Consider the following 57,671-nt stretch of genomic DNA (forward strand, 5'->3'; position numbering starts at 1 on the left):
ACGTGAATTGTCGAGGCCTTTACGCTGTGCCAGTCGGAATCTTGTCCAATTTGAGCGAACGAAAGCACATCGACCAACGTGCCCAAACCGAGTTGACCCAAGCCGTTGTAACCGCTGCTCCAAAGTGTCCCGTCCGTTTTTAGCGCGACGGTAAACGATGAGCCCAAAGCGACGCTTTGCCAGTCCAAATCGGTTCCAACCTGCATAGGCGAAAGCGAGTTTATGAGTGATCCATTTGCCAATTGTCCGGAATTGTTCGAACCCCAAAGCCAAAGCGAGCCGTTGGTTCTTATCGCACCTGAATGACCCAAGCCCGCAACTATTTTCTGCCAATCAGAAGCGGTTCCAACCTGAACCGGAACGTTTGTGAAAGTCGTGTTCCCGTAACCGAGTTCGCCGCTCGAATTGAATCCCCAACTCCATAAAGTGCCGTTTGTTTTGAGTGCGAGCGTGTGGAGCGATTTTGTCGAAACCGCTGCCCAATTGGTCTCGGTGCCTATTTGTGTTGGCGCATTCGCGTCAGTTCCGCTGCCGGCCGTTCCCAACCCGAGTTGTCCGAATTGGTTGTTTCCCCAAGTCCAAAGTGTTCCGTCTGATTTGATTGCAAGGCTGTGGCTGTTTCCGGCAGAAATGAACGCCCAATTTGTGGCTGTTCCAACTTGTATCGGAATCGTCGAATTTGTAGTGTTTCCGCTTCCCAATTGTCCCGATGTATTCGTGCCCCAAGCCCACAAAGTGCCGTCGGTTTTGAGCGCCAGTGCGTGTCCGTTTCCGGCGCTGACGTCTTTCCAGTTTGTCGCGTTTCCAATTTGATGTACGATAGGATTGCTCAAGATCGTTCCGTCGCCCAATTGTCCGGAGGCGTTCTCGCCCCAAGCCCAAAGTGTTCCGGCGTTGGAGATTGCGAGCGTGTAACCTTGTCCCGGCGCGATTTCGTTCCAGCATTGAGAATTCGGAACGACGAGATTTTGCGATTGGGAATACAAATCTGAATTCATTACGAGTACCAAAAGTAGTAGCATGATTTTTCGCATCGGACTATTTCTTGATGAGTTTTTGGATAGATTTTGAACTGTCGGAAGTGATTTCAACCGAATAAATGCCCGCTGACAAGCCGGAAATCTCGACACTTTCGGAATCAGCGATGTCTTTTTTCGCCAACACTTTTCGTCCGAGATTGTCATAGATCGCAACCGACAACATCTGTGGTTCATCCGACTTGATCGAAAACAAATCACCGCAAGGATTCGGGCTCAAAGCCAATGTAGCCGTCTTTTTATCTTGAACCTGCAATTGGCTTTCGCCGACGATACTGAAAGTAAATAGGTTGACATCACTTCCGGTATCGGAAACATGCGTAACCATTGCAGCCAAAACGTTGCCGGAACTTGTGGTATTCATCAATCCGCCTTGGCTCCAAAGAATATCCGGAATTTCAATGATCGCTTTGCCGTTGTTTCCAAAGCTTGAAACAGGAGTTCCGTTTGTGTTGTAACAGTAGAGTTGCGGCGCTTGCGGAAAGTCAGCGGTGTCGGCCCAGATGTAAAGTAGGTTTCCTTTCGAAACGATTTGGGTCGGAAATGCGTTCGTGCCGAAACTTCCGTCGAGCAGAATTTCGAAATCCGGAATCAAAGTTCCTTCGGCATTGGCCTTGAGAATTGACGAAACGCCGTTGCCAAAGTCGTCAACGATCTCAAAAACCGAAAAGAAAAACGTGCCGTCGTCGCCAATCGTAAAACCAGAATCGATGCCTCCGACGTACGAAAATTGGCCGTTGTTGCCAAATGAAGCGTCAATTGTTCCGTTGGGATTCAGGCGTTGGACGACAAAAGTTTGCACTCCGTCAAGATTGATGACTCTGCTCAGGATCATTTTGTCGCCCGTAACCAGTCTGAAAGCGTTCAGTTCAGATTCCGAAAACGCGTTTCCGGAGACAGGAATCACGATTTTTCCCTGCGAACCGAAGTTTGTGTCAAGTGCGCCATTTGGAAAAAACCGCCATAGAAATAAGTCGGGACTACCCGAAACTTCGTGTTTTCCCAAAACCACGATTTTGTCGTCCGACTGTATTAAAACATCGTAAATGAATTCCTGGTTTTCGCGTGGCATATCGACTTTTCCGTTGTTTCCAAAAGAGAGATCGAGCGAGCCATCGGAGTTGTACCTGATGATCCGTTCGTCCGAGTAGAAAGCGTCGCCCGCAACAACGATTTTTCCCGTGCTTTGCAAAGCCATTCCGTATGCTCTTGTCCACAAGGTTTCTTCGGCTTCCAAATTGTCTTCGACAGACTTGATTTGGCCATCGCCGCCGCCAAACGTCACGTCGTGGGAACCGTCAGTAGTATATCGGAAAAGCATCGCTTGATGGCCTTCGTTCGAGAAATTGCCCTGAAAACACACCAATAATTTTCCGTCAGGTTGCACCAAAGTTTCGTGCAGGTAGAAACCGTTGTCGTGCCCAAAGCGTTCGTCCCAGCCATCCTGGCTGTAATTCGTGTCGAGAATTCCGGTGGTTTGCGCTAGCGAAATCTGGCAAATCAGGAGTAAAAGAATGTAGCAGTTTTTCATAAGTTATTGTTTTATGATTATAGTCTGATTGACTTTCGTTCCCCGAACCGTTTGTTTTGTGCTTTACCTTTATTAGCACTTTTATTAGCGTTGTAAAGGTCGTTTCGCTTCGCAACCAATACAATACGAAAATAGGAGTAGAGGCAAGCGCGAGAATATCCTATTCCGGAGAATCCATACGTCATTAGGCGTACAAAAACGTTTTCGGAACATTTGCGTTTGCTTATATTTGGGCACAACTACAAACCAGATGCGACACTTTTTCCTGCTTTTGCTTTTGCCTATTTTAGGCTTTCCACAACTTTCAAAACACGTAAATCCGTTAATTGGAACCGGCGGCCACGGACACACTTTTCCCGGAGCGACCGCGCCTTTCGGAATGGTTCAGCTTTCGCCAGACACGCGAATCGACGGAAGTTGGGACGGCTGCGGCGGTTATCATTATTCCGATTCGGTGATTTACGGGTTTTCGCACACGCACTTGAGCGGAACGGGCGTTTCGGATTACGGCGATTTTATGCTGATGCCGACGATGGGCGAACCTTCGACGAGTTTCGAGCACTATTCCTCAAAGTTTTCGCACAAGAACGAAAAGGTTTCCGCCGGATATTATGCCGTGAAGCTTGACAAATTCGGGATTGATGTGCAATTGACAGCATCGACTCGCGTCGGATTTCACGAATACAAGTTTCCGAAATCGGGTCAGGCGAATGTGATTCTCGACTTGAACCATCGCGACCAATTGCTTATGGGCGAAGTCAGAATTATCGATGCCAAGACGATCGAAGTTTACAGAAATAGCGCGGCTTGGGCGACCGATCAGAAAATTTGGGCGAGAATCGAATTCGATCACGAGATGAAGATCACCAAAATCGAGAACAATGCGTTCGCTCCGGCAAAACCGACCGACAAAATGATCGCTGGAAGCTTGTTGCGACTGGCTTTTTCATCAGATGTAAAAAAAGGCGAAACCATAAAAGTGAAAGTGGCTTTGTCTCCGACTGGATTCGAAGGCGCGAGAAAAAACATGAGTGAAATTCCGGGCTGGGATTTCAAAAAAGTCAGGAAAGACGTCGAAAAACTTTGGGACAAAGAGCTTTCCAAAATCACCGTTTCCGAAAAGGACAAAGATAAACTCGCGGTTTTTTACACGGCTTTGTACCACACGATGATCCAACCGAATATCGCCCAGGATATTGACGGAAAATACCGCGGTCGAGACGACGAAGTCCATCAAGCGGACGGTTTCGACTATTACACGGTTTTCTCGCTTTGGGACACGTTCCGTGGCGCGCATCCACTTTATACTTTGATCGACAACAAACGCACGTCCGATTTCATCAACACTTTTCTCAAACAATACGAGCAAGGCGGACGACTTCCGGTTTGGGAATTCGCATCCAATGAAACCGATTGCATGATCGGTTACCATTCGGTTTCGGTCATGGCCGATGCGATGGCAAAAGGCATAAAAGGCTTCGATTACGAGAAGGCGTTCGAGGCTGCGAAACACAGTGCGATGCTCGATCATTTGGGACTTTCGGCTTACAAGAAGCAAGGTTTCATTTCGATGGACGACGAACACGAAAGCGTGTCGAAAACGCTCGAATATGCTTACGACGACTGGTGTATTGCGCAAATGGCCAAGATTTTGGGTAAAGAGCAGGATTACGCTTACTTCATGAAGCGTTCCCAAAATTGGAAAAACGTGTTTGATCCGGAGACGAAACACATGCGTCCCAAGAAAAATGGCGGTTGGGACAAACCGTTTGATCCGCGCGAAGTCAACAACAATTTCACCGAAGGGAATTCGTGGCAATATTCGTTTTTCGTGCCACATGATATTGCTGGAATGATTGAAGCTTACGGCGGAAAAGCAGATTTCGAGAAAAAACTCGATGAGATGTTTTCCGCGCCAAGTGAAACCACCGGACGCGAACAGGCCGACATAACGGGTTTGATCGGGCAATATGCGCACGGTAATGAACCGAGCCATCACATGGTTTATCTGTACAATTCCATCGGAAAGCCCGAAAAAGCACAGGAAAAAGTGAAATTCATCCTTGAAAACTTCTATAAGAATTCTTCCGACGGATTGATCGGAAACGAAGATTGCGGCCAAATGAGTGCGTGGTACGTGTTGAGCTCGCTTGGACTTTACGATGTCACGCCGGCCGGAGACGCTTGGACTTTGACGACTTCGGCGTATGAAGTTGCGACGGTCAAGTTGGAAAATTGTTCGGAAGTGAAAATGGGCAAAAATGTCAAAAATGCAACTTTCAGTCGTTTGGGCTTTGGTGAAAAATCTAAAATTGCGGCTGAAATCCCGTACGACAAAATTGTTCCAGTTCCTACGATCCAAGCTGCGAGCAAGTCTTTTTCTGACAAAATGCTCGTTTCTCTTGAAAGTTCCGATGGAAAAAATCAGCAAATCGAATATGTGCTTGAACCTCGGACGAACAAAGGTAAAATCGATTTTCAGCCTTACGAGAGGCCATTTTACATCAACGAATCGTCGACAATTACGGCAGTCGTAAAAGATGGAAAACGCGAGAGTAATTGGGTTTCGGCGACGTTTTACAAAAAGCCGAACAATTATTCCATCGCCATCAAATCAAAGTACGACAAACAATATCACGCAGGCGGACCGGACGGTTTGCTGGACGGGATTCTGGGTTCGGAAAACTGGCGAAAAGGCGACTGGCAAGGTTATCAAGGCCAGGATTTCGAGGCCACGATCGATTTGAAGAATGCGACAAAAATCTCCAAGATCGACGCGCGTTTCCTGCAAGATTCGCGTGCCTGGATTTTGATGCCGACCAAAGTCGAATTCTATATTTCTAATGACAACAAGGATTTCAAGTTGGTCAAAACTGTCGAAAATACATACGATGCGCTAAATACCAATGTCAAGGTCGAGAGTTTCATTGCGCAATTCGCTCCAACTTCTGCGAACTATGTAAAGGTCAAGGCTTACAATTTCGGTAAATTGCCCGAGTGGCATCAAGGTGTTGGCGGCGAAGCTTACATTTTTACAGATGAAATCACGATCGACTAATGGAAAACGAACTCAAAATCGCACTGATTCAAACGCCGTTGGTTTGGCAAAACGCCGAAGCGAACCTGAATCTGATAAAGGACAAAATCGTGTCGATACAGGATGAAGTCGATTTGATCGTCTTGCCCGAAATGTTCGCGACGGGATTCACGATGACGCCCGAGGAATCCGCTGAAACCATGGACGGAGAATCAGTGAAATGGATGAAGAAAGTTGCGTTTGAACACCATTGCGCCGTAGTTGGAAGTTTGGCTATTGCGTCTGACGGAAAATTCTACAATCGGTTGGTTTTCGTGCATCCGACAGGAGAAATCGAGACTTACGACAAGCGTCATCTGTTCTCACTCGCGGGCGAAGACAAGGTTTATACAGCGGGTGAAAAACGTCTGATAGTCAATTTCAGAGGTTTCAAAATTTGTCCTTTGGTGTGTTATGACTTGCGTTTTCCAGCGTTTTCCAGAAATACCGAATATTACGACGTCTTGTTATACGTCGCGAATTGGCCACAACCGAGGATCGCCGCTTGGGATGCGCTTTTGAAAGCCCGGGCAATCGAGAATATGTGCTATGTGGTCGGTGTGAACCGCGTGGGCGAGGATTTCAACAAAAACGAATATCCGGGGCATTCGCAAGTGTTCGATTATTTGGGTGAAAGTGTGCTTTCGGCCTGGGAAAACGAAGGAGTTTTTATCATTTCGATCGAGAAAGAACCGATGCTCGAACTACGCGAGAAATTGCCGTTTTTGGAAGATCGCGACTCGATTACGGTATCGTAAATGGCTGATCGACATCCCAATTCGCCCGAATCTCGAGCTCTTTCGGGAAATAAATCACGGTTTCGGACTGCCGTTTTTCTAGGTAATTTCCCGCGTCCCATTGCCTGTTTTTGTTGTCGTCGTAAATGATTCTCAGCGTGTAAGTCGCCGGATCGATATTGTTGAAATCGACGACCGTCGCCGATTCTGTGTATTCCATATATTTCACAGTGCCTTTTGAATCAGTGAGTTCGACCATGATCGGGAAGCGTTTGGCGTTTTCCAATGTGACCCTGAGATTGCCGTATTCGGACGTGTTTTTTGTGGAAAGATTGTATTTCAAAGTGTCGTTCACGGAATCGTAAAAGTCAGTAAGCGCGCCGGGAAGAATCTCGATATTGTATTTCTCTATCGGATTTTTCTTGAAATCGAGTTCCAGCAAACGTTCGAATTCATCGTATTTGGCCGTGAATTTCACGACGGAATCCTTCGTCTTTACCGAAATTTTCGATTCGTCGAACTTCGAAAGCGGAATGCTCGATTCGAGTCCGAAATTGCCTCTTAACGGCAAAGTGCCCGACTGTCGCGGCGAAAAACTAAGCGTATCTTTTTTCTGGTCTTTGATCTTTACCCAATAATCGGCTTTGAAATTGTTTCTTTCTACCGAAACTTGGAGCGAATCGACCTTCAATCTCGGATACCAAATGTTCAGGGAATCCTTGTCCTCGACCTTCGTCACGGCCGACTTGAGCAATTCACCGGTTGGACTTTTCACAGTCGCTTTCGTGCCTTTCGGATCGCCTACGTAAGCAAGAAACAGCTTTTGTCCCGAATCGAGCGTCGGTTTGCTCGGTTTGAACGGAACGGCTTCCTTGAAAAGTTCGAGTTGGTAGATGGAATCGTTCGGAATGTTCACGAAAGTCTTGTGAAACCCGATCTTGTCAGACTTCGGATCGTATTTGTTGTTATTGTTGTCCTTAAGCGCGATAAGCAAATATTTTCCGGCTTTGATATTCTCGATTTTCCAGTTCGTCAAGCTGTCAAGCGTATTCGTAATATAGCGCGGCGGCTTTTTATAGATCACCGAATCGGTAAATGTGCTGTCGGCTTCGTACAACATGATCGAGACGTAGTTGTCCGGTTTTTTCGAATATGCGTCTTTGATTCGTCCTGCAATTTGTAACGAGTCGATGTAACTTCCGGTAGAAAAAACGTATCGGAATTGCGAATAAGGATTGCCTTCGTTGTTGTCGGCCAAACTCTGTCCGAAGTTGAAACTGTAAGTCGTGTTGTCCTGAAGCGTGTCCTGGATTTTGATCGTGAAAGTCTTTCCGGCCGTAGTCGGCAAAATTATCGGTTCATGTTTCAAAGGCGGGGAAACGATCAATTGCTTGTTGATGTCTTTCATTTTCACGTATTCGTCGAACACCAACTTGAATTCTTTCCCTTTGAAATTCTTTGAAAAATTCTCCGGAATGCTTTTTAGCAGCGTCGGTGGGATCGTGTCTTTCAAACCGCCGGTGATCGTGCCGCGTTTGGCGCATCCGACAAAAGCAAGTAAAAGGGCGAAAGCGAAGTATGTAAAGAGTTTTTTCAACTGAAAGTCAAATTTCGATGCACAAAATAACGATTATAATTTCTCGCGCGAAACTATTTTTTGACCGAATTATGAATGTGAAAAAGCGAGGCACGCAATCGAGATTTTTGCGCCCGGAATTTCTAGCAACGCCCGACTGCAGGCTTCCAAGGTCGATCCGGTCGTAAGCACGTCGTCTATCAACAGGAAATGTTTTCCGTGATCGGATTCCGAAAAGTTGGCTTCGAACATCGATTTGCTGAGTTCCGAACGCGCAAAAAGGTTCTTTTTCGTCTGTGTTTTCGAGTAAAAGTTCCGTTTCAGCAGCTTTTCGTCAAGCGGAATTTCGAGTGTGTCCGACAAGGCTTTTCCGAAAGACGTCACTTGATTGTAACCGCGTTTTTTGAGTTTACGCCGATGCAACGGAACCGGAATTATAGCATCCGCGGAAGCGCAAATTTCCTTCAGATCTTCGGCGAACCAATAACCAAGCGCCGTCCCGACATCTTGCTGGTTTTTGTACTTGAGTTTGTGGATCATTTGCTGCACGATGCCTTTTTTGTGGAAATAGGCGAAAGTCGTCACCGATTCGGTAGGAATTCGTCCAAAAAACTTCGTCGAAGCTTCGTTTTGCGGTTGAAGATGGTGGTTGGTGAGCGGAATTTCGTGTCGGCAATTTGTACAGATCACGAATTCGTTGTCGCGCAAAAGATTGTCGCATCCGGCGCAGACCGACGGAAAAATCAGGTTGAGTAAGGCTTGTAACATAATTGAATGGCGTTTAGATGCTGAAAGTTAGGAAATTCGGCTGAAACAACGGTTTTTATTTCGACGCTCGGCCAAGAATATTTATTTTCGCGTCTTAATTCTCAAAAATCAAGCAAACGCATCATGTCAAAGCAGGAAGATATTTTCAAGAATGTGATTTCCCACGCCAAAGAGTATGGTTTCATTTTCCCGTCGAGCGAAGTCTATGACGGACTTAGCGCGGTTTACGACTACGGTCAGAACGGCGCTGAACTCAAGAAAAACATACGCGAATATTGGTGGAAAGCCATGGTTCAGATGCACGAAAATATCGTTGGGATCGATGCTGCGATCTTGATGCATCCGACGACTTGGAAAGCTTCCGGTCACGTGGACGCTTTCAATGATCCGCTTATCGACAACAAAGACTCGAAAAAGCGTTACAGAGCTGATGTTTTGGTAGAAGATTTTGCTGAAAAACTCAACCAAAAAGCGCAAAAAGAAATAGAAAAAGCCAAGACTCGATTTGGTGAAGCGTTCAATGAACAGGAATTTGTGACCACGAATGCTCGTGTGAAAGAATATTTGTCGCGCGAGACCGAAATTCGGGAAAGACTCGGGCGTTCTTTGGGCAATGGCGATCTGGAAGACGTGAAAGCGTTGATCGAAGAGCTGGAGATTGCCGATCCCGATACTGGCTCGAGAAATTGGACCGAAGTGCGTCAATTCAATTTGATGTTCGGAACCAAACTTGGAGCGTCGGCCGATACCGCGATGGATTTGTACCTGCGTCCGGAAACGGCTCAGGGAATTTTTGTGAACTTCTTGAACGTGCAGAAATCAGGTCGCATGAAAGTCCCTTTCGGAATCGCCCAAACCGGAAAAGCTTTTAGGAATGAGATTGTTGCGAGACAGTTTATCTTCCGCATGCGCGAATTCGAACAGATGGAAATGCAGTTCTTCGTTCGTCCGGGTGAGGAAATGAAATATTACGATTATTGGAAAGACACGCGTTTGAAATGGCATTTGTCGCTTGGTCTCGGACGTGAAAATTATCGGTTCCACGATCACGAGAAATTGGCGCATTATGCGAACGCTGCCGCCGATATCGAGTTCAATTTCCCATTCGGTTTCAAGGAATTGGAAGGAATTCACTCGAGAACGGATTTCGATTTGAAGGCGCACGAGCAATTTTCAGGACGCAAGTTGCAATATTTCGATCCGGAATTGAATGAGAATTACGTGCCTTATGTCGTGGAAACTTCGGTTGGTCTTGACAGAATGTTCCTTGCGATTTTCTCGAAATCGTTGAAAGAGGAAACGCTCGAGGACGGATCTGTTCGCACGGTTTTGGCCTTGCCGTCTGTTTTGGCGCCTACGAAAGCTGCGGTTCTTCCACTTGTCAAAAAAGACGGATTGCCTGATATCGCGCATAAGATCATCGACGATCTCAAATGGGATTTCAATGTGACTTATGACGAAAAAGACGCAGTCGGACGCCGTTATCGCAGACAAGACGCGCTAGGAACGCCTTTTTGTATCACGGTCGATCACCAAACTCTGGAAGACAACACCGTTACGATTCGCCACCGCGATTCGATGCAACAGGACAGGGTCGCGATCACCGAACTTCGCTCGATCATAGAAAATGAAGTTTCGATGCGAAATTGGTTGTTGAAAACCAAGTAACATCAGAATTAGAAATACAAAAGCCTCTCGATTCGGGAGGCTTTATTTTTTTACGACAACCGCTTCGTGTAGTTGTTTCGCAAATGCTGGAAGTGTCGGTTTTTGTGGTTCTGACGGAAAATTCGCCGATCGTTTCTTTGGATGCGTCCGAGAAATCAATTGCTCCAGGATTTGCAGATTTTTGTCGGAAACGCCATACAATCCCAAAAGTATATGCTGATAGAAGGAAAGACCATCGTTGCCGATTACTTGCGGGCCTTTTTTGGTGCGATACGACCGCTTTGGCTTGGCGTTGCGCATTTCTTCCATCGTCGTTTCATCGATTCTGCTGAAAATCCATTCGTGGATGAATTTCGCTGCCGGAACTGGATTTTTGATGATTTGCTTCCAGTCCGTTTGTAGTTGTTCCGATAGCAGATTCCAGAATTCATCGGTTAATCCGTGTACCCAATTATGTGCATTCTCTTTCTGCTTTTCGGACAAGATTTCCAAAACTCTTTGCGCGCTTTTCCATTTGATGAGATTGAGTCCCGTAAGTTCAGCAACTTGGTGGGCGAGCGGGCTCGATTTGTGGGACGAAATAATACTTTCGGCAATGGACGCGAACTTGAGCTCGATCACGTTGAGAAAACCTTCTTTTTTGGCAAAAATCAAGAAGTCGCAAGCCTCGAGAATAGTCTGCAATGTGTAACCTTCTTCAATAATCGGGAAACCGTCTTTTTTATTGGATGCGAATAGAACAGGATTCGACAGTTTCTCTAATAATCCGGTCGCTCCGATCCCGTAGCGCGTGAACCCACTCATGAACTCGTTCAGCCAATCTGACTTTGCCGAATGTCCGAAGTGGCGATTTACACTTTTCTTGGTCACTACCATAGACATATCCGACAAAACAAAAGGCTGAAGTCCTAAAGTTTTGCCAGATAGTTTTTTGTCATACGATCCTGAAAATACCGTCTGCATTATTTCAATTGATTGAGCCAATCTGTCAACACAAGTTCATTCGGTTTTGCAATGACCGTTTGCGTTTTGATGTATTTGGAAATACGCTTTTGCATAAGCCAGGCCGTTTTGTGAGTGATTTCCAAGTCTTCGGATAATTTCCGGGGCGTAACATCTTCCGAATTCTTAACGAGCCAAATTGCTTGGAACCATTTCTGCAATGGCAATTTTGAATTGTGGAAAATCGTATATGTTTTCACATTGAAATACTTTCCGGAATTGCGGCAACGATAGCGTCCGTCTTTGCACCTATAAATTTTGGAAGTTTCGTCAAACGGACTAACAACATCGCCTTCCCAACGAATTTGCTCGAGCTGCATAATACAAGCGTTTTCATCCTGAAATTTCGAAGCGATGTCCTCAAAAGACTCCAACTGTTCTAGATTGCTGACTATCATTGGTTCTAAATGTGTTTTTATAATTTTACACAAAAATAACAAAATTTATGTAAAAATGTAAAATTAGTGGTAATAAATCTATATTGGCATGTAGTTCACCGTCTATTTTATGCACTTCATATAGTAATTGCATAAAAACAGTTTCGAGATTTGCCCAAAGGAAAATTGGGCTCTTATATAAAATAAATTAGCTTCCGATAAGACCCCAAATTATCAAACCTACTTGCGTGGCTTCCAAACCAAATGAAGCACGATTACATTATTATTAGCGACAATCGCCATGATATCGCGGAGACAAAGGCTGTGGCCGCTGTTTTCCCGCAACTGTCGTTTGTTGGAAGTGCTTCGAACTTTGATGAAGGCTTGGATTTGGTGCTGGAAAAGAATCCGAAAATCGTTTTCCTGGAGATTCAGCCAGAAGATGTTTCGTCTAAGTTGGGACTTTCCTTCATAAGTGAACTTTTTCGTTTTCTAAACGACGTTCCGAAAGTTATTGTCACAGCCAAAAATGCCGATCTGGCTTATGAAGCGCTTCGGTATGATGTACTTGACTACTTCGTAACGCCATTTCGTTCTCTTGAACTACGGAAGTGTCTTATGAGATTGGAGAAGTCTTCGGCTATGCAGCCGGTTATTGCATTCCAGACGACTATCGAAGCTCCGGCGACCGAGACTGATTTGCCGACTTCCGAAAAAGTTATCGAACAGATAGAAAGTGATTCGACTAAGCAAGCGGAGGTCGAGCTCATAACTTTAGATCCTGTTCAAATTGTTCCTGAGATCCATGCGACTCCCGTCGAGAAACCTTTGGTGATTTGCGTGAAGTCTTACGGCGACTACCGTTTTATAGAAGCTCGTGATATTTGTTATATCCAGGCAGATAACAACTCAGCTGACATCCACTTAAATAACGGTGAGATGATTACAGCTTTCAAAACCTTAAAGCAATTTGAGAATGCGCTTCCGGCGCCGTTCGTCAGAATCCATAATAGCCATATCGTGAATATGGACTATGTATCCAGAATTCACACGGGAAATTCAGTTTGCTACTTAAAAAATACCGCTGCGACTAAACTTCCTTTCTCGAAATCTTACAAGGAAAATGTCGATTTGATCATAAACAGTATCTCAAACGGCAATTATTTGGAGTTTTAAAAGCTGACGGCTACACTTCATACTCATATCATCCACTCATAGAATAGCTACATCTACCAAACGAGCCAGTAAACATAGGACTCGACAGAGACATCGTACCTAAGTTTGCCTCGTGGATTCGTGTGCACAAACACACATCTACAATGAGGAACAAAAACAAAAGATACCACAAACATAAATGTCTCAAATTATGAAAAAAGCTATTTTTACTTTCGGATTGTTTTCACTAGTAATGGTTTTGACTTCTTTTACTACGCCTGATCTTAATTATTCTGGTGAACCCGATGGCAGCACAACCTCTAAAGGTAATACCGGTGGCCAAGGAACATTGCCCGGAGATGGAGGAAAAAAATTAGATTTCGAAACGGGTGGTGTTGCAACTGGTGACAAAGGAAAAAAAGTAGATTTTGAGACTGGCGGGGTTCAGACTGGTGATAAAGGAGTCAAAAAACTTGATTGACTTTAATACGTTAATAATATATCAGTGGGCTATTCTTTGTAAAGAGTAGCCCTTTTTGTTTTTTATGAATTATTGGAAAATAGCACTAATTTCTTTGGTTCTTTATTCTTGTTCAAATAAAGAACCACAACTAAAGGTTGAGCAACTTTTTGACGTCGCTAATAATAGCGGTATTTCTATAAGTTCGAGATTGCATGCAATTTCTGAAATCGAGGAAATAAACTCTTGGGAGCGAAACGATTCAATTAAGACTTCGAACTCCTTGAGAATTGGGAATAGATACTGGAACGTCGGAAAAAAAGAAAAGTTTAAAGAGATTAGTCTGAAAATAGTAACAAGTGAATCAGATGCTAATTTCATTGGAAAGGCAAATCTCAATTTGTCCGAGTATTATTTCGATAAAAAAAAATGGGATTCTGCGTATTATTTTAGTAAAAACGCAGAACGAAATTTTAAAAAAGAAAAGAGATATCTAGAACTTGCACAGTCAATCATTGTATGCGGCCAAAGCCAATATAATATGGGCCAACTTTTTTTGGCCGAAAAGTCTGGTGTAAAATGTCTTAAACTGGTTGATCAAACGGAAAATTCCGACGACGAGAGATATAAAGCATACAATCTTCTGGGCAATGTATATATGGACTATGGTAATTATGACACAGCATTAGAATATCATTACAAAGCATTGAATTTAAATAACTTCGGCAAGTTTAAAAGTCCGTTTTTTCTGAAAGAATCGACAATTTTCAATTTGGGCCTTGTATTTCAATTGCAGCAAAAATATAAAGTATCGAGTACATATCTCAATATTATCATTGATGATCAGAATGTCAGAAAAAATAATCCGGGACTTTTTGCGGCTGCTGTAAACTCTGTTGAATATAACAAAATTGTAACTGGTGTAATAAAGTCTCCTGAAAGTCTAATGTTAGCACTTTCAATAAATGATAGTTTGAAAATAGCGTACAGGGCGGCAGCTAATTGCCATAATATAGCGAGATTTCATCTTACTCGAAAAGATACTATTAATGCTGATTTCTACTTTCAAGAGGCACTATCAAGATGTGAGAAAGATAATTACTCACCACAGACCCACGATATTTTGAGAGATTACTTAAATATAGTTCCTAATAGAAATAGAATTGATGTGCTGTATAGTTCACTTTTGAGTTCTGCAGTAAAGAAAGAAGTTTTGGTTCGAGACAGATTTGCAAAAATTGAATATGAAACACAACTGGTAATAAGTGAAAAAGATGATGCTTTAAAAGCACAGAAGAAAATTACTTACGTCGCAATTTTTATTTTTATTACTCTTTTGTTACTAGTTAAAATAATTGATCAACAAAGGAAAAATAATAAAATGCAATTGTCTAATCAGACGAGTATTGCAAATGCTAAGATGTTTCAATTGATAATAAGTCAAGAACAAGAGATTTCGGAAGTGAAAAAGCTAGAACGTAAATGGATTGGTAGGGAGTTGCATGATAATATCATGAATAGACTTTCTGCGATAAGACTCAATTTATTCTTTTTATTGAGAGACGGGATGGACGAAGAGGATTCAAGGTATTATATAGGTGAAATTCAAGAAGTTGAAAAAGATATAAGGAAACTCGCCCATCAACTCGCGAAAAACGATTCGACAAAGTTTGAGAATTTTAAACAGAATCTTGTCGAACTGTTCGAAGAAAAGAAACGGATTTTTGGCGCAGATATATCCTTGAGTGCGGATATGATCAATTGGGAGTTTGTAGAAGATAAAGTCAAAGTTCATTTTTATAATATTCTCTTAGAAGTGCTCGAAAATTTTGGGAGGCACTCAAAAGGAACTGAATTGAGGTGCTCCATTTGTAAAACTGAAAAAGAAATTATCGTAGAGGTCAGAGACAACGGGATTGGATTCGATATAAAGCAACATTTTGACGGACTGGGAATTTACAATATAAAAGATCGAGTAGAGGAGATGAATGGAACCATCAACTTTGAATCCTCAAAAGGTCACGGGTTATTTATTCAAATCATTGTCTAATCGATATATAATTATGAAGATACTAATTGTTGAAGATCATTTTGCAATGATCGAGGGATACAGGAGGATACTGGAAGATACTCAGATAGGTTTCGAGTATTTCTTGGCACATAATTGCCAACAAGCAATTGACGTATTGTCAAATGTGGAATTCAATCTAATTCTGTTAGACATAAATATACCGTCTTTTGGTAATTGCGAATCGGGCTACGATTTAGCCTTCATAATAAAAAATCATCAGCCATCTGCGAAGTTGTTAGTTTTGACAAGTTATATTGACAAGATTACTCTTTACTCAATTTACAAAGAGATCAATCCAAACGGCATTTTGGTTAAAAGTGATTTTTCCCCGGAAGAACTTATTAGAAGTATTTACAAGATTGTCTTCGAAAATGGCCAAATATTTAGCGCAACAGTTTTAGAGAGTGTCGAAGAAATTAAAAAAGGAAATTACCTAATGGACGAAATCAACAGAAAATTATTAGCGCTAATGGGCAAAGGGTTTAAGACGAATACGTTATCTGAAAAACTACGCTTGTCGATTAGTTCTGTTGATAAAAGAAAAGCTTTAATCAAAGAATTTATGGGTATAGAAAAAGGAAATGATGAAGATATTATAGTGGAAGCAAGAAGATTAGGGTTATTATAATTTTAAAAATTATAGTTTTGCTGAAAATAAAATGCATTTCCATTGAGAATCCTAATTTTAGCAATTGTCTTCATACTTTCATCTTGTAAGCAAAAAGGGATAGACACAGATAATTCTGTTTCGATTGCAGATAGCTTAAAAATCTATTTGGACTTTGCAAACCAAGACGCGCTGGGAAGAACGAAGCAAATAGAAAGCGCAGATAGAGCTTTCAGACTTGTGCAGATGTTTCCTAATGATTCAAATAACCGAGTCAATGTATTTAAAGTTGCGAACAGATATTATAATATAAATGATCTCAAAAATTATAAAGTCGTATCTAGAGAAGCGCTGAGTCGCGCACAAGACGGAAAGGATACCGCAAGTATAGCCAAAGCGTACTTATATTTAGGAGACTTTTATAGAGATATTTCTTCTAGAGATAGTGCATATGCGTTCTATTCTAAAGCTGAGAAAATTTATTTTATCAATCGAGCTTATCCAGAATTGACTAAAATTAAACTTAGGAAGGCTACCGTTCTTTGGAATCAAAATGACTACTTCGGGAGTGAGGCCTTTGCTTTGGAGGCATTAAGATATATGCGTGGAACCGAAAATCAGCAAGATAAGTATGAGGCACTAATGTTACTTGGAATTATTTCGAACGCTCAAGAAGATTATTCGAAGGCATTGGACTACTTGGGAAAAGCATTGGAAATTGCTGAGCAAACAAACTTGGGTAATTTAACTCCTATTGCGACGACCTTAAATAATGTCGGTAATGTCTACCAAAATATTGGAGACAATTCTCTCGCGCTTCAAAACTTTAATAAGGCAATAAAAACACCAAACCTCAAAAATGAAAATCCTGCGTTGTATGCGATATTGTTGGATAATGTTGCATATTCAAAATTCAAACTGAATTTTCCCGAGAATGATATCGTGGATCTCTTTAAACACTCATTAAGGATCAAGGATAGCCTGGGTTTAGTTGCAGGTATTATATTTAGCAAAACGCGGATAGGAGAGTTTTATCATTTTAAAGGTGATCTACCTAATGCAATTAAATACACGTCTCAGGCTCTCCAAATAGCAAAAGAATCTAAAAACTCAATTAATGAGTTGGCGCCCCTAAAGCAGTTATCTGAATATGATTCTCAAAATTCAAAAATATTTTCTCAACAATACATAAAAATTAATGACTCTGTTCAACACGCAGAAAGAAAAATAAAAGATAAGTTCGCCCGCATCCAATTCGAAACGGAGGAAATTTCCCTTAAAAACAACCGCCTAGAAACCAAAAACAGAAACCTCGTCCTATTCTTCGTAGGAACGGTGATGATTGGATTACTACTTTTCGTCATTCGTACACAGCGCGCCAAAAATCGAGAACTTTTGCTCAAGCAAGCCCAACAAAAGGCCAATGAGGACATTTACAATCTCATGCTTTCGCAGCAAAACAAAATCGAAGAAGGCAGAATTCGCGAGAAGAAGCGTATCGCCCAAGAGTTACACGATGGTGTTCTTAGCCGGCTTTTCGGGGCGCGCCTGAATCTCGACAGTCTCAACAAGTCCGATGGAGACGAGGCTCGCGACAAACGCATCAACTACCTCACAGAGCTCAAGAACATCGAACAGGACATTCGTGAGATTTCGCACGATCTGAATCGCGAGAAATTCGTTTTGATCAACAATTTCGTGGCCATTCTTACCAATTTGCTCGAAGAACAAGGGAACAATTTCGAAACCGAAGTCGAAACCGAGATAAGCGAAGACATTCCGTGGGATAAAATCGGGAACACTTTAAAAATCAACATCTATCGAATCGTCCAGGAAGCGCTCCAAAACGTCAACAAATACGCGAAAGCCAGCAAGGTCAAAGTGAAGCTTGTGTCTGACGGGACAAATCTGCGGTTGGAAGTCACCGATAACGGGCAAGGCTTCTCAGTCGACAAAAAAGCCAAGGGAATCGGGCTGTCAAATATGGTTTCGAGAACCCAAGAATGCGATGGTCAGTTAGAAATCAAGTCGAAAAAAGGAAAGGGAACGACAATTTCCATACTTTTCCCTACCGAAAGCAAATCAAACAACGAACAGACCGCAATTGCAGGTGAACCTGTGATCGCATAACAACAAGACAAATGCCGCAAAAAGTCAACATTCTCATTGTAGACGATCATCCGTTTATCATCGAGGCGTATAAGAACGCCATCAAGGGTTATAATTCGGAAGATTACGAATTCACTATCACCCAGGCGAACGACTGCCGCTCGGGTTACGAAAACATTACTTCGCCCCAAAATGGAGTGTTCCAGATCGCCTTTTTCGACATCAGCATGCCTTCTTACGAAGAAAAAAACATCCATTCGGGAGAAGATTTGGCCATGTTGATCAAAAACGAGATGCCCAACTGCAAAGTAATTCTGCTTACGATGCATACCGAGTTGCTCAAGATCTCGAATATCGTCAAAAACATTAATCCGAACGGACTCATTATCAAGAACGACCTCACATTCGACGAGCTTTTAACCGCCTTCGACAAAATCCTGCACGAGGAAAATTACTACAGCCAGACCGTAGTAAAACTCATTTCGCAAATCCAGTACGACAATATTGACGTCGACCAATTCGACAAACAGATCCTGTATCATTTGTCAAAAGGCACGAAAACCAAAGACATTCCGAGTTTTGTACCACTTTCCCTGAGCGCGATCGAAAAACGAAAGTTGAACCTCAAGGAAACCTTCAGTATCAAGGGCGGAAGCGACATCGACCTGATCCGCGAAGCGAAAAACAAAGGATTACTTTAATTTCCGACACCTAAAAAATTGCGGTTTCCCACACGTAAATGTGCGGGAAACCGCAATTGATTTTAGCGCCAATCGACCTATCTTCGTATCGGTAATGCTAGTAAAATACCGCATTGTCAGGCCAATAGCTTAACCTACTATAAACTGACGATTTCAAAAAAAGCGACACATTAGGGAGTGTCGCTTTTTTCTTTTCTATTCTTCAAGTGCGTTCCAGCCTCTCGCTTTGAGCGGAATCTTTGAATTGGCGCGGGTTATCAGATGTGCGCCTTCTTTTTCCTCGACGATGTGTCCGATGACGGTGAAGTTCGGATTCCCTTTCAGTTTGTCGAAATCATCAAGTCCGATCGTGAACAGAAGTTCGTAATCCTCGCCTCCGTTTATTGCCACGGTGGTCGCGTCGATATTGAATTCCTCGCAAGTCGCGATGAACTGCGGATCGACCGGAAGTTTGTCCTCGTATAAGTTACATCCGACGCCAGATTGTTTGCACAGATGCAGGATTTCCGACGAAAGTCCGTCCGAAACATCGATCATCGAGGTTGGTTTTATCTCGAGCGCATGTAGCAACGTTCTCACATCAGTTCTGGCTTCGGGCTTCAACTGACGTTCTATCAGATACGTGTAAGCATCCAAATCAGGCTGCGAATTCGGATTCACCAAGAAAACCTGTTTCTCGCGTTCCAAAACCTGCAATCCCATATAAGCTGCGCCCAAATCGCCAGAAACGACAAGTAGATCATTGGCTTTTGCACCGTTTCTGTAAACGATTTCAGACTCGTCGGCCTGTCCCAAAGCGGTGACTGAAATCAAAAGTCCGGTTTGGGATGAAGTCGTGTCGCCTCCAATCACATCGACCTTGTATTCTTTGGCCGCCAAGGTGATTCCGGCGTAGAATTCTTCTAGTGCTTCGAGCGGAAATCGGTTCGAGATCGCTACCGAAACCGTAACTTGCGTCGGTTTTGCGTTCATGGCACAAATATCTGACAAGTTCACTACGACCGCTTTGTAACCGAGGTGTTTCAACGGCATGTAAGCCAGATCGAAATGGATGCCTTCGATCAGCAAATCTGTGGTCACGACGGCTTTTTTATCCTTGAAATCTATAATTGCCGCATCGTCACCGATTCCTTTCAGCGTCGATTCCTGAACGATTTCGAAGTGTTTGGTCAAGTGTTCGATAAGCCCGAATTCGCCCAGTTGGGAAATGCTCGTGCGCTGCGGATTCTTGTTTTCTAACATATTTGAAAAATTGAACGGCAAAGGTACGATTTTATGGTTGGTGGATTGTTGGTTGCCGACTTGTCGAGTATCGGATTTTCAGATTATCGGAGAGCACTTTTGACCCTGCATTTTCCGATTGCTCGCGTTGACGGATTGTACGAACCTTCAATTAACTTTTTTTACGGAAAATCTGTAAATGAAGTTGGTCCGACTTCCTTACTTTTCTAGACCTGTCAGGTTTATAAGGGTGACAGGTCTAAAACGTGTCACGATTAAAAAGGTGACAGGTCTAAATTTTTCAGAAAGTGAGCCCAATCCAAAACTTCAATCCAAAACTCAAAAAAAAATCACCACTCCAAAAACCTACTGACAAACTGTTGTCACTCGGCGCCACTAATTTTGAACTCAGATAACAATTAAAAACACAAAATTATGGAAGCGACTAGCACAACCACAACGCCAATCATCAGCAAAGACGAGCTTTTGAAACACTATCTCGGCCACCGATTCCTAACCCGGAGAACGCTTGAGATCTTCCCCGAGAAAGAATTTTTCGAATTTTCGATAGGAGGAATGCGAACCGCGGCGCAATTGACCACAGAGTTGCTGTCGATCGCCGCACCATCGCTCAAAGCCATCGCAAATTCCGAGATCACGTCCTATTCAGAGCCCGAGGTCACGGCCACAAAAGCAGATTTTCTAAAAGCCTGGGACGATGCCGACGAACAAATCAAGAAATATTGGGCGCAAATCCCTGAAGAGCGATTCCCGGAAATGTTCAACCTTTTCGGCCAATACAATTTCCCGATCTTACACAACATCTTGTATTTCATCGACAACGAAATCCACCATCGCGGCCAAATGTTCGTGTATTTGCGAGCGTTGAACGTTGAGCCGCCTTTCTTTTGGGAGCGTTGGTAGTCTAATGTTCAACATTCGTTATTCAACATTCGTTGTTCAACATTCAAAAAAACTTCAATATTCAACATTCGTTGTTCGTTGTTCGACATTCAAAAATCTTCAGCATTTAACATTCGTTATTCGTTGTTCGACATTCAAAAAACTTTAATATTTAAGATAAATTCTGTGTAAAATCTTTTTTTTTAAGTTTTTATGAGGTTCGGAACGAATTAATTTTAAACAACGAACAACGAACAACGAACAACGAACAACGAACAACGAACAACGAACAACGAACAACGAACAACGAACAACGAACAACGAACAGCGAACAGCGAACAACGAACAACGAACAACGAACAACGAACAACGAACAACGAACAACGAACAACGAACAACGAACAACGAACAACGAACAACAAACAACGAATTTTGAAGTAATAAAGGCTCAGGACAAAAAGTTCCGGGCCTTTTTTTATCGAGATTTCATCCGAATCCTCGCAAGTTCCATCAATTCAAGCAACCGATCGTTGAGCGAAAGCGGTTCCAAAACAGTCGCATAATCGGCAAACATCAAGAACCAACGCGCGAATCCGTTGTTCAGGTCGCGGCTCATGAACGTCATTTCGCAACCGTCGGGCGTTTCTTTTTCCGAGATGAAACCAAAGTGCTTGCGCTCGAATTTCATGAAAGCAACCACTTCTTTATCGGCGACGATCCTTACCAAAGTCGTTGGAAAATTCGTCGGTTTGAGGTAAGTTTCCAAATCGTCGTGCTCGCGTTCGAATTTGCTTTCCGTCAAGCGGATGTCGTGGATGCGATCCGTCCGGAATTGCCTGTAATCTTTCCGAAGATGGCAAAACCCAAAAATGTACCAAAACGAATTCTCGTGAAAAACGCCCACAGGCTCGATCTGGCGCTCGCTCGGTTCATCAGCCTGACTGGCTTCGTACAACAATTTCACCTGCAATTTCTCTCCGATGCTCCTAAAAATCGACGCAAGAGCATTGGGCGCTTTCGATTCGGTATCCGTCGACTTCACGACCAAGACCTTCGAGCCGATTTCCTCGACCAAATCCTTTTCCGAACTTCTTAAAACCGACTTGAGCTTGAACATCGCCGAGGCATAATGTTCTCCCAATTCCTTGTCCGAAAAATGCTGCATCAATTTGTCGGCGGCAATGAAAGACGAGGCTTCTTCCTTGGTGAACATCACGGGCGGCAAACGATAGCCGTCCACGAGCGAATATCCAATTCCCGCCTCAGAAAAAATCGGAACGCCCGAAGCTTCCAAAGTGCGGATATCGCGGTAAATCGTGCGCAAACTACAGTCGAAACGGTCGGCCATTTCCTGCGCTTTCACGATTTTTTTCGATTGCAGCTGAATCAAGATCGCCACGATGCGGTCAAAACGTTTCGGAGATTCGTCGAACATTTTACAAAGGTTTAGACGCGAATTTAGTCGTTTGGATTTTATTATTTGAAGCTAAATCCGGCTGACCCGCTTTTAGCTTTCTTGAAAATGTCCGGTTTTGTAACGTTTGCCAAGAGCTTCCTCCGGTCGCTTCGGCAAACGAACAAAACCAGGCCGTTTTCTTCAAAAGGCTAACCGCTTGCATCCAGGCTAGGCAATCGCCCAAAAACCCTCGATTTGTTGTTAAAACCGTTGCCGTTCCAAACCCAAAATCGGAATTTTAGGAGAAATCACAGCCAAAATGGAAAATTTCGACATCGTAACCCTTACCGTAAATCCCGCACTCGACAAAAGCACGACCTTCAAAGGCCTGATCGCCGAACAAAAAATCAGGTGTTCCGCACCAAACTACGATGCGGGCGGCGGCGGAATAAACGTGTCCAAAGCCATAAAACGACTCGGCGGCAAATCGCTTTGCATTATAACCTCAGGCGGATCGGCGGGAAGAAAACTCGAAAAACTGATTGCAGACGAGGGAATCGAAACCGCGGTTGTTCCAATCGAGAATTCCACAAGAGAAAACATGATCGCGCTTGAAGTGAACTCAAATGCCCAATATCGCGTCGGATTTCCGGGCGAGCCGCTCTCTAAACACGAAATGGAAGACATTCTCGAATCTGTCCGAAAAAGACAGCCCAAATTTCTCGTAGCCAGCGGAAGTATCTGCGAAGGCATGACGCCAGATTTCTATCAAAAAGTCGCATCGATCGCCAAAGAGAACGGCTCGAAATTGGTCGTCGATACGTCTGGCGAACCGCTCGAGAGAATCCTCGAAGTCGGCGCTTATCTCATCAAACCGAACATTGGCGAACTCGCGCGCCTGACCAGATCAGAGAGACTCGATAGCGACGAAGCCGAAGAAGCCGCCAGAAAAATCATCTCTGGCGGAAAAGTCGAGATTGTCGTGGTTTCGCTTGGCCCGCAAGGCGCGATTCTGGTTTCCAAGGACGAAGCGCACCACATTCCCGCGCCTCACGTCAAGAAACGCAGTACGGTTGGGGCGGGCGATTCCATGGTTGGTGCGATGGTTTGGGCGCTTTCGCAGGATTTGCCGCTAAAACAGGTCATACAATGGGGCGTTGCTTGCGGTTCTGCGGCAACGATGAACAACGGCACGCAACTTTTCGACGCGAATGACGCCAAGCGATTGTTTGACGGACTCCGGAAATGGTGGTAATTTCGCTGGATGAACAAGATTTCCATACGCAAAGTGAATCCTGATGAATTGGCTGTTTTACGCCAAATCAGTATCAAGACTTTTGTCGACAAATTCGCTTCGGTCAACTCTGAATCTGACATGGACGATTATTTGTCCAAGAACCTGTCGCTCGAGAAATTATCTGAAGAATATTCCAATCTCAATTCTGCGTTTTATTTGGCTTTCGCCGATGAAACGCCTGTCGGATATCTCAAACTCAATTCCAAAGAAGCCCAAACCGATTGCCGCGACCAAAACGCGCTCGAGGTCGAAAGACTTTACGTGGACGAGGCTTTCCAAGGGCAAAAGATCGGACAAAAACTGTTCGACAAAGCGATACAGATCGCCAAAAGCGGAAACTTCGACTTCATTTGGTTAGGCGTTTGGGAACACAACGAAGGCGCGATCAAATTCTACGAACGCAACGGTTTCGAGATTTTCGGCAAACACGAATTCTGGCTTGGAAAGGATTTGCAGTTCGACTTGCTGATGAAGCGTGATTTGGTGCGAAATTAATCGGAAAAATTACGGTCGAAAATGTCGAGAACGATAAAACTGGTTTTGGAAATACTTGGCGTGCTGACGGTTTTCACGTTCAGCATTTTGATGTTGAGCACAATCAGCCAGTATTTGAGTTTTGAGACGAATATCGGTTTTCTTCAATTCAAACAGCAAATCGTCGGCAGTAAATTTTGGCTGGCTTTCTTTTACATCCACATTTTTTCGGTTGTGATTTGTTTGTTGGCCGGACTTACGCAATTTTCGTCAGCGTTTCTCAAGACGAACCGAAAGGCGCACAGAATCATCGGGAAAATCTACGCTTACAACATTTTGGTCGTGAATGTTCCGGCTTGTTTTGTGCTCGCAGTCTTTTCGAATGGTGGTTTTTTGGGAATTTCCGGATTCGTGATCCAAAACCTACTTTGGGCATTTTTTACGCTTGGCGCGATTCTGCAAATACGAAAAGGAAATATCGCACAGCACCGTAACTTCATGGTTTTCAGTTATGCGATAACTACAACGGCGCTCACTTTCCGGATCTTAAAAAATTTGATTTTTAACGAAAGCAGACATTCCTACGAACTTTTTTACGGCCTTAATGTCTGGATTTCGTTGGCGATAAATCTCGCAATCGCTTGGTTGATTGTTAGAAATTACAAGGATTTTTCACCTTTCGAGCGAAACCGATTGTATGATGATCACAAAAGAAATGGTGAACAAAACCAGTAACGACAAAATCAATATCGATCCGTCAAGAAGTAGTTTGTACTGACTTTTTTTGGTGAATCTGGCGAAAAACCGCATCGACAGATAAGCAAGTCCAACGTGGACCAAAATCGCCAATCCTAAAAAAAAGAGAATTTCCATAAAACAGAGTTTGAAGTTCGATCAATCCGAAGGCGTAATCGGGATGAATGCTCGTCCAATTTAAGTAATTTCCGAATCCGAAAAATGCAAACTCATGCGAACGCGGGAAAATCTTGTTTCACCGTGGCTGTGAAAATCGGCTGAATCGAAAAAAAAGCCCGAGCGTAAATTCTCGGGCTTTTATTGTGTCAAAAAACGGGAATCAAAAAAGGTCGTCTATCATCTGTCCGTCTATCATCTATTATCTGAAATCAGTCATTCAGTTTCAAAACCGCCATAAAAGCCTCTTGCGGAATCTCCACATTACCAACCTGGCGCATGCGTTTCTTTCCTTTTTTCTGCTTTTCGAGGAGTTTTCTCTTACGCGAAATATCTCCTCCGTAACATTTTGCCGTAACGTCTTTTCTCAAGGCTTTGATGGTTTCACGAGCGATGATCTTCGCTCCGATGGCCGCCTGGATCGGAATGTCGAATTGCTGACGCGGAATCAACTCGCGCAATTTTTCGGTCATTTTTTTGCCTATGTTGTAAGCGTTGTCGGCGTGGATCAACGCTGAAAGTGCGTCGACCGTATTTCCGTTCAAAAGAACATCAAGCTTCACAAGGTTAGAAGTTCTCATACCAATCGGATGGTAATCGAAAGACGCGTAACCTTTGGAAACGGTTTTCAGTCTGTCGTAAAAATCAAATACGATTTCGGCGAGCGGCATATCGAAGTTCAATTCGACGCGTTCTGTTGTCAAATATGTCTGATTCGTGATCTGTCCGCGCTTTTCGATACAGAGCGACATCACGTTTCCTACAAAATCGGCTTTTGTGATGATTGTCGCCTTGATATAAGGTTCTTCGACGTGATCGAGCTTCGAAGGCTCCGGCAAATCGCTTGGATTGTTCACTATAAGCGCCGTTTCGGGATCTTTTTTGGTGTAAGCCAAGTAAGAAACGTTCGGAACCGTCGTGATCACGGTCATGTTGAACTCGCGTTCGAGACGTTCCTGGATGATTTCCATGTGCAACATTCCCAAGAATCCGCATCGGAAACCAAAACCCAGCGCCGCTGAACTTTCCGGAGCGAAAACCAACGAGGCGTCGTTGAGCTGCAATTTTTCCATCGAGGCGCGCAATTCCTCGTAATCTTCGGTGTCTACCGGATAAATTCCGGCGAAAACCATCGGTTTCACGTCTTCGAAACCCGTAATCATATTTGTGGTTGGCGTTTTGGCATCTGTCAAAGTATCGCCGACTTTTACTTCTTTGGCTTCCTTGATGCCCGATATCAAATACCCGACATCGCCTGCCGAAATCACTTGTTTGGGAACCTGATTTAATTTCAAAGTCCCGATCTCGTCTGCGAAATATTCGTTTCCGGTCGCCATGAACTTGATTTTCTGGCCTTTTTTGATTTCTCCGTTTTTCACCCGAAAAATCACTTCGATGCCACGGAATGGGTTGTAAACCGAGTCGAAGATCAAAGCTTGAAGCGGTTCGTCGATATTTCCTTTCGGAGCAGGAACGCGCTCGATGATTGCCTCGAGAATCTTGTCGACACCGAATCCGGTTTTTCCCGAAGCGTGAATGATGTCTTCCAGTTTACACCCGAGCAAATCGATGATGTCATCGCTGACTTCCTCAGGATTCGCACTTGGCAAATCGACTTTGTTCAACACCGGAATGATTTCCAGGTCGTTGTCCAAAGCGAGATAAAGGTTCGAAATCGTTTGTGCCTGAATGCTCTGCGCCGCGTCGACGATTAGAAGCGCGCCTTCACAAGCAGCGATCGAACGCGAAACTTCGTAAGAAAAATCTACGTGTCCCGGAGTGTCGATCAAATTCAGGATGTATTTTTCGCCTTTGTGAGTGTATTCCATCTGGATCGCGTGGCTCTTTATCGTGATGCCGCGTTCGCGTTCCAAGTCCATGTTGTCGAGCAACTGGGCTTTTTCCTCACGGGCTGTCACGGTTTGGGTCGCGCCAAGCAAACGGTCGGCCAGCGTACTTTTTCCGTGGTCGATGTGGGCGATAATGCAAAAATTGCGTATGTTCTTCATTTTCAGTGTTTCTGTTTGAGGCTAAAAACTTTATGCCGTAAGTTTTAAGCGAAGTCGGCACAGCATTTTTTACGATTTCGGCAGACTTGGAATCAATCGGCAAATATAACGCTAATGTCGTACGAAGCAACAGCATCGGTCACAAAAAACCATCTGACAATTAGGGCAAATGCCGTATGTGGACGATTCGCGAATTTGTTTATTTTTGGCGCAATACTAAACAGGAAATTATGAAAAAAGCAATGTTGTTGCTGCTTGTGGTCTCATCGGCGGCGTTCGCGCAAAAAGTGAAGAAGGAATCAGGTGATTTCAAGGCTTTGAAAGGCATCACCGAGTTCAATCTGGTGTTCGACTACGAAGGTTTGACTGTCGATAAATTCAAGTCGGAAGAAGAATTTCTAGCTGACAAAATGAAGAAACGCGAAGAAAAAGGCACAGACGAGGATTTCCGCAAAAGCTGGTTTGGCGATCGCGAAAGACGTTACGAACCAAAGTTCATCGAATCATTCAACAAGCGTTTTGACGGGAAAGTCAAGGCAGACAAAAATCTTGCATCGGCCAAATACACAATGAAGATCCAGACGATCTGGTTGCATCCGGGTTACAACATCGCAATTTCGAGAAGCGATTCAAAACTGACTGCGAGGGTCACAGTTTTTGAAACTGCAAATCCTTCTAATGTTTTGCTTTCGGTTTTGTATGAGAAAACTCCGGGATCTGGCGCGTTTGGTGGTGATTTCGACTCGGGTTACCGCATCTCTGAAGCTTACGCAAAACTCGCTAAAGAACTTGCGGGCGATATTAAATAAAGCCAAAAACAAATATAAATTCAAAGCCGTGTCTCCAGCGCGGCTTTTTTTGTAGGAAAATGTTATGTTTGCTTCCAAACCAAAAAACATAAGCAAATGAAACGTATCTTCGGCCTGTTCGCCCTACTTGTGGCAGCATCTTCCTATGGCCAAAAAACACTGTCAAAAGATTACGAGTACAAAGTAAGTTCGCCTTACAAATATGTCGATGCGGACGATAAATATTATTTGTCCGAAGAAGGAAAAGCGGTGAAAGTCTCTTTCGACAAGCGAGACATTTATGTCCAGAAGTTCGATCCGGCGACGGGAAATGAGGTCAGTTCCAAATTCTACGAAGATGCCGTGGCCAAGAATACGGTTTTTGAGCGCATCCTTTTCATCAATGGGAAAGCCGTTATTTTCCTGACGCAATGGGATGGCGACAACAAAAAAGAGCAACTTTATACGCAGGAAGTCAATATGGATACTGGCATTCTGCAAGGCGAAAAGCAACTTTTGCTAAAAATTGACGGAAAAGTCACGGGCGAAGGTTCGGGACGTATGATGGACTTTAACCTTGTAAACAAATTTCCAGTTTACCGCTCGTTCGACAACAAGAAATTTCTTGTAAAATACCGTCGCATCCCCGAAGTGAAGAACGACAAGAAAAGCTTCGACAAGATCGGATTCGTGATTTTTGACGAAAACATGAAGGAAATCTCGAACCGCGAGGTGACGATGCCTTACACGGAGCGTCGCATGAACAATCTCGACTATCAACTCGATAACAATGGCGACCTTTATCTGCTTACGAAAGTCTATCACGATGACAGTGGAGACGACAAAAAGAGCAAGAAAGACGAAGAAGCCAATTATCACTTGGAGATGATGGTTTTGAAAGCCGGAGCGAAAGAATTCAAAACGGCACAGATCGAAAACGGCAACAAATTCATCAATTCTGTCCAGATGTACGACATTCCTAATGGAAATGGCGTAATAGCGGCCGGTTTTTACAGCAACGGACGCGGAAAAGACTTTCAGTCTGCGAGCGATGGCGCGATCACGTTTCGCGTAAGTCCTGATGCCGAAGTCGGGAAAGTGCACTATTATGACATTCCGGTCGAGATCATCAACGAGTACTCGAGTAAGAAAGCCATCCGCAAAAACGAAAAGAAAGAAGAAAGCGGAGAAGGTGCGAAATTCGGCAATCTTGTTTTCCGTGAGCTCAAGATCATGCCAGACGGAAGTATTTTCATGGCAGCCGAACAATACATTCTGGTTGTCTCGACGCATTATTCCTCAAGCGGCACGCGCACGACATACTCTTACAACTACAACAGTGTCTTGGTCTTGAAAGCCGACAAGGAAGGCAATCTGCAATGGATGAAGAAAATCCCGAAATTCCAGCACGGTTCAAGAGGTCGCGGCGGAATGTCGTTCGAGCATTTCGAAAACGGAAGCGAGCACTTTCTCGTGTTTTTTGACAACGTGAAAAATATCGATCTTCCGGTCGATAAAGTTCCGGCGATGCACAATGACGGACACGGCGGTTATTTGACAGCAGTGAAGATCGACGACAAAACGGGCGATATTTCAAAAGGTTCGATTTTGAACGTGCGCGAGATCGAAGATTACAAGCTCAAAGAAATGTCAATGGAAAAAATGATGCACACCTCAAACGACTCGTTTATGTTCGAAGCCTACAAAAAAGGCAAGGAAGACATCATGATCGTGGTCAAGCTCAAATAACTGACAAGATATTTAGTTACAAAACCAAAGCCCGACCAAAACATCGGGCTTTTTTATATGCGATAAATTTCTAACTTCACCCAAACGAATCTTATGAAAATCGTGTTTTTTTTGCTTTGTGTCTCGTCGGTTTGGGCGCAACGGTTCGACTTGCTTTCAGGGAATTTCGAGTCGATAAAAGACATTCCGGAATTCAATATCGTCTTCGATTACGACGGAATGCAAGTGCACGATTATGAATCCGAAGAAGCTTATCTCAAGATCAAGTTCGAACAGCAAAAGGAAAAACCAGAGAAAGCAAAAGCGTTCGTCGACAATTGGTATGCCGACAGAACCAACAAATATGAACCGCGTTTCATCGACTATTTCAACGAAAGGTTCGAGAAAGGCGAAGTGAAAATCGTCAGGAATGGGGCGGCAAAATACACGATCAAGGTCAAAACGGTCTGGCTTTATCCGGGTTACGGAATGGGTCCGAGCGGACAACCGTCAAAAATCACGGCGATAATCAGTGTTTTCGAAACCGAGAATCCTACGAATGTTCTGGTTTCGGTCAAATTCGACAAAACCATCGGCATGGAAAACCGAGATCCCAATAAATTCGGCGAACGCATTTCCGGAGCTTACGAGAAACTGGCTAAAAATTTCGTGATGCAACTCAAACGCGTCCGATAAAAATCAATTTTGAACTTCGATGTGATGAAAAAAATCATGTTTTTGCTTTTGATTCCGATGTTTTTTGGATGTCAGAAAGATGTCTCGGCTACCCAAAAAATAAAGGCCAATAAAAAGTCGGAAGCCATTCTAAAAATCAATTTCCAATCAAGCGGCTGTTTTCATTTGAGAGAAGATTCGCTACAAATTCTCAAGGTTGATGACAGATTTGTTTCGGTCAGAGGAAATCACAAAAGGTTTGTTTCTCTTAGAGAAATCGAATACCTGGAGAATTTGGTCGAGCAACTCAAAGCGCTTCCGAAAGACGGGATGTGCACCACGACAGAGAAATTCGTCATCGATAGAAATGGCAAAAGCGACACGATTTCTGATGCAAATTGCAATTTTGACGGCTTTCAGAAACTCGAGAATTTCAAGAAACGAAACGGGCTATAAAACAAAAGGCATCCAAAAACGGACGCCTTCTTTATTTCGATTCGCGAGAATTACTGGTTCGTCGCGGCCATTTCTTTTTCCTGATTGATCAGATACGCCATGTTTTTGACGACGTTATCGTGTTTCTTGACAAACGGATTGGTCTCGTCCCAAACGTATCCGGCCAAAACCGCGCAGATCTTTTGTTTTACGTCTGGATTTTCAGGTCTGTGGAAGAACAAAGTCTGCAGATTTCCCGTGTACCATTCTTTTACGTAAGTCGTGAAAACGCCTATCCCGCGGCGCATGTAGCCCGTAAATTCGGTTTCCCAATCGACATTTTCGCCTTTTGATTCCTTGAGATACAACTTGGCGGCCAACATTCCGGATTCTGTCGCGAAACAAACGCCAGATGAAAAGACCGGATCGAGGAATTCGGAGCTGTTTCCCGTCAAGGCGAATCCGTCACCGAACATTCTCTTGACCGATCGGCTGTAGTTTTCGAGTTTTACGGGTTCGAACAAAAATTCGGCATCGCCAAAACGCTTGATGTAGAAATCGGAAAGTTTGATCGCATTTTTCAAAGCCTCGACATTGTCCTTGCTCTCGGAAAGTGCATTGATGAAAGTTGTCGGACCAACGACGCCCAACGAAGTCCTGTTGTCTGAAAACGGGATTACCCAAAGCCAGACCTCGGTTTCGAGAATGTCGAACGAAATCATCGTGCCTTCTTCGCCCGCCGGACGGTTTACGTCGTCCACATGAACAAAAATCGAGGAATGCGGATCGAGGTGAGAAGGGGTGTCGAGGTCGAGCAACCTTGGCAAAACGCGTCCGTAACCGCTCGAGTCGATGATGAAATTCGCGTGTATTTCCTTGAGATTTCCGTCTTTGTCCTTTACCGTCGTTACCGATTTTTTTCCGTCGAATTCCACGGCGATCACTTCCGATTCGAATTCAAGATCGATCCCTTTCGAGATACATTCCTTGGCCATGGTGTTGTCGAAATCGGCTCTTGGCACTTGCCACGTCCAATCCCAGCCATCGCCGTATTTGTTGGAGAAATCGAACACGCAAATTTCCTCTCCGCGAATGAAGCGCGCCCCGAGTTTTTTCTCGAAGTTCATCGCGTCCAAAGTCTGGAACAATCCTGCTTCATGAAAGTGATCCATCACGCGCGGAATGAGGCTTTCGCCGACTACCAAACGCGGGAATTTCTGTTTTTCGACCATCTTGACCTTCACTCCGTTAGCGTGCAGATAACACGAGGAAACGCAACCCGAAGGACCCGCACCGATCACCAACACATCGACAACTTCTTTTAACATCGGAATAAGTGTTTTTACGTTCTTAAAAATCTCTTAATTTATATTACATTTGTGGCCTCAAAATAAAGACAATTGAAGTTACGAAAAAAATAAACTTTGATGGTTTATTACGCTCTCTAAAATCTCGTTATTAAATGAATACGATACATGAATATCTAAGCCTTGAGGAATTTGAAGCAGTAGTATTCAACAACAACAAAGTGGCGATCAGTGAGGAAGTGCTGCAAAGGGTGAATGCCAGTTTTGATTTTTTAAAGGAGTTCTCTGAAAATAAGGTCATTTATGGCGTCAATACAGGGTTTGGGCCAATGGCGCAATATCGAATCGACGACGCCGACCGTCTCCAACTACAATACAACCTGATAAGAAGCCATTCTTCAGGAACGGGCAAGCCGATGAACCCGACTTTCGTTAAAGCGGCGATCCTGGCTCGTTTGAACACTTTGTCGCTCGGGAATTCGGGCGTGCATCCTTCTTTGATCCACTTGATGAAAGAACTTATCAACCGCGACATCACTCCGCTTATATTCGAGCACGGTGGCGTTGGCGCTTCTGGCGATTTGGTGCAATTGGCGCATTTGGCTTTGGTGCTTATCGGAGAAGGCGAGGTTTTCTACAAAGGCGAAAGACTCGAAACCCAAGAAGTTTTCGAAATCGAAGGCTTGAAACCGATAAATGTCGAGATACGCGAAGGTCTTGCGCTCATGAACGGAACGTCGGTCATGACGGGAATTGGCGTGGTCAACATCCACAACGCCAAAAAAGTGCTCGATTGGTCAGTGAAGCTTTCGTGCGCGATCAACGAATTGGTTCAGGCATACGACGATCATTTGTCTGCCGAACTCAACAATACGAAACTACACGCGGGTCAACAGGAAATCGCGGCGAAAATGCGCGAGAATCTGTCAGACAGCAAATTGGTTCGCAAACGCGAAGACCACTTGTATTCTGGCAATAATTCCGAGACGGTTTTCAAGGAAAAAGTACAGGAATATTACTCGTTGCGATGTGTTCCGCAAATTTTGGGTCCGGTCAAGGAAACGATCGATTCTGTTGCGGCGATTCTCGAAAAGGAAATCAATTCGGCAAACGACAACCCAATTATCGATGTGGCCAACAAACACGTTTGGCACGGCGGAAACTTCCACGGCGACTACATTTCACTCGAAATGGACAAACTCAAGATCGTCGTGACCAAATTGACGATGTTGGCCGAACGTCAGCTCAACTATCTGATGAACGCGAAAATCAACGAGATTTTGCCGCCTTTCGTCAATATGGGCAAGCTCGGATTCAACTTCGGGATGCAAGGCACACAATTTACCGCGGTTTCGACCACGGCCGAAAGCCAGACTTTGTCGAATCCGATGTACGTGCACTCAATCCCGAACAACAACGACAACCAAGACATCGTGAGTATGGGAACGAACGCGGCCTGCATCACGGCAAAAGTCATCGAAAACGCTTTTGAGGTTTTGGCCATCGAGGCGATTTCGATCGTTCAGGCGATCGATATTTTGGAACAGAAAGACAAGATTTCATCGGTTTCAAGAGAATTGTATGACGACATCCGTAAAATAATTCCGACATTTAGTCAAGATCAGGCCATGTATCCTTTCGTACAAAAGGTGAAAGACCATTTGACAAATAATTAGTATTTTAGCTAGTAACCGTTAAATCAACCGAATATGAAAAAAATATATTTGTTGCTGGTACTAGCTATCACTTTTGCCAATGCTCAGGAACTCGCTCTGGTTCGCAAGGATAAACTCTTCGGATACATCGACAAAACCGGAAAATTTGCCATTGAGCCAAAATTCAAGAAAGCCAAGAGTTTTTCTGACGGATTGGCCATCGTCGAAGAAAACGGCAAATGGGGTTACATTGACAAAAAAGGAAATTGGGCCATCAAACCAATTTATGACGATGCCAACGATTTCGATTCCGGGCATGCGATCGTGACTGTCAAAGAAGGAAAAGAGAAAAAAGTTTTCTACATCAACAAGAAAGGTGTCGAAGAAAAGGCGCCGGCAACAGATAAGTTGTTTGATTTCGTAGACGGAATCGCGATGCTGAAATCGGGCGAGAAAGTCGGGTTCATGAACGCGCAACTCAAAACCGTCGTCGAGCCGAAATACCAAATGATAAAGGAATTCAAGGGCAATTACGCAAGGTTCAAGAACAACGGACTTTGGGGAATTGTCGACAAGACCGGAAAAGTCGTCGTTCCTGCAGATTATGCTGACGTGGGCGATTACAACAAAGGAACCTGGGTCAAAAAAGGCGAGGCTTACGGCGTGATCAACAACGGAAAATATACTGAAGTCGACGGCGCGACCAAGATTTGGGATTGGGATGAATCCGAATTGACTTATGCCAAAAAAGGCGATAAAATAGGGTTTATCGACCACTCCGGGAAATGGGTGATCGAGCCGAAATTCGACAAAGCACGTGCTTTTCACAAAGGACTTGCGCCGGTTGCGAACGAGAAAAAATGGGGTTACGTGAATCCGAAAGGAACATTCGTGATCGATACGAAATATGCCGATGCCGAAGTTTTCAGTGAAGACGGATTCGCTCCGGTAAAGGACAAACACTGGGGTTTTATCAACGCCAGCGGCAAATTGGTAATCCCGACCGATTATGACATCAACATCGGCGGCGGATTCAATTTGTTCAAACAAGAAAAAACAGGGTTCGACGGCGGCTTGGTCCGTGTCAAAAAAGATAAAAAGTGGGCATTCCTGAAACCGGACGGTTCGGTTTTGGGCAACCAATGGTTCGAAAACGCCGAGCTTTTCAGCAACTGACAAAAACAAAAACCATATAAAGGAATGAAGTGTGCATTAGTCACAGGTGGTTCCCGCGGCATCGGACGCGCGATTTGCATAAAATTGGCAGCCGAAACCGAATATCACATCTTGATCAATTATCAGGCGAATCAGGCTGCAGCCGAAGAAACGCTTGCCGAAGTCCAGAAATTGGGTCGCACGGGAGAAATCCTCAAGTTCGACGTCGCCGATTCAGACGAGTCCAAATCAGTGCTGAATAACTGGCAGGAAGCGAATCCGGAAGCGACGGTCGAAGTCATCGTGAACAACGCCGGCATCACGCGCGACGGACTTTTCATGTGGATGTCGCACGAAGATTGGAGCAAAGTCATCAACACCAGTCTCAACGGATTCTACAACGTCACGAACTTTTTCATCCAGAAAATGCTTCGAAACAAATACGGACGCATCATCAACATGGTATCGGTTTCTGGCGTAAAAGGAACTCCGGGACAAACGAATTATTCGGCGGCAAAAGGCGCTTTGGTCGGAGCCACAAAGGCTTTGGCACAAGAAGTCGCAAAACGCAACATTACCGTGAATGCGGTCGCTCCGGGATTCATCAAAAGCGACATGACGGCCGATCTCGACCAAAAAGAACTCATCAAAATGATTCCTGCGAACCGTTTCGGGGAAGCCGAGGAAATCGCCGATCTGGTGTCGTTTCTGGCTTCCAGGAAATCGGGTTACATCACGGGCGAAATCATCAACATAAATGGAGGCATCTATTCATAAAATTACATCGGGAAAGAGATAATGAGCAGGAGAGTTGTAATTACCGGAATGGGAATCTGGAGCTGCATCGGCACGTCGCTCGATGAGGTTACGGAATCGCTTCGCCAGGGAAAATCAGGCATCGTTTACGACCAGGAGCGAAAGGAATTCGGATTCCGTTCGGCCTTGACCGGAATTGTCCCAAAACCCGAACTCAAGGAACTTTTGAACCGCCGCCAGCGCATTTCGGTAGGCGAGGAAACGGAATATGCGTTCATGGCCACGATCGAGGCTTTGAAAAACGCCAACATCGACGAACAATTCTTTCACGATCGCGAAGTTGGAATCCTTTACGGAAACGACTCGGTTTCCAAAGGAATCATCGAAGCTACAGATATCATTCGCGAGAAAAAAGACACGGCACTCATAGGATCAGGCGCGATTTTCAAGTCGATGAATTCCACGGTGACGATGAATCTTGCCACGATTTTCCAACTCAAAGGCGTCAACATGACAATCAGTGCGGCTTGCGCAAGCGGTTCGCATTCGATCGGGCTTGGTTATCATCTGATAAAAAGCGGATTACAGGACGTGATCATCTGCGGAGGCGCACAGGAAATCAACAAATATGCCATGGGATCGTTCGACGGACTCGGTGTTTTTTCACCGCGGGAAAGCGATCCGACAAAAGCTTCGCGTCCGTTCGATTCCAGTCGCGACGGATTGGTTCCAAGCGGTGGCGGTGCGACGTTGATTCTCGAAAGCCTCGAATCGGCGATTGCCAGAGGCGCAAATATCATCGCTGAGGTTATCGGCTACGGATTTTCATCCAACGGCGGACACATTTCCACACCAAATGTCGACGGGCCGTCAATCGCGATGAAAAAAGCGTTGAACGAAGCCGGAGTTTTGGCATCTGATGTCGATTATATCAATGCGCACGCGACTTCAACGCCAGTAGGAGACGCCAACGAAGCCAAAGCGATTTTCGATGTTTTCGGACCTGAAACGCCGCCCGTAAGCTCGACCAAATCGATGACAGGACACGAATGTTGGATGGCCGGAGCAAGCGAAGTCATTTATTCGATCCTGATGATGAACAATTCGTTCGTCGCGCCCAACATCAACCTTGAAAATCCCGACGAAGACTCTTCCAAATTAAATATCGCGCGCACCACGTTAGATAAGGAAATTAATATATTTTTGTCGAATTCTTTCGGATTCGGAGGAACCAACTCGGCCTTGGTCGTGAAAAAGTATACTAAAGAAAATGAATAAAGAAGAGATTATCGAGAAGATCAACGCGTTCATGAGCGATGAATTCGAAGTAGATGTTGAGGACATTCAGCCTGATGCTATCCTGAAAGACACTTTGGGATTGGACAGTCTGGATTATGTGGATTTGGTAGTTTCCATCGAGGCGAATTTCGGCGTAAAGCTTGTGGAATCTGACTTTGTCGGAATCACGACCTTCCAGACGTTCTACGACCTTATCGAGAAAAAACTGTTAGCGAAGCACGCATAACATGGCCCAATGGGAAGGCAAATCCAAAGGGACGGTTCTTGGCTATAGGATTTTCGTTTTCCTGATCAAGAACTTCGGCGTTCGGCCGGCTTATTTCATACTGTATTTTGTTGCGAGTTATTACTTCCTTACTCAAAAGCGAAGCAATCGCGACATGTCTTATTATTTCCACGATCGGTTGGGTTATTCCAAAGCCAAAACCCGTCGGGCGTTATTCAAAAGCTATTTTACTTTCGGACAGACGATAATCGACAAGGTCGCGATATCAGCCGGATTGCGAAAAAAGTTCACCTACGAGTTCGACGGAATCGAGATCCTGATCGATCTGCTCAAGAACAAACAAGGCGGCGTACTGATTTCGGCCCATGTCGGAAACTTCGAGATCGCCGAACAATTCTTCGCCGACATCGATCTCGAATTCAATATCAACATCGTCACCACAGATCTCGAACACTCGGCCATTCGCGATTACCTCGAATCGGTCACCGAAAAAGCCAGTCGCAAGTTCATCATCATCAAAGACGATCTGTCACACATTTTTGAGATAAACGCAGCATTGGCGCGCAACGAGCTCGTCTGTTTTACGGGCGATCGCTACTTTGAAGGCAATAAAGTGCTTACCGAAGCATTTTTGGGTGAAGACGCGAATTTCCCGTCGGGACCATTTTTGATCGCTTCAAGATTGAAAGTTCCGGTGGCTTTCGTGTACGTGATGAAAGAACCGAAACTGCATTACCATTTGTATACGAGACGAGCCGAAGTCAAGCACAGAGATGAGAAAGCACTTTTGAAAGAATACGCGAAAAACGTCGAAAGCTTCGTCAGGAAGTATCCGTATCAATGGTTCAATTATTTCAATTTCTGGAAAAAATAGGAAACTTCCGAGAGCTAACGGTTTGTCTTTGTTGAGAATAACGTCTGCGTAAGACAAATCTGCATTTTTTGGCTTACATTTGCGCGCGATAAACAAAAAGGGATGAAGAACGTTCTGGTCATTTATTATACCCAATCAGGACAACTTAAGGACATTGCCGCGAACGTTTCCAGACCGTTTTTGGAAAGTGGCGATTACCAGGTCGATTTTCACGAGATCAAACCCGTGACGCCTTTCCCGTTTCCGTGGAATAGCGACGCTTTTTTTGGTGCTTTTCCCGAATCTTTCGTTCAGGAACCAATTGCGCTCGAACCAATTCCGACACAAATCCTCAACAAAAATTACGACTTGATCCTGTTTCATTATCAGGTTTGGTATTTGTCGCCTTCGATTCCGATCAACTCGTTTTTGAAAAGTGACGAAGGAAAATCGCTTCTGAAAGGAAAGCCCGTAATCACTATTTCGGGTTCTCGAAATATGTGGGTTATGGCGCAGGAGAAAGTCAAAGTGCTTTTGAAAGAAGCCGATGCAGACTTGAAAGGCAACATCGCATTGGTCGACCGAGTCGGAAACTTGATCAGCGTTCTCACGATAGTCGAATGGATGTTTTCTGGCAAGAAGACCAAGAAATGGGGACTGCTTCCGTTGCCTGGCGTTTCGGACAAAGACATTTCCGGTGCATCGAAATTCGGACAGATCATCAAGGCGCATTTCGAGCAAAACACACTCGATTCGCTTCAACCCGAATTGGTAGAGAACGACGCCGTCCGCATTAGTTCTTACCTTGTTTTGGTCGACCGAACAGGGAATAAAATCTTTAATAAGTGGTCGAAATTTATCAAATCGAGAAAATCGGGGCGCAAATCGTGGCTTAAAGTATTTTATGTTTATTTATTCCTCGCGATTTGGGTTATATCACCTATTGTATATATCTTGCACCTTTTAACGTACCCGCTTAAAATCAATAAAATCAAAAGAGAAACCCTTTATTTTCAAGGGGTTTAGAGCGTTTGAGAATACACTATGTTTGAAGTATATATTACCAAAGCCGGTAAATTTTTGCCGAATGAAGCGATCCAGAACGATGATATGGAAAGCTACTTGGGAATGATCAATGAGACGGCATCTAAGGCGCGCAGGCTGATTTTGAGAAACAACAAAATCGCGTCGCGTTATTATGCTTTGGACAAAGACGGAAAAAGCACGCACAACAACGCTGACATGACCAAAAACGCAGTCGAGTCACTTTTCGACGACACGTTTTCGGCCAAAGACATGGAGCTTTTGTCTTGCGGAACGTCAACTCCCGACAACTTTTTGCCATCTCACGCCGCGATGGTCCACGGACTTTTGAAAAACCAGTCGGTAGAACTCAATTCGTCTACGGGCGTTTGCTGCGCGGGCATGAATTCCTTGAAATACGGATTCCTTTCGGTTAAATCCGGAAATACCAAAAACGCCGTTTGTACGGGTTCGGAAAAAGTTTCCACTTGGATGGTTTCCGATAAATACGAACAAGAAGTGACCAACCTCAAAAGTCTTGAAGAACAGCCGATTATCGCATTCAAGAAAGATTTTTTGCGTTGGATGCTTTCTGACGGAGCGGGCGCATTCCTTCTCGAAAACCAGCCAAAAGGCAACATTTCACTCAAGATCGAGTGGATGGACGCTTATTCCTACGCACACGAACTCGAAGCTTGCATGTACGCTGGCGGAGACAAGCAAGAAGACGGATCGATCAAGCCTTGGAGCGAATACGATCCATCGGAATGGGGAAAACAATCGGTTTTTTCGATTAAGCAAGACGTCAAATTACTCGACAAATACATTCTCGAAAAAGGTGCCGAAAGTATGGGCGACACGCTCAAAAAGCACAATATCACGGTCGATGATCTCGATTATTTCCTTCCGCACGTTTCTTCGCATTATTTCGTTGCCGGACTCAAAACCGTTTTTGCCGAAAAGGGAATTTGCCCGTCAGACGACAAATGGTTCATGAACTTGCAGCGCGTCGGAAACGTAGGATCGGCGTCGATTTACCTGGCGCTCGAAGAATTGCTCAATTCGGGACAACTCAAAAAAGGCCAGAAAATCCTTTTGTCGGTTCCGGAAAGCGGCCGATTCTCATTTGCGTACGCTTACCTAACTGTCGTGTAATGAAAGTTTTAGCCGAAAAAGAAGCCGTTTGGCAACTGATTCCGCAAAAGTTTCCATTCGAAATGGTAGACAAACTGTTTTCATTCGATGAAACGCAGGTCGTCGCCGGACTTTTGGTTTCCGAAGCGAATATTTTCACGACTGACGGAACTTTCCGCGAGTCAGGACTGATCGAACACATGGCGCAAACAGTCGCGCTTCACACCGGATACAAATTTTTCCTTTTGAAACAAGCCGCGCCAACCGGATACATCGGTTCGGTAAGTTCGCTTTCGATATCGGAATTGCCCAAAACCGGGGACGAAATCGTCACGACAGTCACAATTATCCAGGAATTCGGAGACATCACGATGGTCGAAATCTCATCATCGGTAAACGGATCGGAAATCGCCAAAGGCCAAATGAAAACCGTACTCGCAAAATAATGGTAGCCGAAATCGACATCACCAAATATCTTCCGCACCGCGCGCCATTCCTCATGGTTGACGTCATTACGCATTTGGAGGAAAAAGCGGTCGAGACGACTTTCAAGATTTTGCCTGACAATATTTTCGTTGACGCGAACGGACAATTCATCGAAGCCGGACTCGTCGAAAACGCAGCCCAAAACTGCGCGGCGATCGTCGCAAAAGGTTTTTTCGTCGATGAAAATCTCGAGGACAAAACCGGTGCGAGCGTAATCGGATTCATCAGTGCGATCAAGACTTTGAAAGTTTTCGAACTTCCGAAGGCCGGCGACGTGATCATCACCAAATCTTCTTTGATTTCCAACTTCGCAACCGACGATTACTGCCTTTGCACGATGCATTGCCAGACGTTCGTTGGCCAAAAGCAACTGCTCGATGGCGAAATCAACCTTTTCATACAACAGCAAGCTCCGACTGTTGTGAAATCCAACCTTTAGCGGTATTTTTGGCCGTTCGGATTTGTCCCGAAAACGACCGATATGAAGAAAGACGAAGTGCCGCAAGACGAGGGAAATCTCTCCAAAAACAATGTTCGCGAACTGCTCTACGCCACAGACGACCAAGGCAATTATACGACCGCTTTGAGCAAAGGCTGGGAGCCGAAATCGATCGCGCTTTCTAACGCCATGGACGATATTTCCGAGCGCATGGAATTGGCGAAGTCCGACGTAAAAGCCGGAAAAGCCAGCCCGATCGTTTATTTCATGGAAGCTTCCAAAATGGATTTGGGAATTCTGGCAAGTTACGTCTCGATGTGGCAATGGCGCGTAAAACGTCATTTCAAGCCATCGGTTTTCGCTAACTTATCGGACAAAGTCCTGCAGAAATACGCCGATGCATTCGACATCGACATCAACCAACTCAAAAACTTCAAAGCCGACTAATGGAAGTAGGATTCACGCACCATCAAGCGGCTCACTGCGAAAACGGAGTTGCATCAAATCTTTTGAAACACAACGGTTTCGAGATTTCAGAACCGATGATTTTTGGTATCGGCTCTGGACTTTTCTACGTTTATATCCCATTTTTGAAAGTCAACCACGCGCCGGCGATCTCTTATCGTCCGATGCCGGGAACGATTTTCAACAAAGCCGCGAAACGATTGGGCTTCAAGGTGAAACGCGTCAGGTTTTCTTCTCCGAAAGCGGCTCAGCAAGCACTTGACGAAAATCTCAAAAACAACATTCCGACAGGTTTACAGGTCGGCGTTTACGGATTGACTTATTTTCCCGATGAATACCGTTTCCATTTCAACGCCCACAATTGTGTGGTTTACGGGAAAACCGAAACAGATTATCTCGTGTCCGATCCGGTAATGGAAAACACCACGACGCTTTCTCACAAAGATCTCGAGAAAGTGCGTTTTGCCAAAGGTGCATTCGCTCCGAAAGGACAAATGTATTATCCGACCTCGATTCCAAAATCATCCGATTTGCCGAAAGCGATCGTAAAAGGCATCAAGGAAACTTGTCGCGATATGCTTGCGCCAGTGCCGTTCGTAGGCGTAAAAGGCATTCGGACTGTGGCCAAACTTGTCAGGAAATGGCCGGCGAAACACGGTGTCAAGGTTGCGAACCACTATTTGGCGCAAATCGTCCGGATGCAAGAGGAAATCGGAACTGGCGGCGGCGGATTCCGGTATATTTTCGCGGCTTTTCTGCAGGAATCGTCGGTTATCCTGAACAAATCCGAGTTAAAGGAACTTTCTTACGAGATGACAAAAATCGGGGACAAATGGCGCGACTTTGCTGTCGAAGCTTCTCGTGTTTATAAAAATCGTTCGTCAAAATCAGATGTTTACAATTTGTTGGCAGATGAAATGGTAAAAATTGCCGACCTTGAAGAAGCTTTCTTCAAAAAACTAAAAAAAGCCATCGCCTGATTTGGACGCCATCATAGACATACACGACCTCGCCAAAAAGTACAAAGGCGCCGAACATTTTTCGGTCAAACCCTTGTCGCTGGCGATAGAAAAAGGCGAAGTTTTCGGGCTTTTAGGTCCAAACGGAGCCGGAAAAACGACTTTGATTTCGATGCTTTGCGGCTTGCTCGAACCCACGTCGGGCAATTTCGAGATCGACGGAAAAACGTACGAGAACGACGAGCACGAACTCAAGAAACTTATCGGTGTCGTTCCTCAGGAATATGCATTGTATCCGACTTTATCGGCCAAAGAAAACCTCAAGTACTTTGGATCGATGTACGGACTCAAAGGTTCCGAACTCAAAGAAAAAATCGCGTACAACCTCGAAAGGTTAGGCCTGACGAAATTCGGCAAAAAACGCATCGACACTTTTTCGGGCGGAATGAAGCGTCGAATCAACCTTATCGCGGGAATCATGCACGAGCCCAAAGTGCTGTTTCTCGACGAACCGACCGTCGGCGTCGACGTGCATTCCAAAAACGTGATCATGGAATATCTGTCGGAAATCAACAAAAAAGGCACGACGATCATCTACACGTCGCATCACATGAACGAAGCCCAGGATTTCTGCACGCGCATCGCGATCGTAGACAGAGGCGTGATTTACGCACAAGGAACGTCGGCGGAACTCATCGCTTCGACGCCAGATGCGAGAAATCTCGAGGAAGTTTTCCTTTCGCTAACCGGAAAAGCGCTGCGAGATGCATAAACTCTGGATGTCCATACAAAAGGAATTGCTATTGTTGCGTCGCGACATTGGCGGCGTGATCATTTTGTTCGCGATGCCTTTGGTTCTGATTATCGCCGTGACCTTGATTCAGCAATCGGCTTACGAACGATCGGGCGATTCCCAACTTCCCATTTTGATCGTAGACAATGACAAGGGCAGCGTTTCCGAATCGATTTTCGCCAATATGAACGCCAGCAAAGCTTTCGATTTGATTACGGAATTGGACGGAAAAAAACTGTCGGAGGAATCGGCAAAAAATGCGGTTTTCAGCGGACGCTACCAACTCGCGATCGTGCTTCCGAAGAACCTGAGTGCTGATCTTCAGGTGAAAATCGACCAAAACGTAGAGAAACTGCTTACGAGTTTCGGAATGGAAGATTCCATAAAAGTCAAGCCGCCGACGCGAAAAATCTCGCAAAAAGACGTCAAATTGTATTTCGATCCGGCGGTTCAGATGAGCTTCAAGAACGCCGTTATGAACAATATCGACAAGATGATTTCGCAAATCGAGAGCAAATCGATCTACGACGCGTTCAGCGAACAACTCGGAACCGATGAAACGCAACATTTTGACCAAGAGAGTTTTATCGCGTTCAAGGAAATCAATCCGACCTTTGGAAACAAAGAGGTCAAGCCAAATGCCGTGCAGCACAACGTTCCGGCGTGGACGCTTTTCGCCATGTTTTTCATCGTGATTCCGCTTTCGATCAACATGGTCAAGGAAAAAACACAGGGAACTTTTATCAGATTGCGGACGAATCCCGTTTCGAGCGCGATCGTAATTGGTGGAAAAACCTTGACGTATCTGATAATCTGCATGATCCAATTTTATATGATGATTGCCGTCGGAGTTTGGGTTTTCCCACTTTTGGGATTGCCCGCATTGAACGTCGACGCGAATTTGTTCATGCTTACGATCGTGGCGCTATTCTCCGGATTGGCCGCGACCGGATACGGGATTTTGGTCGGGACGATTGCCAAAACACAGGAACAATCAGCGCCTTTCGGAGCGACTTCGGTCATCGTTTTGGCCGCGCTTGGCGGTGTTTGGGTTCCGGTTTTCGCCATGCCGAAATTCATGCAATATGTCGCCCAATGTTCGCCCATGAATTGGGGATTGAACGCGTTTTACGATGTTTTTTTACGGAATGCGTCCATTGCCGATATTTCTGCCGACATTGCGCTGCTATTCGCGTTTTTCATAGCCACGACAGCAATCGCCTTGCTTTATGACAAAAAGAAAAGAACAGTATAAGTTAATCCCCGAACTCACGACCGAATTCGAGACGCGCGTAAGATTCAACGAATGCGATCCGCTTGGAATCGTTTGGCACGGACATTACATCAAATATTTCGAGGACGGACGCGAAGCTTTCGGAAGACGTCACGGCGTTTCCTATCTGGACGTCGCGGCAAGCGGATTCTCGACACCTATCGTAAAATCCCAATGCGAGCACAAATTGTCGTTGCGATACGGCGATGTGGCGACAGTCAAAACCGAATTCTACGACACGCCGGCCGCGAAAATCATCTTTAAATTCACGATTTACGATACGAACGGAGAAATCGCCTGCACGGGAGAAACCATTCAGGTTTTCCTCGACAAAAAAGGCGAACTTCAACTCACCAATCCGCCGTTTTGGTACGATTGGAAACAACGAATGGGATTGCTATAATGGCTAAAAACGTCTACATATCGGGCACGAACTGCGTTTCGCCACTGGGTTTTACGGTTTGGGAAAACTTCGAAAACCTGATTGCGGGAAAGTCCGGGATTGCGCGTCACCAGAACGCGATGATGCCACATCCGTACTTTTCGGCGATTGTCGATGAAGAACAATTGAACGAAAAATTCACGAAGATCTCAGATTTAGGCAACTTCACGAAGCTCGAGAAGATGATGATTCTGGCTTTGCATCCGATCGTAAAAAATTCAAAAACCAATCTGGGCAAGCGAACTGCATTTGTGCTTTCGACTACAAAGGGAAATATCACGGCGCTGGAATCGGGAAATCTCGAGAAAGCCCAACTGCACGATTTGGCAAAAACCGTCGCGGATTTCTTCAGGTTCGAGTCAGAACCGATTGTAGTTTCGAATGCGTGCGTGTCCGGAATTCTCGCGATTTCGGTGGCAAAGCGTTTGATTCAATCGGACTTGTATGACGAAGCTTTTGTGGTCGCCGGCGACTTGGTTTCGGAATTCGTCCTTTCCGGATTCAACTCGTTCCAAGCCATGAGTGACGCGCCTTGCAAGCCGTATTCGAAAAATCGCACGGGCGTGACTTTGGGAGAAGCCGCGGCCGCCGTTTTGGTCACTTTAGACGAATCGTACAAGAAAGCAAGAATTCTGGGCGATGGCTCGATGAACGATGCGAACCACATTTCGGGTCCGTCGCGAACGGGCGAAGGTTTGGTCTTGAGCGTGGAATCGGCTTTGAAGGAAGCGAAACTTCCGGCGTCAAAAATCGATTTCATATCGGCTCACGGTACCGCGACTCCGTTCAACGACGAAATGGAAGCAATCGCGTTCAACAGGCTCAATCTGCAACAAAAACCGCTTCACAGCCTGAAAGGTTTTTACGGACATACGCTCGGGGCGTCGGGATTGCTCGAAACCGTCATCGGAATCGAGGCTTTGCAACAGAATAAACTGATCGCATCTGCCGGATTCGACGAAATCGGCGTGAGCCAAAACCTAAATATCATCCGTGAAAACGAGGACAAATTCCTCAGATATTTCCTAAAAACCGCGTCTGGTTTTGGAGGTTGCAACACGGCGGTCGTTTTTGAAAAAGAAGTGCATTTTGGAGAATAATCTGTACATAAAATCATATGTTTCGATCGAAAACGGAAAAGTTTCGGTCGACGGAAATCCCGCATTCGAATCGTCGGTAAAAAACGTATCGGACTTTTTGAAAGAAGGTCTGCGCCATTTCGCGATCCAATATCCGAAGTATTTCAAGATGGACAATCTTAGCAAATTGGCGTTTTTGGGTTCGGAATTGCTGCTGAAAGACAATCCGGAACCGCAAACCGCGCTTTTGTTCGCCAACTCGTCATCCTCACTCGATACAGACGTAACTTATCAGGAATCGATCGCCGACAAAGCCAACTATTTCCCGAGTCCGGCGGTTTTCGTGTACACTTTGCCCAACATTTGCCTGGGCGAAATTAGCATACGCCATCAGTTGAAAACCGAGAATAGTTTCTTTATATTTGGCGCGTTTAACGCCGATTTTTTTGTCGGATACGCTCAAAATCTGATTGAAACGGGAAAGGCCAAAAACGTGCTTTGCGGCTGGACAGAATTGTACAAAGAAGACTACAAAGCGTTCTTTTACGTCGTTTCATCTGAAGGAAAAACCGAACACACAAAACAAAACATAGAACACATTTATAAGTATTGACATGGAAGCATTGAAACAAGAATTGAAAGAGAAGATCATCGCGGTTTTGAACCTTGAAGACGTGCAACCGTCAGACATTTCGGACACGGACGCGCTTTTTGGCGACGGACTCGGACTCGATTCTATCGACGCTCTGGAATTGATCGTTTTGCTCGACAAAGACTACGGAATCAAATTGACCGATCCCAAAGAAGGAAAGCACATTTTCCAGTCTATCGATACGATGGCGGCTTACGTGGAGGCGAATCGCACCAAATAAAATAAAAAAAAACTCAAATCCCAAATTCCAGTTTTCCTTCAAGAACACTTGGGATTTGGAATTTGGTTTTTGGAATTTCAAAATCGGAATTTTATGACCAAAGGCGTTGCTATCACGGGAATGGGAATCATTTCGGCTATTGGAAACAATGTCGAGGAGAATTTCCGTTCGCTTATTTCTTCGGAAACGGGAATTTCGAAAACCGACAATATCGAAACGATCCACAAGGACGAGATCATGTTCGGAGAAATCAAGAAATCGAACGAAGATTTGATGCGCGATTTGGGTTTGCCAATCGACAACAATTTCACGAGAACGGCGCTGCTTGGCGCTTTCGCAGCAAAACAAGCGGTTGAAAATGCCGGGATTTCGGATATGTCGCAATACAAGACCGGCTTGATAAATTCAACTTCAGTCGGCGGAATGGACACGACCGAAAAACACTATTACGAGTACTTCGAAAATCCGGACACGGTAAAATTTATCGCGGCCCACGACGGCGGCGACACTTCGCAAAAAATCGCCGAAATCATCGGTTTGGAAGGATTCGTTACGACAATTTCTACAGCTTGTTCCTCGGCGGCGAACGCGATCATGCTTGGCGCGAGAATGATCAAAGCCGGAAAATTGGATAGAGTGATAGTTGGCGGAACCGACGGACTGGCCAAATTCACGATAAACGGTTTCAAGACTTTGATGATCTTGACCGATACTTACAACACGCCTTTCGACAACGACAGAAAAGGTCTGAATCTCGGTGAAGCCGCGGCTTTCCTTGTTTTGGAATCAGACGAGATTGTCGAGAAGGAAGGTAAAAAAGTGCTTGCAAGAGTTACAGGTTACGCCAATGCGAACGATGCATATCACCAAACGGCTTCGTCCGAGAATGGCGATGGGGCGTTTTTGGCAATGCAAAAAGCGTTCAAAGTGGCCAATCTCGATCCGACAAAAATCGATTACATCAATGTGCACGGAACGGCGACTCCAAACAACGACTTGAGTGAAGGCCGCGCCGTTGCAAGGATTTACGAAGGAAAAGACGTTCCCGATTTTTCGTCCACGAAAGCTTTTACGGGACATACTTTGGCGGCTGCGGCGGCGATTGAAGCGGTTTACAGCGTTTTGGCGATACAGAATGGAGTCGTTTATCCAAACTTGAACTTCAAGACCAAAATGGCTGAATTCGACCTTGTTCCGCAGACTGAACTGAAACACAAAAACATTGATCACGTGTTGTCGAATTCTTTCGGATTCGGCGGCAACTGTTCGACTGTAATATTTTCGAAGAACTGATGGCAAAAACGTATATCAACGGTATCGGATGTGTTTCGGCACAAGCTACGACAGGCGGTTTTCCATCGGAATTTTCGATAGATGAAAACGCGAATTTCCTAGAAATCGTAAAACCCGACTACAAGGATTATTTCTCGCCGATCGCGTCCAGAAGAATGGCGAAAGGCGTCAAAAACGGCATCGTCGCTTCGACTTTGGCCATGAAAGAAGCCGGAATCGAGAATCTCGACGCGATCATCACGGGCACGGGAATGGGTTGCATAGAAGATTCGGACAAATTTCTCAAGGCGATCATCGACAACGGCGAACAATTCCTTACGCCAACGTCGTTTATCCAATCGACGCACAACACTGTCGCTTCGACAATCGCGATCAATTTGGGTTGCAAGGCGTACAATTTTACTTACGTGAATGGAGCAGTTTCGTTCGAATCGGCTTTGGTCGACGCGAAATTGCAGTTTGATGCAGATGAAGTTGCAAACGTTTTGGTAGGCGGAATCGACGAAATGACCGAATACACCAAATCGCTGTTCAAGCTCGCGGGTTTCATCAAGCCTGACGACTCCGGGCCGCACGAGATTTTGGGTTCTGATACAAAAGCCACTGTTTTTAGTGAAGGCGCGACTTTTTTCCTTTTGTCCGACACAAAATCAGCATCGACTTATGCCGAATTGGTCGACATCGAGACGATCAACAAACTTGAAGTTTCCAAAGTCGGACACAAAGCGATCGACTTCCTCAAAGCGAACAATCTGACGCAACACGATATCGATGCGGTCGTTTTGGGCTTTGACGGAGACGCGGACTTCGATGGATATTACAAGGAATTGGCGCGTGAATTCGGCTTTACGCCACAAGTTTACTACAAGCATGTTTCGGGCGAATACAACACGGCTTCGGCTTTTGGTTTGTACGTTGGCGCGAACGTTTTGAAAAATCAGGAAATTCCGCAGCAATTGAAAGTGAATGAGGTCGAAAAACCTTCTTATCACAAGATTTTGCTTTACAATCAGTATCGCGGCATCGATCACAGTTTTGCGTTGCTTTCGATTTGAAGCTGAAAAAAGGAAGAACGAATATTGAATAACGACTAACGAATGTTGAAGTGACGCGCCACCAAATCGTAACTATCACCTTTGCTGCAACGGCAATCACACTGGCTCTTTTGAGCCTTTTTGCTTCTTTGAGCTGGTGGTTTTTCGGATTGTCGATCGTGGTATGGATGGCGATTGTGGTTGTCGGATCGGCTTGGATAGCAAGCAATTATCACGTGAAGGCGTTTTGCTCGAATCCATCCGAAAAGGAAAACAGAATCGCGATCACGTTCGACGACGGTCCGAGCGAATTCACTCCGAAAGTGTTGGAATTGCTGGAAAGATTTGATTCGAACGCCGCTTTTTTCTGCATCGGCAACAACGTCCAAAGCCATCCGGATATTTTGCTTAAGACAATCCAAAAAGGTCATATCGTCGGAAATCACAGCTATTTTCATGGAAAAGATTTCGACTGGAAAAACACGTCGGAAGTCTTGTCGGAATTGATTCAAACCGATGCCGCAATTGAAAAGTTCTCGGGAAAGAAGCCCAAATTTTTTCGTCCGCCTTATGGAGTTACGAATCCGTCGATAGCAAACGCGTTGAAAGTCACGAAACATCGCGTCATCGGCTGGAACATTCGCTCGATGGACGGCGTGAGCAAAGACGAAAATGCGATTTACGAGAGGATTGTCAAACAACTCAAACCCGGCGCGATAATCCTGATGCACGACACTTCGCAAATCACTGTGAACGTTTTGGAACGCTTATTGTTAACTTTGCGCGAGAAAAATTTTACGGTCGTCAGCATCGACAAACTCCTGCGATTGAACGCTTATGAAGAAAATTAACTATTACCTGCTTTTGTTTTTTGTTGGATTTTCGGCTTTTGCGCAAGATGCGATGAACGCGTCCGAAATTGCCGAATTCAAGAAAGGCGTGAACGCGGCATCGGCCAAAATCAAGACGATGACCACAGATTTTGTCCAATACAAACACATGGATTTCCTGTCGAAAGATTTGGAAACTTCGGGTAAAATGGCGTTCAAGGAACCGAATTCGCTGGCCTGGCAATACAAAAAGCCGTACAATTATTCAATTGTTTTCAAGTCGGGGAAAATTTATATCAACGACGAAGGCAAGAAAAGCCAGATGGACGCAAAATCGAACAAGACGTTCTCCAAAATCAACAAATTGATTGTCGGAAGCGTTTCGGGACAAATGTTCGACGACAAGGAATTCGTGATTTCATATTTCAACTCGAAGGATTTCAACATCGCACGCTTTGTTCCTAAGGACGCGGCCATGAAAAAATACATCAAGCAGGTCGAGTTGAGTTTCGATAAAAAAGAAGGCACGGTCGAACAAGTGCGTTTACTCGAGTCAGAAAAAGATTATACCAAAATCGTCTTCAAAAACAAGATCCTCAATGCGAAAGTTGACGATTCCGCTTTTAATAACTAGCTTTTTGCTGGTTTTCGGATGCGCTTCAAAGCCCAAATTCACTGCGAATTCTGAGGTTGCGACGGCGTTCAACCGCTATTTTTCAGACAAATCCCAAGACTATACGTATCGCACCAAAATCACGGTTTACGGACACGAATTGAACGGAATCCTGATTGCCAAAAAAATTTCAGATTCAATACATCGCGTCGTGCTTACAACCGATTTCGGCAATACTTTGCTCGATTTCGAGATCGGACAAAAATCGTTTGTTAAAAACTCTATAGTCGAAGATTTGGACAGGAAAATCGTCGTCAATACTTTGCGCGATGATTTCCGGTTGTTGTTTCGCGAGAAAATCGTGAGTTCGAACGTAGAAATGACCGAACCTGACAGAATTATGACTTACGAAGCTGTAGAGGCACGCAACCTTTACAAACTTTCGTACTCTGATAAGAAATTGATTTCCATTTCGAAAGGAAGCCGAAAGAAAGAAAAAGTTTCCGTAGGATTTCAGTCCGAAAAAGATATTTTTGCCGACAAAATCGAGATTTTACACCGAGATATCAAATTGAAAATCGAGATGAATCGGATGGAACAACAGTAGTTGAAAACCTGATTTTTTTGGCTTGACCGACACCAAAAAACCAAAAAACAACAATATGAAAAAGATTCTTTTGGCGTTCGCGCTTCTCATTTCACTCGGAATTTCTGCCCAAGTTCGCGTCAATCCTGGTTTTCGCGCCGGAGTCAGTTTGGCAGATCTGACCGATATCGAAGGAAAGCGCAAAGCCGATTTTTACGCCGGAGCGTTCGCCAACATCAAACTCACGCGCTGGTACGCTTTGCAGCCCGAACTCACTTACGCGCGTCAAGGCTCAAAAGTGCGTTTTTACGACAATTTCGATCCGAGTTTTGGGTCGACTACCGAAAAATTGGAGTTGAATTATCTTGGAATCACGATCAATAACAAGTTCACGCCCGTGGCCGGACTCAACCTGAACGTTGGGCCATATCTTGACTTTTTGGTCGATCACTCGAATTTCGTGAATCCGCAAAACGATGTTGATTCGGGCGTCACGCTTGGTTTGGGTTATACTTTCAAGAACGGTATCGGAGTCGAGGCGCGTTACAAAATCGGGTTTATCGACGTGTTCCAGGATTATGCCGACGACGATTTCTATAACGACTATTTGATCGTGAACAACGCTTTCCAGATTGGCCTTACCTATACTTTCAATCTCAAAAAGTAATATGAGAAAGATTTTACTTGTCGCGATTTTCCTTGTCGGATGCGCGATGAACGCTCAGGTGAAGTTCGCCCCAGGAATCCGCGCGGGCGCCAATTTCGCCCAACTCACAGAATCGGAAACCGGAATAAAAACCGACTTCTACATTGGCGGATTCGCCGGAATCAAGTTCACGAAACACTACACTTTGCAGCCCGAGGTGATTTATTCGCGTCAAGGTGCGGAAGGCGATTACCGTATTTACGACCCGTTGTACGACAACAACGGCAACCTGATTTCGGAATACAGAACCGAAAATGTCGACGTTTCGCTTCAGTATTTATCGGTCGCGCTCATGAATAAGTTTACCTTTGCCGACAGGATTTCGATCGCGATCGGTCCGTCGATTGACGCGTTGGTAAAACACAGCACGCCGGTTCAAAACGATGTCGATTTGACGATACAACTTGGTTTGGGCGTGCGTCTTATCGATGGTTTGGAAGCCGAAGTGCGGCTCAAAAAAGGAGTCGTGAATGCGATCACTGATGAACCGTACATCGACAACGACGAATTTTTCGGATTCGAGGACGGAACCAATTTCGTGGTTCAGGTTGGTTTGAGTTATACTTTTGGACGATAATATGTTACTACAGGATTTTTACACGATTGTTTCTAAAGACGCGGTTTCCGACGGAAACTTCACAGTCAATATTCACGTAAACGCGGCCCACGAGGTTTTCAAAGGACATTTTCCGGGAAATCCGGTAATGCCGGGCGTTTGTATGATGCAAATAATCAAGGAGTTGACAGAGGAAATTATAGAATCGAATCTATTCATGCAAAGTTTGTCGAACGTGAAGTTCATGGCTTTGATCAATCCCGACAAAACGCCAACTCTTCGTTTGGAGCTAAATGTATCCGAAACCGAGGATAACCTTGTGAAAGTCAAGAATACGACGTACTTTAATGATACGGTGGCACTAAAATTAGCCAGCACATATAAAAAAGTCCAGTCATGAAAATCATCGCTTCTTTAGTTTGTCTTTTCGTTTTGGCTTTCGCCGATATTTCCGAAGTCAGGAAATTGTATCCCGATGCGGCCAAATCGGAAGAGAGCGCCAATGCATTCTTCCAGAAAATGTCGGCGGTTTCAGATTCCGACGCCAACAAAGCGCTCGTCGCATACAAAGGCGCGGCCGAAAGTTTGATGTCGAAATACGGGAATACGCTCGGCAAGAAAACCAAACACATGAAAGCGGCTGCGAAATTGATTGACGGTGCAGTCACTGCCGATGCCGACAATATCGAGATTCGCATGATCCGACTTTCGGTTCAGGAAAGCGTCCCGAAAATCGTCGGATACAAGAAAAACATCAAGGAAGACAAGGCATTCATCGTGGCAAATTTCGGCAAAAGCGGCGCACTCAAAGAATACATCAAGAATTTTATCCTGCGTTCGAAGACTTTTTCCGACGAGGAGAAAAAAGCCTACAAATAAGTCTAAGCGACGATGACCGACGTTACTCAGCAACTGAAAAGGCTTAATGTATGTGTGATTATTCCCACATATAACAACCACAAAACGCTAAAGCGCGTCATCGATTCGGTTTTGGAATTTACGCCAGATGTGATTGTCGTGAACGACGGCGCAACAGATTCCACAGCCGAAATCCTTTCGAATTACCCGCAACTCACGATTGTCACACATCCCAAAAACATCGGGAAAGGCATGGCGTTGCGAAACGGATTCGCGAAAGCCCGCGAATTGCATTTCGACCACGCGATCACGATAGATTCTGACGGACAACATTTCGCCTCAGATTTGCCTGTTTTCCTCAATTCGCTTGAATCGGAAGGCGAGGCGTTGCTCATCGGCGGGCGAAACATGACTCAGGAAGGCGTGCCCAAAAAGAGCAGTTTCGGGAATAATTTTTCCAATTTCTGGTTTTGGTTCGAAACCGGAATCCGTTTGCAAGACACGCAATCGGGGTTTCGACTTTATCCTTTGCACCAGATTCCGAAGCACTATTTCACCAAAAAATTCGAGTTCGAAATCGAGGTAATCGTGCGTTCGGCCTGGCGCGGCGTCGACGTGAAAAATGTTCCGATCCAAGTCAAGTACGATCCGAGCGAGCGCGTTTCACATTTCCGTCCGTTCAAGGATTTTACGAGGATCTCGATTCTGAATACGGTTTTGGTCACGATCTGCTTTTTGTGGATTTTCCCGAGAAACGTGTTTCGGAAACTAAAAAAAAAAGGACTTAAGAAGTTTTTCCTCGAGAATGTGATGCAAAGCCAGGATTCGAATCGCGTCAAGGCATTGTCGATTGCACTTGGCGTTTTTATCGGGATTAGTCCGTTTTGGGGATTTCAGACGATTTTGGCGCTGTTTCTCGCGACGGTTTTCAAACTCAACAAAGCCATTTCGTATATTTTCTCGAACGTCTCGATTCCGCCGATGATTCCTTTTGTCGTCGCGGCCTCGCTTTGGACGGGAAGCTTTTTTTATGACACGGGCGCGCAACTTTTCCCCGAACTTCCCATCACTTTCGAAAAGCTCAAAGTACATTTTGGCCAATATCTCATTGGAAGTCTTACTTTTGCGGCAATTTCAGCGGTCGCGGCCGGACTTTTGAGCTACGGTTTGCTGACATTCTGGAAGAAAGAGACGAGATAAATGCACAGGTTTTTCTTTGCCATACACGAGTTTGTGAGCAAGAACAAGGCGATTTCCATCGGGATTGCCTTGGCGATTTTGTGTGTCTTCGGATTTTTCGGGTCGCGCCTCAAATTCGAGGAAGACGTCACCAAACTTTTGCCCGTGAACGACAAACTCGACGTCACGGCAAAAGTGTTGAAACAAGTCAATTTCGCCGACAAAATTACAGTGATCTTCGAATCAAAACCCGACGGAAATCCTGAAGATTTGCAGCAAACGGCCCAGGTTTTCATCGATTCGTTGGAGAAATCCTGCAAACCCTATTACAAAGAGATCCAAGGCAAAATTGCCGAAGAAAACATCGATGAGACAATTGGTTTCGTGTTCGACAATTTGCCGTTGTTTTTGGACGAATCCGATTATGCGCAAATCGAGTCCAAACTTTCGCAAGATTCGATAAAAGCCACGGTCGATGCGAATTACCGCTCGATTTTGTCGCCGTCTGGGATGATTACGGGCGATTTTATAAGACGTGATCCGCTCGGGATTTCGTTCATCGGACTCAAAAAACTGCAACAACTCAGTCTTGGCGACGATTTTACGCTCGAAAACGGCTTCGTGATGACCAAAGACAAAAAGATGCTCTTGTTGTTCATCGCGCCAAACCAATCGACTTCCGAGGCAAGCAAAAACGCCGAATTCTCAAAGAAACTCTACGCGATAAAAGACAAACTCAATACGTCGAAAACTACAAAGACGAGTTACTTCGGAGCGCCGTTGATCGCGGTCGCAAACGCCACACAAATCAAGGGTGACGTGATGTTGACGACGATTCTCGCGATGAGCGCGCTCATGTTGATCCTGGTTTTGTTCTACCGAAAGAACACGATTCCAATCATCATTTTTATCCCGACGATTTTCGGAGCGCTTTTCGCGTTGACGGTTTTGTACTTCGTTAAGGAGACGATTTCGGCCATTTCACTTGGAATCGGCGCGATTCTGATTGGCATCACGATCGATTATTCGCTCCACATTCTCACGCATTACAAGCACAATGTCGACATAAAACACACGTACGAAATCATCACCAAACCACTTTTCATGAGCTCGACTACGACAGCTCTGGCGTTTTTGTGCCTGCTTTTCGTAAAATCTGAAGCCTTGCAAGATCTGGGTATTTTCGCGGCTTCGATTGTGATCGGGTCGGCGTTTTTCTCGCTTTTGATCGTTCCGCATTTGTATAATCCGAAGAAAGATACGTCGGCTCACAAGGAAAATTTCATCGAGAAAGCGGCCGGATTTTCGTTCGACAGCAACAAATGGCTTATCGCAGGTTGCGCGATTTTGGTCGTCATCAGTTTTTTCACTTCGAGAAATGTCGACTTCGACGCCGATTTGTCCAAACTCAATTACATTCCGGAAGATATCCGTCAAGCGGAAAAAGAACTTGAGCGAAATTCGAGCCTGACTTCCAAAACGATTTACGTCGCGGCTTACGGAAACAGTCAGGACGAGGCTTTGGCCAACAATTCGCGACTTTTCGAAGATTTGGAATCGGACAAAAAATCGGGTAAAATTATCAATTTCAGTTCCATCGGCGGATTGGTTTTGCCGACATCCGAACAACGGCAAAAGATCGATCGCTGGAACGCGTTCTGGACGTCCGAAAAGAAGTCAGGATTAAAGGCGAAATTGGTTTCCGAAGGCGAAAAAATCGGTTTCAAATCGAATACATACGATCCGTTTTACGAGGAATTGGACAAAAAGTTCGAACCCGTTTCGATAATAAATCTCAGGAAAATCGCGGCTTTGCAACTGGACGAATTCCTTGCGGACAAGAACGGTTTTTACACCGTTTCGACTTTAGTGAAAGTTTCGAATCAGCAACGCAATGCTTTCGTGAAATCGGCAGCTTTCAAGAAAAATGTCGTGGCGATCGACCGTCAGGAAATGAACGAGAGTTTTCTCACGCAACTTCGCGACGATTTCAACAACCTCGTCGATTACTCGCTAATTGCCGTGATAGCGATCCTTTTCGTGTTTTTCCGACGCATCGAAATAGTGCTTGTCGCGACAATTCCAATAGTGCTCACAGGTTTGGTCACGGCCGGCGTCATGGGTGTTTTTGGGCTTGAACTGAACATTTTCAGTACGATTGTATGCACGCTTATTTTTGGTCACGGCGTCGATTTCTCGATTTTCATGACGAGTGCGTTGCAAAAAGAATACACCGACGGTCGCGACGAGCGCAAGGTTTACCGAACTTCGATCATTTTGGCGGCGATTACCACGATTTTGGGTGTCGGCGCTTTGATTTTCGCGGGTCATCCTTCGTTGAAGTCGATTTCGTCTGCCGCGCTGATTGGCGTTTTTGCGGCTTGTGCGATGATTTTCGTTTTGTATCCGATGCTGTTCCGTTGGATTTTTTTCGCCCGACGCAAGATTGGTTTTGCGCCAATCCGACTTCGGAGAATGCTACATTCGTTCGTTTCGCTCGGATATTATGCCATTGGCGGATTTCTCGTGTCGATTTTGAGTTTTGTATTCATGAAGTTTTTGCCGTTTTCGAAAACCCGAAAAACCAAGATCTTCCACAAGATCATGTCGGTTTACATGAATTCTGTTTTTTATACTTTTCCGGCCGTCACGCGCAAAATCTACAACGAACAAGGAGAAGATTTCAAGAAACCCGCGATCATCATTGCCAATCACACGTCTTTTCTAGACGTCATGGCGATGGGCGGACTCAACGGCAACATAATTTTCCTGGTTTCCGATCACGTTTACAACAACCCGATAATTGGGCTTGGCGTGCGTTTGGCTGGATTTTATCCGGCGAGCGAAGGCTTGGAAGTTGGCGTTGAACATCTTCGCGAAAAGATCGAGCAAGGTTTTTCCCTGATGATTTTTCCTGAAGGCACGCGAAGTGAAGACAATTCGATCAAGCGTTTCAAGAAAGGCGCTTTTTTTCTCGCTCAGGAATTCGGGCTTGACATTTTGCCGATTTTGATCCAAGGTTATTCCGAAGCCGCGCCAAAGAACGATTTCATCCTGAACGGAACGACGACCGCGATAAAATTTTTG

The 57,671-nt window shown here is 44.8% G+C and carries 56 protein-coding genes (2 of these 56 running past the window's edge); 46 read left to right on the forward strand and 10 right to left on the reverse strand.

Annotation, left to right across the window (positions count from 1 at the left end; translation table 11 throughout):
* Both EOO49_RS06090 and EOO49_RS06095 read right to left on the reverse strand, forming a co-directional pair.
* Positions 1–1,022, reverse strand: the 5' portion of a protein-coding gene (locus EOO49_RS06090; protein ID WP_290843770.1) for a T9SS type A sorting domain-containing protein. The gene continues 373 nt to the left of window position 1, outside the view; 1,022 of the gene's 1,395 nt are visible here — the first part of the coding sequence; its start codon is at positions 1,020–1,022; the stop codon falls past the left edge of the window.
* A 16-nt stretch (positions 1,023–1,038) separates the two neighbouring features.
* Positions 1,039–2,568 carry a T9SS type A sorting domain-containing protein gene (locus EOO49_RS06095; RefSeq protein ID WP_290843772.1) on the reverse strand — a complete coding sequence of 510 codons (1,530 nt, stop codon included), beginning with the start codon at positions 2,566–2,568 and terminating at the stop codon, positions 1,039–1,041.
* Positions 2,569–2,818: 250 nt separating this feature from the next.
* Between EOO49_RS06095 and EOO49_RS06100 the strand changes: the two genes are divergently transcribed.
* Both EOO49_RS06100 and EOO49_RS06105 read left to right on the forward strand, forming a co-directional pair.
* Positions 2,819–5,626 carry a GH92 family glycosyl hydrolase gene (locus EOO49_RS06100; RefSeq protein WP_290843773.1) on the forward strand — a complete coding sequence of 936 codons (2,808 nt, stop codon included), beginning with the start codon at positions 2,819–2,821 and terminating at the stop codon, positions 5,624–5,626.
* Positions 5,626–6,402, forward strand: a complete 777-nt coding sequence (locus EOO49_RS06105) for an amidohydrolase (protein ID WP_290843775.1) — start codon at positions 5,626–5,628, stop codon at positions 6,400–6,402. The genes EOO49_RS06100 and EOO49_RS06105 overlap by 1 nt, the downstream gene beginning before the upstream one ends.
* Here EOO49_RS06105 and EOO49_RS06110 read toward each other — a convergent pair.
* Both EOO49_RS06110 and EOO49_RS06115 read right to left on the reverse strand, forming a co-directional pair.
* The gene (locus EOO49_RS06110; protein ID WP_290843777.1) at positions 6,389–7,978 is read right to left on the reverse strand and encodes an Ig-like domain-containing protein; all 1,590 of its coding nucleotides are present in this window, start codon (positions 7,976–7,978) and stop codon (positions 6,389–6,391) included. The two genes, EOO49_RS06105 and EOO49_RS06110, sit on opposite strands and share 14 nt — an antisense overlap.
* 69 nt (positions 7,979–8,047) lie before the next feature.
* The gene (locus EOO49_RS06115) at positions 8,048–8,725 is read right to left on the reverse strand and encodes a ComF family protein (protein ID WP_290843779.1); all 678 of its coding nucleotides are present in this window, start codon (positions 8,723–8,725) and stop codon (positions 8,048–8,050) included.
* Between the two features lie 123 nt (positions 8,726–8,848).
* On the opposite strand from EOO49_RS06115, the gene EOO49_RS06120 reads away from it, so the two are divergent.
* Positions 8,849–10,393 carry a glycine--tRNA ligase gene (locus tag EOO49_RS06120; RefSeq protein ID WP_290843781.1) on the forward strand — a complete coding sequence of 515 codons (1,545 nt, stop codon included), beginning with the start codon at positions 8,849–8,851 and terminating at the stop codon, positions 10,391–10,393.
* Positions 10,394–10,435: 42 nt separating this feature from the next.
* Here EOO49_RS06120 and EOO49_RS06125 read toward each other — a convergent pair whose 3' ends face one another.
* Positions 10,436–11,356, reverse strand: a complete 921-nt coding sequence (locus tag EOO49_RS06125) for a hypothetical protein (RefSeq protein WP_290843783.1) — start codon at positions 11,354–11,356, stop codon at positions 10,436–10,438.
* The gene (locus EOO49_RS06130; RefSeq protein WP_290843785.1) at positions 11,356–11,793 is read right to left on the reverse strand and encodes a hypothetical protein; all 438 of its coding nucleotides are present in this window, start codon (positions 11,791–11,793) and stop codon (positions 11,356–11,358) included. The genes EOO49_RS06125 and EOO49_RS06130 overlap by 1 nt, the downstream gene beginning before the upstream one ends.
* 243 nt (positions 11,794–12,036) lie before the next feature.
* On the opposite strand from EOO49_RS06130, the gene EOO49_RS06135 reads away from it, so the two are divergent.
* From EOO49_RS06135 to EOO49_RS06160, 6 genes are all read left to right on the forward strand, one after another.
* Positions 12,037–12,948, forward strand: coding sequence for a LytTR family DNA-binding domain-containing protein (locus tag EOO49_RS06135; protein ID WP_290843787.1), 912 nt, complete (start codon positions 12,037–12,039; stop codon positions 12,946–12,948).
* Positions 12,949–13,138: 190 nt separating this feature from the next.
* Positions 13,139–13,408 carry a hypothetical protein gene (locus tag EOO49_RS06140; protein WP_290843788.1) on the forward strand — a complete coding sequence of 90 codons (270 nt, stop codon included), beginning with the start codon at positions 13,139–13,141 and terminating at the stop codon, positions 13,406–13,408.
* A gap of 64 nt (positions 13,409–13,472) precedes the next feature.
* Positions 13,473–15,437 (forward strand): ATP-binding protein, encoded by a 1,965-nt coding sequence (locus EOO49_RS06145; protein WP_290843789.1) that lies wholly within the window; start codon positions 13,473–13,475, stop codon positions 15,435–15,437.
* Between the two features lie 13 nt (positions 15,438–15,450).
* On the forward strand, positions 15,451–16,086 hold the full coding sequence (locus EOO49_RS06150) for a response regulator (RefSeq protein ID WP_290843791.1): 636 nt from the start codon (positions 15,451–15,453) through the stop codon (positions 16,084–16,086).
* Positions 16,087–16,128: 42 nt separating this feature from the next.
* Positions 16,129–18,195: a sensor histidine kinase gene (locus EOO49_RS06155; RefSeq protein WP_290843793.1), complete on the forward strand. Its 2,067-nt coding sequence runs from the start codon at positions 16,129–16,131 to the stop codon at positions 18,193–18,195.
* 11 nt (positions 18,196–18,206) lie between these two features.
* Complete coding sequence (locus EOO49_RS06160; RefSeq protein ID WP_290843795.1) at positions 18,207–18,875, forward strand: response regulator; 669 nt, start codon at positions 18,207–18,209, stop codon at positions 18,873–18,875.
* 195 nt (positions 18,876–19,070) lie between these two features.
* Here the strand turns inward: EOO49_RS06160 and thiL are convergent, their stop codons facing one another.
* The gene (gene thiL / locus EOO49_RS06165; protein ID WP_290843797.1) at positions 19,071–20,117 is read right to left on the reverse strand and encodes a thiamine-phosphate kinase; all 1,047 of its coding nucleotides are present in this window, start codon (positions 20,115–20,117) and stop codon (positions 19,071–19,073) included.
* A 414-nt stretch (positions 20,118–20,531) separates the two neighbouring features.
* Between thiL and EOO49_RS06170 the strand changes: the two genes are divergently transcribed.
* Positions 20,532–21,020, forward strand: coding sequence for a DinB family protein (locus EOO49_RS06170; RefSeq protein WP_290843799.1), 489 nt, complete (start codon positions 20,532–20,534; stop codon positions 21,018–21,020).
* A 454-nt stretch (positions 21,021–21,474) separates the two neighbouring features.
* On the opposite strand, the gene EOO49_RS06175 is transcribed toward EOO49_RS06170, so the two are convergent.
* Positions 21,475–22,434: a YafY family protein gene (locus EOO49_RS06175; protein WP_290843801.1), complete on the reverse strand. Its 960-nt coding sequence runs from the start codon at positions 22,432–22,434 to the stop codon at positions 21,475–21,477.
* A gap of 280 nt (positions 22,435–22,714) precedes the next feature.
* Between EOO49_RS06175 and EOO49_RS06180 the strand changes: the two genes are divergently transcribed.
* From EOO49_RS06180 to EOO49_RS06190, 3 genes are read left to right on the forward strand one after another with little or no spacing between them, the layout of a single operon-like run.
* Positions 22,715–23,650, forward strand: a complete 936-nt coding sequence (locus tag EOO49_RS06180) for a 1-phosphofructokinase family hexose kinase (RefSeq protein ID WP_290843803.1) — start codon at positions 22,715–22,717, stop codon at positions 23,648–23,650.
* Positions 23,651–23,659: 9 nt separating this feature from the next.
* Positions 23,660–24,187: a GNAT family N-acetyltransferase gene (locus EOO49_RS06185; RefSeq protein WP_290843805.1), complete on the forward strand. Its 528-nt coding sequence runs from the start codon at positions 23,660–23,662 to the stop codon at positions 24,185–24,187.
* A 21-nt stretch (positions 24,188–24,208) separates the two neighbouring features.
* Positions 24,209–24,901, forward strand: a complete 693-nt coding sequence (locus tag EOO49_RS06190) for a DUF2306 domain-containing protein (protein WP_290843807.1) — start codon at positions 24,209–24,211, stop codon at positions 24,899–24,901.
* Positions 24,902–25,290: 389 nt separating this feature from the next.
* Here the strand turns inward: EOO49_RS06190 and lepA are convergent, their stop codons facing one another.
* Entirely contained in the window at positions 25,291–27,087 is a 1,797-nt protein-coding gene (lepA, locus tag EOO49_RS06195; protein ID WP_290843809.1) for a translation elongation factor 4, read from the reverse strand.
* A 230-nt stretch (positions 27,088–27,317) separates the two neighbouring features.
* Here lepA and EOO49_RS06200 point away from each other — a divergent pair, with 230 nt between their 5' ends.
* The 4 genes from EOO49_RS06200 (at position 27,318) to EOO49_RS06215 (ending at position 30,734) form a co-directional block, all read left to right on the forward strand.
* Positions 27,318–27,896: a hypothetical protein gene (locus EOO49_RS06200; RefSeq protein ID WP_290843811.1), complete on the forward strand. Its 579-nt coding sequence runs from the start codon at positions 27,318–27,320 to the stop codon at positions 27,894–27,896.
* Between the two features lie 96 nt (positions 27,897–27,992).
* Positions 27,993–29,624: a hypothetical protein gene (locus EOO49_RS06205; RefSeq protein WP_290843813.1), complete on the forward strand. Its 1,632-nt coding sequence runs from the start codon at positions 27,993–27,995 to the stop codon at positions 29,622–29,624.
* Between the two features lie 93 nt (positions 29,625–29,717).
* The gene (locus EOO49_RS06210) at positions 29,718–30,299 is read left to right on the forward strand and encodes a hypothetical protein (protein ID WP_290843815.1); all 582 of its coding nucleotides are present in this window, start codon (positions 29,718–29,720) and stop codon (positions 30,297–30,299) included.
* A gap of 24 nt (positions 30,300–30,323) precedes the next feature.
* On the forward strand, positions 30,324–30,734 hold the full coding sequence (locus tag EOO49_RS06215; RefSeq protein WP_290843816.1) for a hypothetical protein: 411 nt from the start codon (positions 30,324–30,326) through the stop codon (positions 30,732–30,734).
* Between the two features lie 50 nt (positions 30,735–30,784).
* Here the strand turns inward: EOO49_RS06215 and EOO49_RS06220 are convergent, their stop codons facing one another.
* Positions 30,785–32,041, reverse strand: a complete 1,257-nt coding sequence (locus tag EOO49_RS06220) for an NAD(P)/FAD-dependent oxidoreductase (protein WP_290843817.1) — start codon at positions 32,039–32,041, stop codon at positions 30,785–30,787.
* Between the two features lie 134 nt (positions 32,042–32,175).
* Between EOO49_RS06220 and EOO49_RS06225 the strand changes: the two genes are divergently transcribed.
* From EOO49_RS06225 to EOO49_RS06365, 29 genes are all read left to right on the forward strand, one after another.
* Entirely contained in the window at positions 32,176–33,696 is a 1,521-nt protein-coding gene (locus EOO49_RS06225; protein WP_290843818.1) for a histidine ammonia-lyase, read from the forward strand.
* Between the two features lie 33 nt (positions 33,697–33,729).
* Positions 33,730–34,851: a WG repeat-containing protein gene (locus tag EOO49_RS06230; protein ID WP_290843819.1), complete on the forward strand. Its 1,122-nt coding sequence runs from the start codon at positions 33,730–33,732 to the stop codon at positions 34,849–34,851.
* Between the two features lie 24 nt (positions 34,852–34,875).
* Positions 34,876–35,607 (forward strand): 3-oxoacyl-ACP reductase FabG, encoded by a 732-nt coding sequence (gene fabG / locus EOO49_RS06235; protein ID WP_290843820.1) that lies wholly within the window; start codon positions 34,876–34,878, stop codon positions 35,605–35,607.
* 21 nt (positions 35,608–35,628) lie between these two features.
* Positions 35,629–36,864: a beta-ketoacyl synthase gene (locus EOO49_RS06240; protein WP_290843821.1), complete on the forward strand. Its 1,236-nt coding sequence runs from the start codon at positions 35,629–35,631 to the stop codon at positions 36,862–36,864.
* A complete protein-coding gene (locus tag EOO49_RS06245; protein WP_290843823.1) occupies positions 36,857–37,111 on the forward strand; it encodes an acyl carrier protein in 255 nt (84 codons plus the stop codon). Before EOO49_RS06240 ends, EOO49_RS06245 begins: the two co-directional genes overlap by 8 nt.
* A gap of 1 nt (position 37,112) precedes the next feature.
* On the forward strand, positions 37,113–37,985 hold the full coding sequence (locus tag EOO49_RS06250; protein WP_290843825.1) for a lipid A biosynthesis acyltransferase: 873 nt from the start codon (positions 37,113–37,115) through the stop codon (positions 37,983–37,985).
* Between the two features lie 102 nt (positions 37,986–38,087).
* Entirely contained in the window at positions 38,088–38,990 is a 903-nt protein-coding gene (locus EOO49_RS06255; protein WP_290843827.1) for a dialkylrecorsinol condensing enzyme DarA, read from the forward strand.
* 18 nt (positions 38,991–39,008) lie between these two features.
* On the forward strand, positions 39,009–40,142 hold the full coding sequence (locus EOO49_RS06260; protein WP_290843830.1) for a beta-ketoacyl-ACP synthase III: 1,134 nt from the start codon (positions 39,009–39,011) through the stop codon (positions 40,140–40,142).
* The gene (locus EOO49_RS06265) at positions 40,142–40,567 is read left to right on the forward strand and encodes a hypothetical protein (protein ID WP_290843832.1); all 426 of its coding nucleotides are present in this window, start codon (positions 40,142–40,144) and stop codon (positions 40,565–40,567) included. Before EOO49_RS06260 ends, EOO49_RS06265 begins: the two co-directional genes overlap by 1 nt.
* Positions 40,567–41,046, forward strand: coding sequence for an ABC transporter permease (locus EOO49_RS06270; RefSeq protein WP_290843834.1), 480 nt, complete (start codon positions 40,567–40,569; stop codon positions 41,044–41,046). Before EOO49_RS06265 ends, EOO49_RS06270 begins: the two co-directional genes overlap by 1 nt.
* A 42-nt stretch (positions 41,047–41,088) precedes the next feature.
* Positions 41,089–41,493: a hypothetical protein gene (locus EOO49_RS06275; protein WP_290843836.1), complete on the forward strand. Its 405-nt coding sequence runs from the start codon at positions 41,089–41,091 to the stop codon at positions 41,491–41,493.
* A complete protein-coding gene (locus EOO49_RS06280; protein WP_290843838.1) occupies positions 41,493–42,491 on the forward strand; it encodes a BtrH N-terminal domain-containing protein in 999 nt (332 codons plus the stop codon). The genes EOO49_RS06275 and EOO49_RS06280 overlap by 1 nt, the downstream gene beginning before the upstream one ends.
* Position 42,492: 1 nt before the next feature.
* Positions 42,493–43,242, forward strand: a complete 750-nt coding sequence (locus EOO49_RS06285) for an ABC transporter ATP-binding protein (RefSeq protein WP_290843840.1) — start codon at positions 42,493–42,495, stop codon at positions 43,240–43,242.
* The gene (locus tag EOO49_RS06290; RefSeq protein WP_290843842.1) at positions 43,235–44,518 is read left to right on the forward strand and encodes an ABC transporter permease; all 1,284 of its coding nucleotides are present in this window, start codon (positions 43,235–43,237) and stop codon (positions 44,516–44,518) included. The genes EOO49_RS06285 and EOO49_RS06290 overlap by 8 nt, the downstream gene beginning before the upstream one ends.
* Positions 44,493–44,939 (forward strand): thioesterase family protein, encoded by a 447-nt coding sequence (locus tag EOO49_RS06295; protein ID WP_290843843.1) that lies wholly within the window; start codon positions 44,493–44,495, stop codon positions 44,937–44,939. Before EOO49_RS06290 ends, EOO49_RS06295 begins: the two co-directional genes overlap by 26 nt.
* Positions 44,939–46,078: a beta-ketoacyl synthase N-terminal-like domain-containing protein gene (locus tag EOO49_RS06300; protein ID WP_290843844.1), complete on the forward strand. Its 1,140-nt coding sequence runs from the start codon at positions 44,939–44,941 to the stop codon at positions 46,076–46,078. The genes EOO49_RS06295 and EOO49_RS06300 overlap by 1 nt, the downstream gene beginning before the upstream one ends.
* Positions 46,065–46,670, forward strand: a complete 606-nt coding sequence (locus EOO49_RS06305; RefSeq protein ID WP_290843954.1) for a 3-oxoacyl-ACP synthase — start codon at positions 46,065–46,067, stop codon at positions 46,668–46,670. The genes EOO49_RS06300 and EOO49_RS06305 overlap by 14 nt, the downstream gene beginning before the upstream one ends.
* Position 46,671: 1 nt before the next feature.
* Complete coding sequence (locus EOO49_RS06310; RefSeq protein WP_290843845.1) at positions 46,672–46,929, forward strand: phosphopantetheine-binding protein; 258 nt, start codon at positions 46,672–46,674, stop codon at positions 46,927–46,929.
* Between the two features lie 93 nt (positions 46,930–47,022).
* Entirely contained in the window at positions 47,023–48,222 is a 1,200-nt protein-coding gene (locus EOO49_RS06315; RefSeq protein ID WP_290843846.1) for a beta-ketoacyl-[acyl-carrier-protein] synthase family protein, read from the forward strand.
* Complete coding sequence (locus tag EOO49_RS06320) at positions 48,222–49,277, forward strand: beta-ketoacyl synthase N-terminal-like domain-containing protein (protein ID WP_290843847.1); 1,056 nt, start codon at positions 48,222–48,224, stop codon at positions 49,275–49,277. The genes EOO49_RS06315 and EOO49_RS06320 overlap by 1 nt, the downstream gene beginning before the upstream one ends.
* 50 nt (positions 49,278–49,327) lie before the next feature.
* Positions 49,328–50,107 carry a polysaccharide deacetylase family protein gene (locus EOO49_RS06325; protein ID WP_290843848.1) on the forward strand — a complete coding sequence of 260 codons (780 nt, stop codon included), beginning with the start codon at positions 49,328–49,330 and terminating at the stop codon, positions 50,105–50,107.
* Positions 50,094–50,720 (forward strand): outer membrane lipoprotein carrier protein LolA, encoded by a 627-nt coding sequence (locus EOO49_RS06330; protein WP_290843849.1) that lies wholly within the window; start codon positions 50,094–50,096, stop codon positions 50,718–50,720. Before EOO49_RS06325 ends, EOO49_RS06330 begins: the two co-directional genes overlap by 14 nt.
* Positions 50,686–51,306 (forward strand): hypothetical protein, encoded by a 621-nt coding sequence (locus tag EOO49_RS06335; protein ID WP_290843850.1) that lies wholly within the window; start codon positions 50,686–50,688, stop codon positions 51,304–51,306. The genes EOO49_RS06330 and EOO49_RS06335 overlap by 35 nt, the downstream gene beginning before the upstream one ends.
* A 55-nt stretch (positions 51,307–51,361) precedes the next feature.
* Positions 51,362–51,952, forward strand: coding sequence for a porin family protein (locus EOO49_RS06340; protein WP_290843851.1), 591 nt, complete (start codon positions 51,362–51,364; stop codon positions 51,950–51,952).
* Between the two features lies 1 nt (position 51,953).
* Positions 51,954–52,568, forward strand: coding sequence for an outer membrane beta-barrel protein (locus EOO49_RS06345; RefSeq protein ID WP_290843853.1), 615 nt, complete (start codon positions 51,954–51,956; stop codon positions 52,566–52,568).
* Between the two features lies 1 nt (position 52,569).
* Positions 52,570–52,947, forward strand: a complete 378-nt coding sequence (locus EOO49_RS06350; RefSeq protein ID WP_290843855.1) for a 3-hydroxyacyl-ACP dehydratase — start codon at positions 52,570–52,572, stop codon at positions 52,945–52,947.
* On the forward strand, positions 52,944–53,426 hold the full coding sequence (locus EOO49_RS06355) for a hypothetical protein (RefSeq protein WP_290843857.1): 483 nt from the start codon (positions 52,944–52,946) through the stop codon (positions 53,424–53,426). The genes EOO49_RS06350 and EOO49_RS06355 overlap by 4 nt, the downstream gene beginning before the upstream one ends.
* A 12-nt stretch (positions 53,427–53,438) precedes the next feature.
* Complete coding sequence (locus EOO49_RS06360) at positions 53,439–54,605, forward strand: DUF2062 domain-containing protein (protein ID WP_290843859.1); 1,167 nt, start codon at positions 53,439–53,441, stop codon at positions 54,603–54,605.
* Positions 54,606–57,671: the 5' portion of a 1-acyl-sn-glycerol-3-phosphate acyltransferase gene (locus tag EOO49_RS06365; RefSeq protein WP_290843861.1), read on the forward strand. 600 nt of this gene lie beyond the right edge of the window; the window shows 3,066 of its 3,666 coding nt (coding positions 1–3,066); it begins with the start codon at positions 54,606–54,608; the stop codon falls past the right edge of the window. It abuts the gene before it with no gap.

Source organism: Flavobacterium sp. (assembly GCF_004295795.1).
Lineage (GTDB): Bacteria > Bacteroidota > Bacteroidia > Flavobacteriales > Flavobacteriaceae > Flavobacterium.

What these genes read in the sequence shown, in the direction of transcription:
- EOO49_RS06095 (WP_290843772.1), bottom strand. Translation starts at nt 2,568, where the DNA reads ATGAAAAACTGCTACATTCTTTTACTCCTGATTTGCCAGATTTCGCTA.
- EOO49_RS06100 (WP_290843773.1), top strand. Translation starts at nt 2,819, where the DNA reads ATGCGACACTTTTTCCTGCTTTTGCTTTTGCCTATTTTAGGCTTTCCA.
- EOO49_RS06105 (WP_290843775.1), top strand. Translation starts at nt 5,626, where the DNA reads ATGGAAAACGAACTCAAAATCGCACTGATTCAAACGCCGTTGGTTTGG.
- EOO49_RS06115 (WP_290843779.1), bottom strand. Translation starts at nt 8,725, where the DNA reads ATGTTACAAGCCTTACTCAACCTGATTTTTCCGTCGGTCTGCGCCGGA.
- EOO49_RS06120 (WP_290843781.1), top strand. Translation starts at nt 8,849, where the DNA reads ATGTCAAAGCAGGAAGATATTTTCAAGAATGTGATTTCCCACGCCAAA.
- EOO49_RS06125 (WP_290843783.1), bottom strand. Translation starts at nt 11,356, where the DNA reads ATGCAGACGGTATTTTCAGGATCGTATGACAAAAAACTATCTGGCAAA.
- EOO49_RS06130 (WP_290843785.1), bottom strand. Translation starts at nt 11,793, where the DNA reads ATGATAGTCAGCAATCTAGAACAGTTGGAGTCTTTTGAGGACATCGCT.
- EOO49_RS06135 (WP_290843787.1), top strand. Translation starts at nt 12,037, where the DNA reads ATGAAGCACGATTACATTATTATTAGCGACAATCGCCATGATATCGCG.
- EOO49_RS06140 (WP_290843788.1), top strand. Translation starts at nt 13,139, where the DNA reads ATGAAAAAAGCTATTTTTACTTTCGGATTGTTTTCACTAGTAATGGTT.
- EOO49_RS06145 (WP_290843789.1), top strand. Translation starts at nt 13,473, where the DNA reads ATGAATTATTGGAAAATAGCACTAATTTCTTTGGTTCTTTATTCTTGT.
- EOO49_RS06150 (WP_290843791.1), top strand. Translation starts at nt 15,451, where the DNA reads ATGAAGATACTAATTGTTGAAGATCATTTTGCAATGATCGAGGGATAC.
- EOO49_RS06160 (WP_290843795.1), top strand. Translation starts at nt 18,207, where the DNA reads ATGCCGCAAAAAGTCAACATTCTCATTGTAGACGATCATCCGTTTATC.
- thiL (WP_290843797.1), bottom strand. Translation starts at nt 20,117, where the DNA reads ATGTTAGAAAACAAGAATCCGCAGCGCACGAGCATTTCCCAACTGGGC.
- EOO49_RS06170 (WP_290843799.1), top strand. Translation starts at nt 20,532, where the DNA reads ATGGAAGCGACTAGCACAACCACAACGCCAATCATCAGCAAAGACGAG.
- EOO49_RS06175 (WP_290843801.1), bottom strand. Translation starts at nt 22,434, where the DNA reads ATGTTCGACGAATCTCCGAAACGTTTTGACCGCATCGTGGCGATCTTG.
- EOO49_RS06180 (WP_290843803.1), top strand. Translation starts at nt 22,715, where the DNA reads ATGGAAAATTTCGACATCGTAACCCTTACCGTAAATCCCGCACTCGAC.
- EOO49_RS06185 (WP_290843805.1), top strand. Translation starts at nt 23,660, where the DNA reads ATGAACAAGATTTCCATACGCAAAGTGAATCCTGATGAATTGGCTGTT.
- EOO49_RS06190 (WP_290843807.1), top strand. Translation starts at nt 24,209, where the DNA reads ATGTCGAGAACGATAAAACTGGTTTTGGAAATACTTGGCGTGCTGACG.
- lepA (WP_290843809.1), bottom strand. Translation starts at nt 27,087, where the DNA reads ATGAAGAACATACGCAATTTTTGCATTATCGCCCACATCGACCACGGA.
- EOO49_RS06200 (WP_290843811.1), top strand. Translation starts at nt 27,318, where the DNA reads ATGAAAAAAGCAATGTTGTTGCTGCTTGTGGTCTCATCGGCGGCGTTC.
- EOO49_RS06205 (WP_290843813.1), top strand. Translation starts at nt 27,993, where the DNA reads ATGAAACGTATCTTCGGCCTGTTCGCCCTACTTGTGGCAGCATCTTCC.
- EOO49_RS06210 (WP_290843815.1), top strand. Translation starts at nt 29,718, where the DNA reads ATGAAAATCGTGTTTTTTTTGCTTTGTGTCTCGTCGGTTTGGGCGCAA.
- EOO49_RS06215 (WP_290843816.1), top strand. Translation starts at nt 30,324, where the DNA reads ATGAAAAAAATCATGTTTTTGCTTTTGATTCCGATGTTTTTTGGATGT.
- EOO49_RS06220 (WP_290843817.1), bottom strand. Translation starts at nt 32,041, where the DNA reads ATGTTAAAAGAAGTTGTCGATGTGTTGGTGATCGGTGCGGGTCCTTCG.
- EOO49_RS06225 (WP_290843818.1), top strand. Translation starts at nt 32,176, where the DNA reads ATGAATACGATACATGAATATCTAAGCCTTGAGGAATTTGAAGCAGTA.
- EOO49_RS06230 (WP_290843819.1), top strand. Translation starts at nt 33,730, where the DNA reads ATGAAAAAAATATATTTGTTGCTGGTACTAGCTATCACTTTTGCCAAT.
- fabG (WP_290843820.1), top strand. Translation starts at nt 34,876, where the DNA reads ATGAAGTGTGCATTAGTCACAGGTGGTTCCCGCGGCATCGGACGCGCG.
- EOO49_RS06240 (WP_290843821.1), top strand. Translation starts at nt 35,629, where the DNA reads ATGAGCAGGAGAGTTGTAATTACCGGAATGGGAATCTGGAGCTGCATC.
- EOO49_RS06245 (WP_290843823.1), top strand. Translation starts at nt 36,857, where the DNA reads ATGAATAAAGAAGAGATTATCGAGAAGATCAACGCGTTCATGAGCGAT.
- EOO49_RS06250 (WP_290843825.1), top strand. Translation starts at nt 37,113, where the DNA reads ATGGCCCAATGGGAAGGCAAATCCAAAGGGACGGTTCTTGGCTATAGG.
- EOO49_RS06255 (WP_290843827.1), top strand. Translation starts at nt 38,088, where the DNA reads ATGAAGAACGTTCTGGTCATTTATTATACCCAATCAGGACAACTTAAG.
- EOO49_RS06260 (WP_290843830.1), top strand. Translation starts at nt 39,009, where the DNA reads ATGTTTGAAGTATATATTACCAAAGCCGGTAAATTTTTGCCGAATGAA.
- EOO49_RS06265 (WP_290843832.1), top strand. Translation starts at nt 40,142, where the DNA reads ATGAAAGTTTTAGCCGAAAAAGAAGCCGTTTGGCAACTGATTCCGCAA.
- EOO49_RS06270 (WP_290843834.1), top strand. Translation starts at nt 40,567, where the DNA reads ATGGTAGCCGAAATCGACATCACCAAATATCTTCCGCACCGCGCGCCA.
- EOO49_RS06275 (WP_290843836.1), top strand. Translation starts at nt 41,089, where the DNA reads ATGAAGAAAGACGAAGTGCCGCAAGACGAGGGAAATCTCTCCAAAAAC.
- EOO49_RS06280 (WP_290843838.1), top strand. Translation starts at nt 41,493, where the DNA reads ATGGAAGTAGGATTCACGCACCATCAAGCGGCTCACTGCGAAAACGGA.
- EOO49_RS06290 (WP_290843842.1), top strand. Translation starts at nt 43,235, where the DNA reads ATGCATAAACTCTGGATGTCCATACAAAAGGAATTGCTATTGTTGCGT.
- EOO49_RS06295 (WP_290843843.1), top strand. Translation starts at nt 44,493, where the DNA reads ATGACAAAAAGAAAAGAACAGTATAAGTTAATCCCCGAACTCACGACC.
- EOO49_RS06300 (WP_290843844.1), top strand. Translation starts at nt 44,939, where the DNA reads ATGGCTAAAAACGTCTACATATCGGGCACGAACTGCGTTTCGCCACTG.
- EOO49_RS06310 (WP_290843845.1), top strand. Translation starts at nt 46,672, where the DNA reads ATGGAAGCATTGAAACAAGAATTGAAAGAGAAGATCATCGCGGTTTTG.
- EOO49_RS06315 (WP_290843846.1), top strand. Translation starts at nt 47,023, where the DNA reads ATGACCAAAGGCGTTGCTATCACGGGAATGGGAATCATTTCGGCTATT.
- EOO49_RS06320 (WP_290843847.1), top strand. Translation starts at nt 48,222, where the DNA reads ATGGCAAAAACGTATATCAACGGTATCGGATGTGTTTCGGCACAAGCT.
- EOO49_RS06330 (WP_290843849.1), top strand. Translation starts at nt 50,094, where the DNA reads ATGAAGAAAATTAACTATTACCTGCTTTTGTTTTTTGTTGGATTTTCG.
- EOO49_RS06335 (WP_290843850.1), top strand. Translation starts at nt 50,686, where the DNA reads ATGCGAAAGTTGACGATTCCGCTTTTAATAACTAGCTTTTTGCTGGTT.
- EOO49_RS06340 (WP_290843851.1), top strand. Translation starts at nt 51,362, where the DNA reads ATGAAAAAGATTCTTTTGGCGTTCGCGCTTCTCATTTCACTCGGAATT.
- EOO49_RS06345 (WP_290843853.1), top strand. Translation starts at nt 51,954, where the DNA reads ATGAGAAAGATTTTACTTGTCGCGATTTTCCTTGTCGGATGCGCGATG.
- EOO49_RS06350 (WP_290843855.1), top strand. Translation starts at nt 52,570, where the DNA reads ATGTTACTACAGGATTTTTACACGATTGTTTCTAAAGACGCGGTTTCC.
- EOO49_RS06355 (WP_290843857.1), top strand. Translation starts at nt 52,944, where the DNA reads ATGAAAATCATCGCTTCTTTAGTTTGTCTTTTCGTTTTGGCTTTCGCC.
- EOO49_RS06360 (WP_290843859.1), top strand. Translation starts at nt 53,439, where the DNA reads ATGACCGACGTTACTCAGCAACTGAAAAGGCTTAATGTATGTGTGATT.